The organism is Microbacterium sp. ANT_H45B, assembly GCF_008369345.1.
Lineage (GTDB): Bacteria > Actinomycetota > Actinomycetes > Actinomycetales > Microbacteriaceae > Microbacterium.
Genome location: NZ_VOBK01000002.1, coordinates 114,894 through 171,950, shown reverse-complemented (window position 1 = coordinate 171,950; position 57,057 = coordinate 114,894). Strand labels below are relative to the sequence as shown.

Here is a 57,057-nt window from a genome sequence, read left to right as displayed (position 1 = left end):
TCGGCGGCGGCCATCGCGATCTGTGCGACGAGGTTCATCGTGACTCCGTTTCGTGGCTGGGGGGCATGGCCCACCAGGAGCCACAGCGCCCCCTAGTCTAGCCCTCAGCCGCGGGTCTGCCCCGACCCACGCGCCAGCCATTTCGTGCTCGTCAGCTCGGAGAGTCCCATCGGCCCCCTGGCGTGCAGCTTCTGGGTCGAGATGCCGACCTCCGCGCCGAAGCCGAACTCGCCTCCATCGGTGAATCGGGTGGAGGTGTTGACCATCACCACGGCCGAGTCGACCTCCGCGAGGAACCTCTCGGCATTGCGCGTGTCCGTGGTTATGATCGACTCCGTGTGGCCCGTGCTGTAGCGACGGATGTGGTCGAGGGCATCATCGAGGCTGTCGACGACCTTCATGGCGATGTCGAGGCTGAGATACTCGGTCGCCCAGTCCTCGTCGGTCGCGGGGATCACATTCGAGACGAGCCCGGCCACCATGTCGTCACCGTGGATCGCGACCCCCTCGCTCTGCAGCGCGCTCGCGACGAGGGGCACCAGCCGCGGCGCGGCCTGCCTCAGCACCAGCACGGTCTCGACCGCGTTGCACACGCTGGGCCGCTGCACCTTCGCGTTCACGACGATGTCGCGCGACCAGTCTTCCGGGGCGGTCTCATCGAGCACGATGTGCACGTTGCCCGCACCTGTCTCGATGACGGGGACGGTCGACTCGGTGACCACGGTCTCGATGAGCCCTGCGCTCCCGCGAGGGACCAGAACATCGATGTAGCCGCGTCCGTTCATCAGCGCCTTCGCACCGTCACGGCCGAAGTCGTCGACCGTCTGCACGGCCTCGGGGGTCACCCCCGCGCTCTCCAGCGCCTTGCGCATGATCTGCACGAGCACGGTGTTGGAGTCGCGGGCGGCGCTGCCGCCGCGCAGCACGACGGCGTTCCCCGAGCGCAGCGCGAGGGCGGCGATGTCGACGGTCACGTTCGGCCGTGCCTCGTAGATCGCTCCGACCACCCCGAAGGGCACGCGCACCTGCTCGAGCATGACCCCGTTCGGCATCCGGTGTCCGCCGACCACGCGCCCGACCGGGTCGGGCAGCGCCGTGACCTCTCGCACCGCCGACGCGAGAGCGCGCACGCGCTTCTCGTCGAGTCTCAGTCGATCGATCAGCGAGTCGCCGATGCCGTCGGCCTGACCGCGCGCGACATCACGGTCGTTCGCCTCGATGATCGCCGCGGCGTTCTGCTCGAGGGCGACCGCGATGGCTTCGAGCGCGCGGGCCTTGTCGTCGCTCGTCAGTGCGGCGGTGGCGCGGGACGCCTCCTTGGCGCGCTCGAGGCGCACCTGCGGGGTCTGGTCGGTCATCCGCCCAGTCTAGGAGAGCGCAGGCTCGAACCAGGTCCCTATTTCGGCCCCCGCGAGAGCCCGGTCGACCAGGTCGGCACTGGTCACGAGGACGCCGATGCCGGAGGCTGCTGCAAGGCGCGCCGCCGAGACCTTCGTCGCCGCTCCCCCGGTGCCGACGCTGTTGACGACTGTCGAACCGAACTCCAGACCCGAGAGGTCGGCATCCGGGGCGACCACGTCGATCGGCACGGCCGAGGGGTCGGACGGCGGCTTCGTGTACAGGGACTCGATGTCGCTGAGCAGCACGAGCGCGTCAGCCTCGATGAGCTGCGCCACGAACGCCGCGAGACGGTCGTTGTCGCCGAAGCGGATCTCCTGGGTGGCCACCGTGTCGTTCTCATTCACGATCGGCAGGATGCGGAGTCCGAGCAGACGCTCCATGGCGCGGCGGGCATTGCTGCGCGACGTGGGGTTCTCGAGGTCACCCGTCGTCAGGAGCACCTGGCCGGCGACGATGTCGAAGGGCCGCAGCGACTCCTGGTACCGGTAGACCAGGATGTTCTGCCCGACGGCGGCCGCCGCCTGCTGCGTGGCGAGATCGGTCGGACGCGCGTCGAGGCGGAGGAACGGGATGCCGGTGGCGATGGCTCCTGAGGAGACGAGCACCACCTCGGCGCCGCGCGCATGCGCAGCCGCGAGGGCTTCGACGATGACCGGGATCCGCCAGGAGGACTCTCCGCTGATCGAGGAGGACCCCACCTTCACGACGATCCGTGACGCTGAGGCGAGATCCGCCCGTGAGCGAGCGGTCACTCCCCGTCCTCGCGGTAGGCCGCGAGCCGCTGCGCTTCGACCTCGGCACGAGCCTCGGCCTTGGCATCCATGCGCTCGTAGTAGGTCTCACGACGCTCTGACGTGGTGCGGCGGCTGTTGGGCGCGAGGCGGGGATCGGTTCCACGCGGTGCGCTCATGAGCTCGGCCGCCGAGGTCATCGTGGGCTCCCAGTCGAAGACGATGCTGTCGCCCTCGCCGATCACCACGGTCGACCCCTGCACCGCACCGAGTCGGAACAGCTCGTCTTCGACGCCCAGCTTCTCGAGTCGATCGGCCAGGTATCCCACGGCCTCCTCGTTCTGGAAGTCGGTCTGCTGCACCCACCGCACCGGCTTCTCGCCGAGGATGCGGTAGACGTTGCCGTACGTGCCGCCCTCGACACGGATCTCGAAGCCCTTCTTGGGGCCACGGGGGCGGAGGATCACGCGCTCGCGCGGCACCTCCGTGGCGGCGAGCTCGGCGCGGTACGCGTCGACGATCTCACCGAGCGCGAAGGTCAGCGGACGCAGACCCTCGTGCGAGACCGTGGAGATGTCGAATACGCGGAAACCCCGGGCCTCGAGGTCGGGCCGCACGAGTTCGGCGAGGTCGCGGGCCTCGGGAACGTCGATCTTATTGAGCGCGATGAGCTGCGGGCGCTCCAGCAGGGGGGTCTGACCCTCCGGCACCTCGTACGCCGCGAGCTCCGCGAGGATCACGTCGAGATCGGAGATCGGATCGCGTCCCGGTTCGAGCGTGGCGCAGTCGAGCACGTGCAGCAGAGCGGTGCAGCGCTCGACGTGGCGGAGGAACTCGAGGCCGAGGCCTCGCCCCTCGCTGGCGCCCTCGATGAGCCCGGGGACGTCGGCGACGGTGTAGCGCGAGTCGCCGGCCTGCACGACGCCGAGGTTCGGATGCAGCGTCGTGAAGGGGTAGTCGGCGATCTTCGGTCGTGCCGCGGAGATCGCACCGATCAGGCTGGACTTGCCCGCAGACGGATATCCCACGAGTGCCACGTCGGCCACCGTCTTGAGCTCGAGGACGACGTCGCCCTCGACGCCGGGAGTGCCCAGCAGAGCGAATCCGGGCGCTTTGCGCTTGGGGGTCGCGAGTGCGGCGTTGCCGAGACCGCCGTGACCGCCCTTGGCGACGACGAAGCGCTCACCGGGCACGATCATGTCGATGAGCACCTCACCGGCGGGGTTCTTCACCACGGTGCCGACGGGCACGGGGAGCTCGAGCGTCTCACCGAGGAATCCGGCGCGGTGGTCGCCCATGCCCGGGCCGCCGTTTCCGGAGCTCCGGTGCGGCGAGTGGTGGTACGAGAGCAGCGTGCCGGTCTGGGTGTCGGCCACGAGCACGATGTCACCGCCGTCACCGCCGTTGCCGCCGTCGGGGCCGCCGAGCGGCTTGAACTTCTCGCGGTGCACCGAGACACAGCCGTTGCCGCCCTTGCCCGCGCGCAGATGCAGCGTCACGGTGTCGACGAAACTGACCATGTCTCTCTCCTCAAAAAAAGATTCGGGGCGGGCCGAAGCCCGCCCCGAATCGGATGTCTACTGTCGTGCTGTGATCACTCGGCAGCGGCGACGATGTTGACGACCTTGCGGCCGCCCTTCGCACCGAACTGCACCGCGCCTGCGGCAAGAGCGAACAGCGTGTCGTCGCCACCACGGCCGACGTTCACGCCGGGGTGGAAGTGCGTGCCGCGCTGGCGGACGATGATCTCGCCGGCGAGAACCTGCTGTCCACCGAAGCGCTTGACGCCAAGTCGCTGAGCGTTGGAGTCACGACCGTTACGGGTGGAGCTTGCGCCCTTTTTATGTGCCATGTCCTGGTCTCCTCGGTCTTACTTGATGCCGGTGATCTTGACGCGCGTGAGCTCCTGACGGTGGCCCTGGCGCTTCTTGTAGCCGGTCTTGTTCTTGTACTTCTGGATGATGATCTTCGGGCCGCGGAGGTTGCCGATGACCTCAGCCGTGACCTTGACCTTCGCCAGCGAGTCAGCGTCGGTGGTCACCGTGGCGCCGTCGACGAGCAGCACGGCGGCCAGCTCGATCTTCTCGCCCGAAGCAGCCTTGACACGGTCGAGCTGAACGATCGTGCCGACCTCGACCTTCTCCTGCCGCCCACCGGCGCGCACTACTGCGTAAACCACTTCATACCTGTTTCGTTGGGGAGCTCGCGGCTCCGAGATCTCACGGGAAGACTGTTGCTTGCATGCATCGCAGGGCGACGGGCACGAATGCAAGACTCTCCGCTTCGACCGTCCAGGACGACGCGGCATACGCACCAAGGGACTACTTTACCGGATGCCGGACACTGTGGCAAAACGCGCTCTCCGGTGTGTCCGGTCCTAGGCTGGCTGGGTGACCGTTCTCGTCGACGAACCCCGCTGGCCCGCCCACGGACGACTGTGGGCGCACCTGGTCAGCGATGACAACCTCGACGAGCTGCACGCCTTCGCGCGCGCCCACGACGTGCCTGCGCGCGCCTTCGATCTCGACCACTACGACGTGCCGGAGGAACTGGTCCCCCGGCTCATCGCCGCCGGCGCCGAGCACGTCGACGGCAAGGAACTCGTGCGTCGGCTGATCGCCTCAGGCCTGCGGATCCCCGCCCGCGACCGGCGCTGACGAGTCCGAGTTCACCGAGACGGGAGTACCCGTCAGAGCGGCCGTGGACACCCGACGGCGACCCCGACCCTGGCCGGGCGCCTTGGGTTCGGGAAGCGCGTCGAGCACCGAGTCCAGCAGCGCCTCGGCCGGTGACTTCGGCGAGGCCTTGCGGTCGGAGCCACGCTTCTTGCGCGGCTTCTTGGCCCGCTCCTGCGCGGCGGGGGCCTCCGCGGCCTCGGTCGAGGGCACCACCGCATCCGGCAGGTCCTCCGCATTCGGAACCCGCGTCGATGCCGCGATCTGCGCGAGAGCCGACTTCGCACCCTCAGGGATGCTGTGCGTCGTGCCCGCGGGAGGGGCCGAGTTCTGCGACGGCCCGTTCCCCCCGCGCTGGCGGCGGTTGGACGAGGAGTTGCCGTTTCCGTTGCCGTTGCTGCTCGACCGGTGCTTCACGACGGGGTCGTGGTGCACGATCACGCCGCGGCCGGCGCAGACGTCGCATGCCTCGCTGAAGGTCTCGAGCAGACCGAGCCCCAGCTTCTTGCGGGTCATCTGCACGAGTCCGAGCGAGGTGACCTCGGCGACCTGGTGCTTGGTCCGGTCGCGGCTGAGGCATTCGATCAGACGGCGCAGCACGAGGTCGCGGTTCGACTCGAGGACCATGTCGATGAAGTCGACGACGATGATGCCGCCGATGTCACGCAGGCGAAGCTGACGGACGATCTCCTCCGCGGCCTCGAGGTTGTTCTTGGTGACGGTCTCCTCGAGGTTTCCGCCGGAGCCGACGAACTTGCCGGTGTTGACGTCGACGACCGTCATGGCCTCGGTGCGGTCGATGACCAGCGAGCCGCCGGAGGGCAGCCAGACCTTGCGGTCGAGCGCCTTCTCGATCTGCTCGGTGATGCGGAACGCGTCGAAGGGGTCGGCCTCGTCCTCGTAGGACTCGACGCGCTCCAACAGGTCGGGGGCGACGCTCTCGAGGTAGGCGCGGATCGTGCGCTGCGACTCCTCCCCCTGGATGAGCATCTTCGTGAAGTCCTCGTTGAAGACGTCGCGGACGATCTTGACGAGGAGGTCGGGCTCGGCGTGCAGCAGCGCCGGCGCCTGCTGGTTCTCGACCTGCGTGCGCACGTGCTCCCACTGCGACGTCAGACGCTGCACGTCACGGGTCAGCTGATCCTCTGTCGCACCCTCGGCGGCCGTGCGGACGATCACACCCGATGACTCCGGGAGCACCTCCTTGAGGATGCGCTTGAGGCGCGCGCGCTCGTTGTCGGGGAGCTTACGGCTGATCCCGTTCATCGATCCGCCGGGCACGTACACGAGGTAGCGACCGGGGAGGGAGATCTGGCTGGTCAGACGGGCGCCCTTGTGCCCCACCGGGTCCTTCGTGACCTGCACGAGGACGCGGTCCCCGGCCTTGAGCGCCAGCTCGATGCGGCGCGGCTGGTTGCCGGTCTCGACACCGTCCCAGTCGACCTCGCCCGAGTAGAGCACGGCGTTGCGTCCGCGACCGATGTCGACGAACGCGGCCTCCATGCTGGGCAGCACGTTCTGCACGCGGCCGAGGTAGACGTTGCCGATGAGCGACGCATCCTGGTTGCGGGCGACGTAGTGCTCCACGAGCACGCCGTCCTCGAGCACGCCGATCTGCGTACGACCGTTCTTGGAGCGCACGACCATCTTGCGGTCGACCGACTCGCGGCGGGCGAGGAACTCGGCTTCGGTGACGACCGGGCGACGACGTCCCGCGTCGCGACCGTCGCGGCGACGCTGCTTCTTCGCCTCGAGGCGCGTGGAGCCCTTGATCGCCTTGGGCTCGGTGATGTACTCGACGACGCGCTGACGCGGCTGGCGCGGCTCATCGCGCTGCTCGCGGGGTTCGCGGGGCTCGTTCTCGTCGGAACCGCCACGGCGACGGCGGCCGCGGCGGGCTCCCGGCTCGTCCTGCTCGCGGTCGGCGATGCGGTCGAAGACGCGCTCGCGCTCGGGACGCGCCGGCAGCGGCAGGACCGCGGGCGCGTAGAAGTGCAGCTGCGTCGAGACCTGCGACACGAAGACTTCGGGGAGCAGTCCGAGAGACACCGCGGTGACGGGCTTGTCGTCCGCAGGCTTCTCGTCGGCAGGCTTCTCGTCGGCAGGCTTCTCGTCGGCAGGCTTCTCGTCGGCAGGCTTCTCGTCCGCAGGCTTCTCGTCCGCAGGCTTGTCGTCGGCCGGCTTCTCGTCCGTGACGGGCTCGTCCTTCTCGGCGGGCGCGTCCGCCTCTGCGGATCCGTCGTGCGTCTGCTCGGCGCTGTCGGGAGCGTCGGCGGTGCCGTCGACCTCCGTCGCGTCGGCGACTACCTCTGCGGGTGCGTCGGCATCCGCAGCGAAGTCGAGGGTGGGGGCGTCGTAGTCATTGTTGTCATCGGCCATCTCTGGCTTGCTCCTCGTGCGGACGCGTCGTGCTCCGCTAGATCTCATGCGGTACCCGCAGGTTCCGCGAACTCATTCGGTGTGCGACCGGCTCATGGCTCTGGTCACGAGGGGCATACGGCCCCGAAGTCTGCGTCGATGTCCACCACGACCGGGTCGAGCGGTGCATCACAGGTCATTATCGCACCAAGTACGCGCTATCGCGGCATCGAGGTGGGCTCGCGTCGTTTTCTCCGGTGCGCTTTCGCCCGATCCATAGCGATCACTGAGATACTCCACACATGAGCGAGCAGCGCACCCGCCCCGTCTTCTATGCCGTCTGGCTGATCATCGCGAGTGTGATCGGCTGGTTCGCCGCCTTCCAGCTCACGGTCGAGAAGTTCGCCCTCCTGCAGAATCCGACCGATGCGCTGTCGTGCGACATCAGCCCGTTCATCCAGTGCAGCAAGAACCTCAACTCCTGGCAGGGGGAGATCTTCGGCTTCCCCAACCCGATCATGGGTCTCTCCGGGTGGATCGCCCCCCTGATCGTCGGTGTGGCGATCCTCGCCGGAGCGCGCTTCCCGCGCTGGTTCTGGCTGACCTTCGGCGCGGGTGTCACCTTCGCCTTCGGCCTCGTCTGCTGGCTCATCGGTCAGAGCCTCTACGACCTCTTCGTGCTGTGCCCGTGGTGCATGATCACCTGGGCCGTCACGATTCCGACGTTCTTCGCGACGATGCTCCACCTGACACGCAACGGATCCTTCACCCGCAGCGAGAAGGCGCGCGAGCGCGCCGACAAGCTCATGGTCTGGGTTCCCCTGGCGACGATCCTCTCCTACGCCGTCGTCATCCTGCTCGCCCAGCTGCAGGGTCTCGACTTCCTGGGCGAGATGGCGCGACTCGTCTTCTGATCCGCCGCTCATGCGAACGACGAAGCCCGCCGCACGAGATCGTGCGGCGGGCTTCGTCGTCGGTGTGCGCGTCAGTCGAACCAGATACCCAGTTCGCGTGCGGCGGACTCGGGGCTGTCCGAGCCGTGCACGAGGTTCTGCTGGACCTTGAGGCCCCAGTCCCGGCCGAAGTCGCCGCGGATCGTGCCGGGAGCGGCGGTCGTCGGGTCGGTGGTTCCCGCGAGCGAACGGAACCCCTCGATCACGCGGTTGCCGGCGAGACGGATCGCGACGGACGGGCCGGAGAGCATGAACTCGAGGAGCGGCTCGTAGAAAGGCTTGCCCTCGTGCTCCGCGTAGTGCTCGGCGAGCAGGTCGCGGTCGGGCTCCACCAGGCGGATGTCGACGAGGGCGTAGCCCTTCGACTCGATGCGCGCCAGGATCGCTCCGGTGAGGCCGCGCGCGACACCGTCGGGCTTGACGAGGACGAGGGTTTCTTCGGTGGCCATGTCATTCACTCTCTGTCTGAGTCTCGGTCGCGGGCCCGGACGGACGGCGTGCGTCCAATCGAGCCCCCATGATCGTCGCATATCCCCACATGCCGCCGAAAATCACGACGACGAGCAGGATCGCGGGCACCAGGATCGCAGACACGGCTATGACCGCCTGCAGGACCCATCCGGCCGAGATCGCCCAGGGCTTCGTGATCATCCCTGCGACCGCGATGCACGCGAGCCCCACGATCGCACCGCCCACGATGCCCCACCACTGCGGGATGCCGTCGGGAAGCGTCTTCAGGCCGAAGACCGTGAGACCCGCGAGGAAGACCACGACCGACTCGAATCCCAGCACGATGGGCGCGAGCTTCTGCACGAGCGTCCGAGGCGGACGGGGCGCACGCGGCGGACGGGCGGGCGTCGGATCCGCACTCACGCGCGCCACCCCGACTTCCAGTCCTCCTCCTCGGCGAGGGCGATCGCCTCGCCGGCGAGCACCACGGACCCCGCGATGACCACGGCCCGACGCTCGGACGAGGAGGCCCATTCGCGGGCCGCGTCGGCGGCCTCCGCCAGCGTCGGGTGCACGGTCGCTCGCTGTCCGGTCGCCTCGACCAGGTCCGCGATCACATCGGCGTCGCTCGCGCGCTCCGACTCCGGCGCGGTGGCGAACACGTGCGCGGCGGTCGGCGCGAGCGTCGCGACGATCCCCGCCGCATCCTTGTCGGCGAGAACGCCGAGCACGACGCCCCATTCGTCGAAGTCGAAGCTGTCGTCCATCGCCTGCGCCAGCGCGGCCGCGCCGTGCGGGTTGTGGGCGGCGTCGACGATGACGGTCGGGGCGATGCCGAGCAGCTGCAGCCGGCCGGGCGACGTCGCCCCCTGCAATCCCTCCGAGACGATGTCGGCGGCGATCCGCTGCGTCCCGCCCCCGATCAGCGACTCGACGGCGGCGACGGCGAGGGCGGCGTTGTGCCCCTGGTGCGCGCCGTACTGCGGCAGGTACTCCTCGGTGTACTCCCCCGCGAGCCCGCGGACCGAGATCAGCTGTCCGCCGACGGCGAGCTTCTGATCGGTGAGGCCGAATTCGTCGCCCTCGAACGCGATCGTGGCGTTCCTCTCGGCGGCGACGCGACGGAGCACCTCCGCGGCCTCCGCGGGCTGCTCGGCGGAGACGACAGCCGCGCCCTCCTTGATGATCCCCGCTTTGACCGTCGCGATCGCCGCGATCGTGGCGCCCAGGCGATCCGCGTGATCGATGTCGATCGGCGCGAACACCGCGACGTCTCCGTCCGCGGTGTTCGTCGAGTCCCACTCGCCGCCCATGCCCACCTCGAGCACGAGCACGTCGACCGGGGCGTCCGCCACCGCGACGAACGCCAGCACCGTGAGCAGCTCGAAGAACGTGAGAGGCTCCTCACCTGCCGCGACGAGCTCGGCGTCGACGATGTCGACGAACGGCTCGATCTCCTCCCACGCATCGCCGACCGCGGCATCCTCGATCGGCTCGCCGTCGATCATGATCCGCTCGGTGAACCGCTCGAGGTGCGGGCTGGTGAACAGCCCGGTCCGCAGACCGTGCGCACGCAGCAGGCTCTCGATCATCCGGGCGGTCGACGTCTTGCCGTTCGTGCCGGTGATGTGGACGACACGGTAGGTGCGCTGCGGATCGTCCAGGTACGCGAGGATCCGCGCCGTGCGCTCCTTGCGGGGCTGCACCCAGCGCTCCCCCGCCCTGCTCAGCAGCGTCTCGTAGACGGCATCGGCCCTGTCGCGTGCGCTCATGCGCTGACTCCGATCCTGCTGACCGAGACCGTGAAGTCGCCGCGGTTCGCATACGTGCCCTGAGCGACGGTCGCCGAGTGCTCGGGGACGGTCGGCACCTCACCCTGCTCGAGAAGCACCTCGTCCTTGGCGCCGAGCATGAAGGCGGTCGACAGCGTCTCGCCCGCGATATCGGCCGTCTCGAAGGCGCTGCGCACCGCGAAGAGGTCGTCGCCGGAGGTGAACCACAGTCGCAGGGCGATGCGGTCGCTCACATCGAAGCCCGCGTTCTTGCGGGTCTCCTGCACAGCGCGGATGACGTCGCGCGCGAGGCCCTCGGCCTCGAGCTCGGGTGTCGTCTGCGTGTCGAGCAGGACGAAGCCCCCGGTCGGCACGAGAGCCAGAGCCTCCCCGTCCGGACGCCCTGCGGTCTCGAGCACGAGCTCGTACTCCGACGGCTCGAGCGCGATGCCGCCGGCGGTGACGACTCCGTCGGTCTCCGACCAGTCACCCGCCTTCGCGGCCTTGATCACGGTCTGCACGTTCTTGCCGAGGCGCGGGCCCGCGGCCCGGGCGTTGACGCTGAGTCGATGGCTGATGCCGTAGTCCGCAGCGGTCGTCTCCGACTGCGCCACGAGCTCGACCGACTTGACGTTGAGCTCCTCGCGGAGGATGTCCTCGAACCGGCTCAGGCTGGCGGCGAGCGGCGACACGACGGTCAGACGCGCGAGCGGCAGACGCACCCGGAGCTTCTCCTTCTTGCGCAACGCGTTGCCGACGCTGGAGAGCTCGCGGACGGCATCCATCGCATCGCGGATCTCGTCGGCGGCGGGGAAGACGGTGTCGTCCGGCCAGTCCTGCAGGTGCACGCTGCGCCCGCCCGTGAGCCCCTGCCACACACGCTCGCTGATGAGCGGCACGAGCGGCGCCGCGACGCGGGTGAGGGTCTCGAGCACCGTGTACAGCGTGTCGAAGCAGTCGATCGCCGTTCCTGAGCTCGACGAGGGATCCCAGAACCGGTCGCGCGAGCGGCGGATGTACCAGTTGGTGAGCACCTCGGCGAAGTCGCGCAGCCGCGCGGAGGCCGTGGTGGAATCGAGTCCCTCGAGGTCGGCGCGCACCTCGCGCACCAGATCGCCGAGACGCGCGAGGATGTAGCGGTCGAGCACGTCGGTGGAGTCGGTGCGCCAGGTCGCCTCGTAGCCGCCGGGCATCGCCGCGTTCGCGTACGTCGCGAAGAAGTACCAGGAGTTCCACAGCGGCAGCAGGAACTCGCGCACGCCCGAGCGGATGCCCTCCTCCGTCACCGCGAGATTGCCCCCGCGCAGCACCGAGCTGGACATCAGGAACCAGCGCATCGCATCCGAGCCGTCGCGATCGAGCACCTCGGACACGTCCGGGTAGTTGCGCAGCGACTTCGACATCTTGTAGCCGTCGTTGCCCAGCACGATGCCGTGGCAGCTGACGCCGGTGAACGCCGGGCGGTCGAACAGCGCGGTCGACAGCACGTGCATGACGTAGAACCAGCCGCGCGTCTGCCCGATGTACTCGACGATGAAGTCGGCCGGCGCATGGGTGTCGAACCACTCCTGGTTCTCGAATGGGTAGTGCACCTGGGCGTACGGCATCGAACCCGAGTCGAACCACACGTCGAAGACGTCCTCGATGCGGCGCATCGTGCTCTTGCCGGTCGGGTCATCGGGGTTCGGACGCGTGAGGTCGTCGATGTACGGACGGTGCAGGTCGATCTCGCCCTCGGGGTTGCGCGGCAGCGTGCCGAAGTCACGCTCCATCTCCTCGAGAGACCCGTAGGTGTCGACGCGCGGGTACTCGGGGTCGTCGCTCTTCCAGACCGGGATCGGCGAGCCCCAGTAGCGGTTGCGGCTGATCGACCAGTCGCGCGCACCCTCGAGCCACTTGCCGAACTGGCCGTGCTTGACGTTCTCGGGCACCCAGGTGATCTGCTCGTTGTTCGCGAGCAGGTCGTCCTTGATGTCGGTGACGCGGATGAACCAGCTCGAGACGGCCTTGTAGATCAGGGGGTTCCGGCAGCGCCAGCAGTGCGGGTACGAGTGGACGTAGCTCTGCTCGCGCAGCAGGCGTCCCTCGGAGCGCAGCAGGCGGATCAGAGGCGTGTTGGCATCCATCCAGAGCTCGCCGGCGACGTCGGTCACCGTGGAGAGGAAACGCCCGCCGTCGTCGAGCGACAGGATGGTCGGGATGCCCGCGGCACCGGCGACCCGCTGGTCGTCCTCGCCGTAGGCCGGAGCCTGGTGGACGATGCCGGTGCCGTCGCTGACCGTGACGTAGTCGTCGACGAGGATGCGCCAGGCGTTCTCGGTGCCGTGGACCTCGGCATCCGCGAAGTAGTCGAACAGACGGTCGTAGGTGACGTCCTGCAGCTCGGAGCCGCGAACGGTCGTGTGGACGGCGGCGAGCGCCTCGTCGAGGCTCTCGTAGCCGAGATCCTTCACATAGCCGCCGAGGAGCTCCTTCGCGAGCAGGTAACGGTGTGCGGAGGCCTCGACGACGGCATCCGTGCTCCCCGCCTGTGCGTGCACGTCGGCGGCACCGAGAGGGCCTGCCGGCAGGACGACGTACTCGATGTCGGGGCCGACCGCGAGTGCGAGGTTGGTGGGCAGGGTCCAGGGCGTGGTCGTCCAGGCGAGCGCGCGCACCGCGGTGAGCCCCAGGGCCTCGGCCTTGGCGCCGGTGAGGGGGAACGTGACGGTGACGGACGGGTCCTGACGGTTCTGGTAGACGTCGTCATCCATACGGAGCTCGTGCGCCGAGAGCGGGGTCTCGTCGCGCCAGCAGTAGGGCAGCACGCGGTATCCCTCGTAGGCGAGGCCCTTGTCGAAGAGGGTCTTGAACGCCCAGAGCACGCTCTCCATGTACCCGAGATCGAGCGTCTTGTATCCGCGCTCGAAGTCGACCCAGCGCGCCTGACGGGTGACGTAGTCCTGCCACTCGTGGGTGTACTTGAGCACCGAGTCCCTGGCCTTCGCGTTGAAGACGTCGATCCCCATCTGCTCGATCTCGCTCTTCTCGGTGATCCCGAGCTGCTTCATGGCCTCAAGCTCGGCGGGCAGTCCGTGCGTATCCCATCCGAAGACACGATCGACCTTCTTGCCGATCATCGTCTGGAAGCGCGGGAACACGTCCTTCGCGTAGCCGGTGAGCAGGTGGCCGTAGTGCGGCAGGCCGTTGGCGAAGGGAGGGCCGTCGTAGAAGACCCACTCGTCGGCCCCGTCGCGCTGCTCGATCGAGGCGCGGAACGTCTGGTCGGTCTCCCAGAAGTCGAGCACATCCCGCTCGATCTGGGGGAACCGGGGGCTCGGTGCGACAGTGGCAGCCTGATCGGCGGCGGGTCCGAAGGAGGAACGCGGGTAGGTCATGTCGTCTCGCAGGAGTCGTGGCGGATGCTGCTGCGAGGACGATCCGTCCGGATTTTCGTCCCGGGGAACCGCGGTACCACCTCGCGTGCCGCGCCTCACGGCGGGGCCACTCTCACTGCGGCTGTGACGGGCCTGCCCCGCTCGGTTCTACTGAGCCCTCCCCTGCGGGATGACCGTTCTTCCGAGAGCTCCCCGGTGATGGCCGGATCCATGCTCGTACCTCCATTGTACGCGCGGCCGCGACCGGGGTGGCGCCCGCGTGCGGGCGACCCGGCTGTCGCACCCACCCTCTACTCTCGAGGCATGGCCCGCTCCCCCGAATCACCCGCGACTCCCCGCGTCTCACCGCCCGATCTCCCGCCGCACCTCGATGCGGCATCCGCACGACGCGGCGCCGACCTGCTCGCCGCGAGCCTCGAGCTCACGGGCACCGTCGATCTCGCCCACTCCTCGCTCGAGCAGTGCACGATCGCCGCAGATGCCGATGCCGTCGACCTGACCGGCGCCACGCTGATCGACGTCGACCTCGGCGGCGTGCGCATCGCCTCGCTGCGGATGCGCGACGCGAGCATCCGTCGGGTGCGCATCGGCGGCGGGCGCATCGGCACCCTCGATCTGAGCGGCGCCCGCATCGACGAACTGCTGCTCGGCCAAGTGCGGATCGACTACCTGAACCTCGGCGGTGCCAAGGCCACCGACGTCGAGATCGAACGATGCGACATCCGCACCGTCGACATGCCCCAGGCCGAACTGACCCGCGTGCGCTTCACCGACACCCGTTCCGATGAGGTCGACCCTCGGGGCATGCGGGCGACCCACACGGATCTGCGCGGGCTCGATGCGGGCGCCTTCCTCGATGCGAACAGTCTCCGCGGCACCACGTTGAGCGGCTTCCAGGTCCAGCAGCTCGCCCCTCTGCTGGCAGCGGGCATCGGCATCCAGGTCAAGGACTGACCGAGCCGCTCGCCTCCAGCAGCTCGCGCGTGAACGGATGCTGCGGCGCGGCGAACACGTCGGCGATCAGCCCCTGTTCGACGATGACTCCCTCCTGCATCACCAGCACCTCGTCGGCCATGGCACCGACGACGTCGAGGTCGTGCGAGACGAAGACCATCGTGAGCCGACGCTCTCGCTGCAGTCGACGCAGCAACTGCAGCACCCGCTCCCGCACCGAGGGGTCGAGGGCGGAGACCGGCTCGTCGAGCACCAGCACGTCGGGATCCGCGGCGAGCGCGCGGGCGATCGCCGCACGCTGGCGCTGTCCGCCCGAGAGCGCGATCGGTCGGCGGGCGGCGAGGGACGGATCGAGACCGACTTCGGCGAGCAGCTCTGTCACCCGCGCTCCCCGCTGAGCGCGCGGTACCCCGCCGGCGGCGAGCGCCTCGCGGAGCGAGCGTGCGATCGTCCACCGCGGGTCGAAGGCACCGAGGGGATTCTGATGCACGAGCTGCACCCGACGGTCGCCGATCCATCGCAGGGATCCCCCGTCGGGGGCCTCGATTCCCACGATCATGCGCGCCAGGGTCGTCTTGCCCGAGCCGGACTCGCCCACGACGCCGAGGGTGCGTCCACCTGGCACAGAGAACGACGCATCGCGCACGGCGGAGATTTCGCCGAAGTCCTTCGCGACCTCGACGGCGACGAGGACGGGAGCGGCTGTGCCCTCGGCCGCGGCGCGCGGCTCATGCATGGTCGCGGCGAGGAGCTGACGGGTGTAGTCGTGCTGCGGCGCCTCGAGCACGTCGCGCGTCGTCCCCGATTCGACCACCTCCCCGTCGCGCATCACGAGCACGCGATCGGCGATGCGTCGCACGGCGGCGATGTCGTGGCTGATGAACACCACGGCGGTGCCCGCATCGGCGATCTCCCGCAGCAGGTCGAGGATGCGCGCCTGCACGGTGGCGTCGAGCGCGGTGGTCGGCTCGTCCGCGACGAGCACGGCGGGGTCGGCGGCGAGCGCCGAGGCGATCAGGGCGCGCTGGCGAAGGCCGCCCGAGAGCTCGTGGGGGTACTGCCGCGCGCGGCGCTCTCCGTCGGGCATCCAGACCCGGTGCAGCAGCTCCTGCACACGGGACTGCAGGGCAGACCGCCCGGAGACGAGCCGGTGGATGCGCAGCGGCTCGGCGATCTCGGAGCCCACGCGCTGCAGCGGATCCAGCGAGACGAGGGCGTCCTGGGAGACCAGCCCGATGCGGCGCCCTCGAAGCGACCGCCACCCGCGTTCGCCCAGGCCTCGGGCATCCGTCCCGTCCACGACGAGCCGGTCCACCCGCACGGTCGCCCCGGTCGGTGCGAGCCCGAGCAGGGCGCGGGCGGTGAGCGTCTTGCCGGCCCCGGACTCTCCCACGATCGCCGCGCATTCACCGCGCGACACGGTCAGCGACACCCCGTCGACGACCGCAGACCCGCCGAAGTCGATGCGCAGCCCCTCCAGCTCGAGCGCGGCCGTCACGATGCACGTCCGTCCGCGCGGGCTCGCAGCACCCGGCCGACCACGGTCGCCGAGATCACGGTGAGCGTGATCGCGATGCCGGGGAACACCGCGATCCACCACGCCTGGCCGAGCACGTTCCGCCCGCCCGCGAGCATCAGACCCCATTCGGGCGTGGGCTCCGACGGTCCGAGTCCGAGGAAGCTGAGTCCGGCGGCGGCGAGGATGCTCGAGCCGATGCCGATCGTGGCCAGCACGCTCAGCGACCCGAGCACACCGGGCATCACGTGCCGGAGGAAGGCCGCAGCCGGCGGGACGCCGAGGATGCGCGCGGCCTCGACATGCTCGGCGCGACGGAGGGTGCGCGTCTGCACGCGAGCGAGGCGGATGTACACGGGCACGGCCGCGAGTGTCACCGCGATGGCGATGTTGACCGGTCCCGGTCCGAGGATCGCCACGACCACGAGCGCCACCAGGAACTCGGGGAACGCCATGAGCACGTCGTTGACACGCATCAGCGCCGCATCGACGGCGCGGGGAGCGAGTCCGGCGAGTGCGCCGACGAGCAGCCCCACCGCCAAGGCGATGCCCGTCGCGAGCAGGCCGATGCCCACCGAGCGCCCCGTCCCGTACACGAGGCGCGAGTACACGTCGCGTCCGCTCTGGTCGGTGCCCAGCAGATGGGCGGGGCTCGGGGCGAGCATGGCGGCCCGCACCTCCGTCTGCAGCGGATCGTGCGTGGCGAGCACCCCGGGGAAGACGGCGGCGAAGGCGATCACCAGCAGCACCGCCGAGGCCGCCCACACCAGCGCCGTCTGCACGCGGGTCATCGGGGCCTCCCCCGTGCGGTTCGCAGCCGCGGGTCGAGCAGCGGATGCAGCACCTCGACCACGAGGTTGACGATGACGAAGACGATCGCACTGAACAGGATGATGCCCGTGATCACCGGGAGGTCGCGATTGCTGATGGCGGCGAGCGTGACACGGCCGAGCCCCGAACGCGCGAACACCGTCTCGACCAGCACGGCTCCGCCCAGCACGGATCCGGTCAGGTAGGCCGCGAGTGTCATCGCGTTCGCCGCGCCGTGTCGGAGCCCGTGACGCAGCGTGAACCACGAACCGCCGGCGCCGCGCGCCCGCACGGTGTCGGCGAACGGCATCCGCTCCGCCTGGATCAGTCCGTCGCGCAGCACCTGGCTGAGCAGCGCGGCGACGGGCAGCGCGAGGGTGACCGCCGGCAGCACGATGGTCGCCGGATTGCGTGCCCCGGAGACGGGGAACCACCCCAGCCCGAACGCGAAGACGCTGAGCAGCAGGAGACCGATCCAGAACACCGGTGAGGACAGGATCACCAGCTCGATCCCCGCCGCGACGGCGCGCCCCAGGTGCCCCCTCACGAACAGCGCCACGGCGAGCGCCAGCACCACGGCGATCACGAGGGCCAGCGCCGAGAGCTGCAGCGTCGCCCCGAGCTGGCGACCGATGACCTCCGTCACCGGCATCCGCAGCTGGTAGGACTCGCCGAGGTCGCCACGGGCGAGCTGGGAGATGAACGAGAGGTACTGCTCCACCGGCGGACGATCGAGACCGAGTTCCGCGCGGATGCCGTCCTTCACGGCGTCGCTGACCTGGGCCTGGGGCCCGAGCATCACCGACACGGGGTCACCGGGGATGACCCGGAATGCGAGGAAGACCAGCGTGGCGGCACCCCACAGCACGATCACGACCGTGCCTGCGAGCCCCGCGATCCTCACGAGCGCCGTCTTCACCGTTCGCGCCCTCTCGACGATCTCCGAGCACCCCTGCGCGCGCGCTCGCTCACGAACGATACCGCAGCGTCACAGGGGCCCGGGGTTCCGGCGGTCAGCCCACGCTGACGTCGTAGAACAGGGGGCGCCCGTACAGGTCGTATGTCAGGCCGCCGACACGCTCGCCCACGGCCGTGATGGCGGAGGGACTGTAGAGAGGGACGATCGCCGTGTACTCGGCATTCCACTCCTGCAGCTGCGTGTAGATGTCGTCGCGGACCGTCTGATCGCTGGACGCGACCGCCTGATCGAGCAGGGCGTCCACACTCGGATCGGTGACCTGCGACGCGTTCTGGAACCCGTCCGTGTGCAGATGCGCGCGCAGGAAGTCGGGATCGACGCCCGAGAAGCCCCAGTCGGTGAGGTCGAAGGTCTTGGGCTCGTACTGCTCGTTGTACGCGCCGGGGTCGAGCTCTTCGCGCACGACCTCGAAACCGATCTTCTTGAGGTCGGACTGGATCGCGTTCGCGAGAGCCTTCCGGTCGTCCGGCACGGGCGTCCACGCGATCCATCGCACGGACAGCCGCTGGCCGTCCTTCATGCGGATGCCGTCGCTGTCGCGCGCCGTCCAGCCGGCCTCGTCGAGGAGCGCGCCCGCCGCCTCGGGGTCGAACGGGTGCTCGCCCTCGAGCGCCGCGTCATAGCCGGGGGTGGTGGACCCGAGGACGCTCCACGCGCGAGGGAACTGACCGAAGAAGATCTCCTCGACGGCCGCGTCGACGTCGATGCCGCGAGCGAACGCCTGACGCACCTTCTCGTCGGCGAACACGCCGTACTTCTCATTGAGGTACAGCGAGTACGGCAGACCCGGGTATTCGACGGAATCCACCGTGATGCCGTCTCCCAGGCCGCTCGCGAGGTTCGGCGGGATGTTGCTGGCGAGGTCGGCCTCTCCGCTCTCGATGACACCGGTGCGCACCGACGCCTCGGGCTGGATCTCCACGCGCAGCGTCTCGACGCCCGGTGCCTTCGAGCCGTGCGGACCCCAGGCGTAGTCGTCGTTGCGGGTGTAGACGATCTCCTGATCCGGCGTGTACTCGGTGAGCTCGTAGGGCCCGGTTCCCACCGTGATGCCAGGGCCGCCGGCCTTGAGCTGGTCCGCGGAATCCGCGAGGACCGCCGGAGAGTAGAACCCCAGCTGCGGGGTGCTCGCGGCCTGCAGGAACGGCGCGTACGGCTGGCTGAAGCGCACCGTCACGGTGTGCTCGTCGACGACCTCGGTGCCCTCGTAGAAATCCGCCCCCATCATGCTGGCCGCCTGCGCCGACTCCGTCTCGGGGTCGACGATGCGATCGAAGTTCGCCTTGACCGCCTCGGCGTCGAACGGTTCGCCGTCGGTGAAGGTGACGTCGTCGCGGAGGATGAACGTGTACTCGGTGCTGTCGTCCGAGACCTTCCAGTCCTTCGCCAGCCATGCGGTGAACGAACCGTCGTCCTCCTGGAAGACCAGGGAGTCCAGCACGGCACGCTGCACCATCCCCGAGACGTCGAGCTGGCTCACCTGCGGGTCCATGTGCCCGGCCGCGAGGTTCGCGCCCTCGATCGACCACACGAGCTCGCCCCCGTCCGCGTCGGATGCGGGTGCCGCACAGGCACTCAGCAGGAGGGCGCTCGCGGCGATGGCGGCGCCGAGCGGGATCGCGCGGCGCAGAAGAGAGTGGGGCATGCTGTTCCTCGGGAGGGAATGCGGGGAGATGACGCGGATGCATCAGTTCTTGGACTCGATGCAATTGTAGATCCTGCAGGCACCCCCGGGCGTCGTGGCGCCTGTGGGCGGCTGCCGCGACGGCTCGCCGGGACCGGGGCGATTAGACTGTGGGGCACAACCCACACTCAGGCACGCTCACACAGTGCCGCACACATCGCTCGAGGAGACCTCCATGTCCGTGATTCCCGACAAGCCCGTACTCGAAGGTCTCGAAGCGAAGTGGGGTGAGTCGTGGTCGGCGCAGGGCACCTACCTGTTCGATCGACTCCGCGCCGCGCAGTCCGGTCGTGAGGGCGTCTACTCGATCGACACCCCTCCGCCGACGGCATCCGGCAGCCTGCACATCGGCCACGTGTTCTCGTACACCCACACCGACGTCAAGGCGCGCTTCGAGCGCATGCGCGGCAAGAACGTGTTCTACCCGATGGGCTGGGACGACAACGGCCTGCCGACCGAGCGCCGCGTGCAGAACTACTACGGGGTGCGCTGCGATCCGACGCTCCCCTATCAGAACGACTTCACGCCGCCGTTCGAGGGCGGCGACAACAAGTCGAGCCGAGCCGCCGACCAGGTGCCGATCAGCCGCCGCAACTTCATCGAGCTGTGCGAGCGTCTGACGCTCGAGGACGAGAAGCAGTTCGAGGCGCTGTTCCGTCTGCTGGGCCTCTCGGTCGACTGGAGCCAGACCTACCGCACGATCTCCGACGACACGATCCGTCAGAGCCAGCTCGCGTTCCTGCGCAACCTCGAGCGCGGCGAGGCGTACCAGTCGCTCGCGCCGACCCTGTGGGACATCGACTTCCGCTCCGCCATCGCTCAGGCGGAGCTCGAGGACCGCGAGCAGCAGGCCGCGTATCACACGATCGACTTCCCCTTCTCCGACGGATCCGGCTCGATCACGATCGAGACCACCCGCCCCGAGCTGCTCCCCGCATGCGTCGCGATCGTGACGCACCCCGAGGGACCGCACAAGCATCTGATCGGCACGAAGGTGCGCACACCGTTCTTCGGCGCCGAGATCGAGATCCACGGACACCACCTCGCTCAGCCCGACAAGGGCACGGGCGCCGCCATGGTCTGCACCTTCGGCGACGTGACCGACATCATCTGGTGGCGCGAACTGCGCACCGTCGACGGCGGAGACCTGCCGAACATGACGACCATCGGACTGGACGGACGCTTCCTGCCCACCGCGCCGTCGATCGTCGCGAACGCCGAGGCCATCGACTGGTACACGGCGGAACTCGCCGGCAAGACCGTGTTCTCGGCGCGCAAGGCGATCGTCGAGAAGCTGCAGGAGACCGGCGACATGACCGCCGTGGGAAAGCAGTTCTCCCACGCGGTGAAGTTCTTCGAGAAGGGCGACCGCCCTCTCGAGATCGTCTCGACCCGCCAGTGGTACATCCGCAACGGCGCCAGGGACACGCAGCTGCGCGATCAGCTCCTCAGCCACGGCACGGACGTCGCGTTCCATCCCGACTTCATGCGCGTGCGCTACGAGAACTGGGTCGGCGGCCTGACCGGCGACTGGCTCGTGTCCCGGCAGCGCTTCTTCGGCGTGCCGATCCCGCTCTGGTACGGACTCGACGAGAACGGCGACCGCGACTACGACCGCGTGCTCGCGCCCGACCACGCGTCCCTGCCCATCGACCCGACCACCGACGTACCGGCGGGCTTCACCGAGGATCAGCGTGGAGCGGCGGGCGGCTTCGAGGCCGAGGCCGACATCCTCGACACATGGGCGACGTCGTCTCTCACCCCTCAGCTCGCCGGCGGATGGCAGCGTGACGAGGAGCTGTGGCAGCTCACCGCCCCGTTCGACCTGCGTCCGCAGGGTCAGGACATCATCCGCACCTGGCTGTTCTCGACCATGCTGCGCTCGACTCTGGAAGACGGCCGCGCGCCGTGGCGCAACGCCGCGATCTCCGGCTTCATCGTCGACCCCGACCGCAAGAAGATGTCGAAGTCGAAGGGCAACGTCGTGACGCCGGCGGACATCCTCGAGACCCACGGATCGGATGCGGTGCGCTACTGGGCCGCCTCCAGTCGCCTGGGCATGGACGCCGCCTTCGACCCGCAGAACCCGACCCAGGTCAAGATCGGCCGTCGTCTCGCGATCAAGGTGCTGAACGCCGCGAAGTTCGTGCTCTCGTTCCCCGTGCCCGAGGGGGCGCAGGTCACACATGCTCTCGACGCCTCGATGCTGACCGCACTCGATACCGTGGTCACCGAGGCCACGAAGGCGTTCGAGAACTACGACCAGGCGAAGGCGCTCGAGGTCACCGAAGCGTTCTTCTGGACCTTCTGCGACGACTACCTCGAACTCGTCAAGGAGCGCGCCTACAACCAGAACGATGTGGGGCAGGCTTCCGCGGCACTCGCACTGCGGCTCGCGCTCTCGACCCTGCTGCGGCTGCTCGCTCCCATCCTCTCGTTCGCGACCGAAGAGGTGTGGTCGTGGTTCGAGGAGGGCTCCGTGCACACGGCGTCGTGGCCCGAGCCACTCGGCATCGAGGGAGACCCCGCGGTGCTGTCCGTGGCCAGCGAGGCTCTGATCAGCATCCGTCGCGCGAAGACCGAGGCGAAGGCATCACAGAAGACTCCGGTCGCGAGTGCGATGATCACGGCTCCGGCGGAGAAGTACGAGGCGCTGCGAGCCGCCGCCGCCGACCTGTCGGCCGTCGGGCGCATCGCAGAGCTGGGGCTCGCCGTGGGCGACGTGTTCGCGGTCACCGCGATCGAGCTCGCCCCGGTCGAGGGCGCCTGATGCAGCTGGGCACGCGATGGGCGGCGGGCTCCGAGGCCCCCGCATCCGTCCCCGCCTCACTGCGTCCCGCGATCGCGGAGGTCGAATCCCGCGGACTCTCCGGACACTGGACGCTGACGTGGCTCGAAGGCCGCGCCCTCGCCGAGCTCGACTCGGGCTGGGAGGTCGTGCAGACGGCATCCGGCGAGGTCATCGCCCGCCCCTTCGAGGACTGAGCGCACCGCACGGACGACGCCCCCTGCACGCCTCCGGCGGCGGGGGCGTCGTCGCTCCGCGCCTTTGTCGGTGTCGTCGCCGCGCACCGAGGTCGCCCGGTCGTGGCTAGGCTCGATGGATGACCGACGACTCGAACCCTCTGCTCCAGCCGTCCGCACTCCCCTACGGACTGCCCGACTTCGCCGCGATCCGCGCGGAGCACTATCTGCCCGCGTTCGAGGCGGCGTTCTCACAACATCTCGCCGAGATCTCCCGGATCACCATGGTGCGCTCGATGCCGACCTTCGAGAACACCATCGAGGCGCTCGAGCGCTCCGGCGAGCTGCTCGACCGGGTGGCGCATGCGTTCTACACGGTGACGTCGGCAGACGCGACGCCCGAGATCCAGGACATCGATCAGAAGCTCGCACCGCTGATGGCCGCGCATCAGGATGCGATCACCCTCGACTCCGCCCTCTACTGGCGCGTGCAGCAGGTGCACGCGCAGCTCGATCGGCTCGAGCTCGATGAGGAGCAGCGGTATCTCGTCGAACGCCATCACCGGGAGATGACGCTCGCGGGGGCGGCGCTCGACGATGAGCACAAGGCACGCCTCACGGCACTGAACCAGCAGCTGTCGACCCTCAACAACACCTTCGAGCGCAATCTGCTGAACGACACCAACGATCTGGCTGTCGTCTTCGACTCGGCCGACGAGCTCGCCGGTCTCAGCTCCGGAGAGCTCTCGGCCGCCCGTCGAGCCGCCGCCGACAGAGACATCGACGGATACCTCATCGCGCTGCCGCTGTTCACCGGGCACCCGTACCTGGCCCAGCTGCACGATCGCACGGCACGGCGGCGCATACTCGACGCCTCACGCGCCCGAGGCTCACGTGACAACGCTCACGACAACCGCCCCGTGCTGCGTGAGATCGTGCGCCTCCGCGCCGAGCGCGCCGCTCTGCTCGGGTTCTCCTCGCACGCGGCATACGTCACCGCCGATGAGACCGCCGGAACACCGGATGCCGTCGAGGACATGCTCCGTGCGCTCGCCGCACCCTCCGCCCGCAACGCGCGCGCAGAGCAGGTGGAGTTGCAGACGATCGTCGACGAGACCGAGGCCGACCCCTTCACGGTCGAGGCGCACGACTGGGCGTTCTACACCGAGAAGGTCCGCACCGCGAGGTACGACATCGACACGAGTGCGCTGCGACCGTGGTTCGAGGCCGAGCGCGTGCTGCAGGACGGCGTCTTCTTCGCCGCCACCCGCCTCTACGGCGTCACCTTCGGCGAGCGGCACGACCTGGTCGCGTACCACCCCGGAGCCCGGGTGTTCGAGGTGCGCAACGCCGACGGGAGCGAGCTCGGGCTGTACGTGCTCGACCTCTACACCCGCGACTCGAAGCGCGGCGGCGCATGGATGAACCCGATCGTCAGCCAGTCGCGTCTCCGGGGCACATCGCCGGTCGTGGTCAACAACCTCAACGTCCCGCTCCCCGGCGACGGAGAACCGACCCTGCTGACACTCGACGAGGTCACCACGCTGTTCCATGAGTTCGGGCATGCCCTGCACGGCCTGTTCGCGGTGGTGACGTACCCGCACTTCGCCGGCACGAACGTCTTCCGGGACTTCGTCGAGTTCCCCAGCCAGGTGAACGAGATGTGGATCCTGTGGCCGGAGGTGCTCGACAACTACGCGCGTCATCACGTGACCGGCGAGCCGCTCGATCCGGCCGTCGTGGAGCGCCTGCGTGCCACCGAGACCTTCGATCAGGGCCATGCCACCAGCGAGTACCTCGCCGCGGCCTGGCTCGATCAGGCATGGCATCGGATCGGAGCGGATGCCGACATCGCGGACGTCGCGGAGTTCGAGGCCGCTGCCCTCGCGGACATCGGTCTCGACAACCCGGTCGTGCCGACCCGCTACTCGTCGACCTACTTCGCGCACGTGTTCTCGGGCGGATACAGCGCCGGGTACTACTCCTACATCTGGAGCGAGGTGCTGGACGCCGACACCGTCGACTGGTTCCGCGAGAACGGCGGGCTCACGCGCGACAACGGCGACCGGTTCCGTGCGCGCCTCCTCGGTGTCGGCGGGTCGAAGGACCCGCTCGCGGCATACCACGACTTCCGCGGCCGTCCCGCGGACATCGCGCCCCTGCTGAAGCGGCGGGGCCTGGAGGCCTGACCGTCCGTCCGCGGCGGGGTTCCCGTCCGCCGCGGGGTTCCCGTCCGCCGCGGCGCTCAGCGGCCGAGCAGCTCCATCGCCTTGTACCAGGTGAGCTGGTGATAGCTCTGGGCGAGGTGGTCGCCGAGACCGTCGACGGACACGATGTGCACGGCGATCGCCTCGCTGTCGTCGAGCGCCTGGTCCGCGACGCGGACGCACCCGCGCGCGAGGAAGTGATGCACGCGGTTGGTGTGGTTGCCGAAGTTCGCCCACGTGGACCCGAGTCCGACGATCTCGTCCGCCGCGAACCCCGTCTCCTCGCGCAGCTCCCGGGCCGCCGCCTCGATCGGCGTTTCGCCGGCTTCGACGCCGCCCCCGATCGTCCCCACGGCGATGATCCCCGCTCCGTGACGGTATTCCTCGACGACGATCGCGTCGCCGTGCACATCCAGCGCGAGCACCGAGATCCAGTCCCCGTACTCGAGCACGTAATAGGGCGCGATCCGACGATCCTCCGCATCGCGGCAGTCGTCCGCACGCACACGGATCCAGCGGTCGGCGACGACGGTCTCGCTGTCGACCACCCGCCAGGGAGCGGGAGGCCGGCTCACGCGCTCTTGCGCTTGCGCTCCATCACGATCGTGGGAGGGGCACCCTCGTCGACGGCGGCGCGGGTCACGATGACCTTGGCGACGTCTTCGGCCGACGGGATCTCGAACATGATCGGACCGAGCACGTCTTCGAGGATCGCTCGGAGTCCGCGGGCGCCCGTCTTGCGCTCGACGGCCAGATCGGCGATGGAGCGCAGTGCGTCCTTCTCGAACTCCAGCTCGACGCCGTCGAGCTCGAACATGCGCTGATACTGCTTGACGAGAGCGTTGCGGGGTCCGGTGAGGATGTCGATCAGTGCATCCTGGTCGAGCGGCGAGACGTTGGTGACGACGGGCAGGCGGCCGATGAACTCCGGGATGAGACCGAACTTGTGCAGGTCCTCCGGCAGCACCTCGCTGAAGAGATCGAGGTCCTTGCCCTTGTCGTGCAGGGGGGCGCCGAAACCGATGCCGTGCTTGCCCACGCGGGCCGACACGATGTCCTCGAGGCCGGCGAACGCACCGGCGACGATGAAGAGCACGTTCGAGGTGTCGATCTGCAAGAACTCCTGGTGCGGATGCTTGCGCCCACCCTGCGGCGGCACCGAGGCGACCGTGCCCTCGATGATCTTCAGCAGCGCCTGCTGCACGCCCTCGCCCGAGACGTCACGGGTGATCGAGGGGTTCTCCGCCTTGCGGGCGATCTTGTCGACCTCGTCGATGTAGATGATGCCCTGCTCGGCGCGCTTGACGTCGTAATCCGCCGCCTGGATCAGCTTGAGCAGGATGTTCTCGACATCTTCACCGACGTAGCCGGCCTCGGTGAGTGCGGTGGCATCGGCGACCGCGAACGGCACGTTCAGCCGCTTGGCGAGGGTCTGGGCGAGGTAGGTCTTGCCGCAGCCGGTGGGGCCGATGAGCAGGATGTTGCTCTTCGCGATCTCGATGCTCTCGGCCTTCTGCTCGGCCGACTGCAGCGTGCCGTGGGCACGGATGCGCTTGTAGTGGTTGTAGACGGCGACCGACAGGGCCTTCTTCGCGGGCTCCTGACCGACCACGTACTCCTCGAGGAAGGAGAATATCTCGCGGGGCTTGGGGAGTTCGAAGTCCGCCGTGCCCTCGGCGGAGGACTCCGCCATCCGCTCCTCGATGATCTCGTTGCACAGCTCGACGCACTCGTCGCAGATGTACACACCGGGGCCAGCGATGAGCTGCTGCACCTGCTTCTGACTCTTTCCGCAGAATGAGCACTTGAACAGGTCAGCGCTTTCACCGATACGGGCCATGCGCGTCCTCCTAGGGGGATCCAGAGATCGTCTACTGAGCCTAACCGGTGCACCCGACACCGGGACGCATTGGAGCGTCGGCGCAGATCTCGAGTCCGTATCGACATCGCCACCGGGACGACGAAGGCCCGTCGCGCAGGATCTGCGGGACGGGCCCTGCTGTCGGTCGGCTCAGACCATGCTCTTGGTGTGCCAGACCGTCTTCATCTCGGTGAACGCGCCGATCCGCTCGGGCGATGCGGTCACCGGCCCGGGGGTGAGGACGCGCGTCAGCGTCTCGGCGGCGGCGATCTGCATGTCGATCCAGTCGAGATCACCGGCCCCGGCCAGGTCGAGAGCGTTCACGTCCTGGTGCGAGGCGAGCCACGGCGCCATCTCGGCGGGAGAGCCCGTGAGCACGTTCACCACTCCCCCGGGCACGTCGCTCGTCGCGAGCACCTCCGCGAGGCTGATCGCGGAGAGCGGATGCCGCTCGCTCGCGATCACGACGACCGTGTTGCCCGCGACGAGGGCGGGCGCGACGACCGACACGAGTCCGAGGAGCGCCGAGTCCTGCGGCGCCACGATCGCGACGACGCCGGTCGGCTCGGGGACCGAGATGTTGAAGTACGGTCCGGAGACGGGGTTCGCGTTGCCGGCGACCTGCGCGTACTTGTCGCACCACCCGGCGTACCAGACCCAGAGGTCGATCGCCTCGTCGACCTGGGCGGCGGCGGCCGATGCCGACACCCCCTCCTGCGCGGTGATCTCGTCGATGAACTGCGCGCGGCGACCCTCGAGCACCTCGGCGACCCGGTAGAGCACCTGTCCGCGGTTATAGGCGGTCGCTCCCGACCAGCCCTTGACCGCGGAGCGGGCGGCGACGACCGCGTCGCGCGCATCCTTGCGGGACCCCTGGGCGGCGTTCGCGAGGAACGCGCCCTTGGCAGAGAGCACCTCATAGGTGCGCCCCGACTCGCTGCGCGGGAAGGCTCCGCCGATGGCGAGCTTGTAAGTCTTCGGAACACTGAGTCGCTTGCTCATGCTGCGGATCCCTTCAGGTAGGCGGTGAGGCCCTGTCGTCCGCCCTCGCGGCCGTATCCGGACTCCTTGTAGCCGCCGAACGGGCTCGACGGGTCGAATCGGTTGAACGTGTTGGCCCAGATCACGCCCGCGCGCAGGCGGTCGGCGACCGCGAGGATGCGCGAGCCCTTGTCCGACCAGATGCCCGCCGACAGGCCGTACGGCGTGTTGTTGGCCTTCGCGATCGCCTCCGCGGGGGTGCGGAAGGTCAGCACCGACAGCACGGGGCCGAACACCTCGTCGCGGGCGATCCGGTGCGAGGCCTCGACACCGGTGAAGATCGTCGGAGCGAACCAGAACCCCTTGTCAGGAATCGCGCAGTCCGCCGTCCAGCGCTCCGCGCCCTCGGCCTCGCCGATGTCGCTGAGCTCGCGGATGCGGGCGAGCTGCGCCGCCGAGTTGATCGCGCCGATGTCGGTGTTCTTGTCGAGCGGGTCGCCGAGACGCAGCGTCGAGAGGCGGTTCTTCAGCCGATCGATGACCTCGTCGTGGATCGACTCCTGCACGAGCAGACGGCTTCCGGCGCAGCAGACATGCCCCTGGTTGAAGAAGATGCCGTTGACGATGCCCTCGACCGCCTGGTCGATGGGCGCGTCGTCGAACACGATGTTCGCGGCCTTGCCACCGAGCTCGAGCGTGAGTTTCTTGTTCGTTCCCGCGACGGCCCGCGCGATGTCACGGCCCACTCCGGTCGAGCCGGTGAACGCGACCTTGTCGACATCCGGGTGGCGCACGAGAGTGGCGCCCGTGGCACCGGCGCCCGTGATGATGTTGACCACACCCGCCGGCAGGTCCGCCTGCTGCAGGATCTCCGCGAAGATGAGCGCGGTGAGCGGCGTCGTCTCGGCGGGCTTGAGCACGACCGTGTTGCCGGCCGCGAGAGCGGGGGCGACCTTCCACGCCAGCATCAGCAGCGGGAAGTTCCACGGGATGATCTGCCCCGCGACGCCGAGCGCACGGGGGTCCGCACCGAGGCCCGCGTGGTCGAGCTTGTCCGCCCAGCCCGCGTAGTAGAAGAACCACGATGCGACGAGGGGCACGTCGACGTCGCGGCTCTCCTTGATCGGCTTGCCGTTGTCGAGGCTCTCGGCGACCGCGAGCTCGCGAGCGCGCTCCTGCACGAGACGGGCGATGCGGAACAGGTACTTGCCCCGATCGCGACCGCTCATCTTCGACCAGGTCCTGTCGTATGCACGACGGGCGGCGGCCACGGCGCGGTCGACGTCCTCATCGGAGGCCGAGGCGATCTCCGCGATGCGGCTCTCGTCGGCGGGTGAGATGGTGGTGAAGCTCGAGCCCGAGCCGTCGACGAACTCGCCGTCGATGAACAGCCCGTAGCTGTCTTTGAGGTTCAGGACTGACTTCGACTCCGGTGCCGGAGCGTATTCCAGGAATGACATATGAGGGTTCCTAGTCGATCGTGACGTAGTCGGGGCCGGAGTAGTGTCCGGTGGTGAGCTTCTGGCGCTGCAGCAGTACGTCGTTCAGAAGGCTGGAGGCGCCGAAGCGGAACAGGTGCGGCTGGAGCCACTCCTCGCCCACGGTCTCGGCGACGGTGACGAGATACTTCACCGCGTCCTTCGAGGCACGGATCCCGCCGGCGGGCTTGACCCCGATGCGCTCCCCCGTGCCGCGATGCCAGTCGCGCACGGTCTCGAGCATGAGCAGCGTGGTGGGAAGAGTGGCGGCGGGCTGCACCTTGCCGGTCGACGTCTTGATGAAGTCCCCACCGGCCAGGATGCCGAGCCACGATGCCCGCTTGATGTTGTCGTACGTGTTGAGCTCGCCCGTCTCGAGGATGACCTTGAGCGAGGCGTAGGAGCCGTCGGCCCGGCGGCACGCCTCCTTGACCTGTGCGATCTGGTCGTAGACGAGACCGTAGCGGCCCGACAGGAACGCACCCCGATCGATCACCATGTCGATCTCGTCCGCCCCGGCGGCCACGGCTTCGGCGGTGTCCGCGAGCTTGATCGCCAGCGACGACCGTCCGCTCGGGAACGCCGTGGCCACGGCGGCCACCGAGATCAGCCCGTCGTCGGGATCGCCATGCAGGTCGCCGAGAGCTGCGACGGCGTCGCCCACCATGTCGCCGTACACGCACACGGCGGCGACCCTGGGGGTCGACGGATCCGCGGCATCCGGGTTCTTCGCCTTGGCGACCAGCGAGCGAACCTTGCCCGGCGTGTCCGAGCCCTCGAGGGTCGTGAGGTCGATCAGCTTGATGATCGTGTCCAGCGCCCACGCCTTGGAGGTGGTCTTGATGGACCGCGTTCCGAGGCCCGCGGCGCGCTGCTCGAGTCCCACGGCGTCGACGCCGGGGAGGCCGTGCAGGAATCTGCGGAGCGTGGCGTCGTCCGGCTCACCGCCGAGGACGTCCACCGCCGCTCTGCGGCTGAGTTCTTGGGTCGTCACTGTTCCTCCAACAATGCTCGTGCTGTGGTCTCATCGGTCACGAGGACGCTGCACAGGCCGCTGGAGACGACCGTGCGTGCGATGTCGTGCTTGGCGTCACCGGCGGTGACGAAGATCGAGCGCTCGGCGCCGCGGAGCCGGCTGAGCTCCACACCGACCGTGCGGGCGTCGAGCTGCGGGTCGACGACGTTGCCGTCGGCGTCGATGTACCGCCCGAGCACATCGCCCACGGCGCCGCGGCGCGCGAGCTCCTCGACGTCGGATGCCGTGAGGTAGCCGTTCTCGACGTGGGCGGAGGTGGCGTCGCAGGGCCCTGCGGTGAACAGGAACGCCTGGGCCTCGGCGGCCTCCTCGAGAACCGCCGCGACGGTGCGGTCGGATTCGATGGCCTGCTTGGTCTCGACCCGTTCGAGGATCGCGGGGCTCGGGAGCAGCGAGACGTGTCCGGATGCGCGCTGGGCGATCGTCACGGCGAGGCCCGCAGCCCCGCCGGAGCGCCGGTTGAGGCTCACGCCTCCGTTGAGCTGCACGACGGTCACCCCGGTGGCCCACCCTTCCGGCAGCGCTTCGGCGACCGCACGAAGCGTGCGTCCCCAGCTGACGCCGAGCGTGCGGGGAACGGGGCGCATCGCGGTGAGGAAGTCGGCCGCGGCCTGGGCGACCCTCTCGAGCGTGCCGTCATCGCCGTCGGGCGCGGGCACCACGATGGCCGCAGCCAGCCCGTGTCGCTCGACGAGCTGACGCTCGAGTCCGAGCCGCCGGGCGCGGGGATGCACGATCTCGATGCGGACGATGCCGCGCTCGCGAGCCTGGGTGAGCAGGCGGCCCACCTTCCACCGCGAGAGGCCGAGGAGGGCGCCGATCTCGTCCTGCGTCTTGTCCTCGTCGTAATAGAGCTCTGCGACGCGGACCATGGTCAGTTCGTCTTCCACGGCATCCTCCTTCCTGCTTCAGTCTAAGACCGGAACACCGTTCGCGCACCCTCCTGCTCACATGAGCAAAGACCGTCGGTCGGCGCGCGCATCCGTCGAGCCGGAGGCCGGATACGACGAAGGGACGCCGGCCCGAAGGCCGACGTCCCTGTCCGATCGCAGTGATCAGGCGCGCTTGCGCGAGGTGAGCACCTGGTCGACGATGCCGTAGTCGAGCGCCTCGGCGGCCGAGAGGATCTTGTCGCGATCGATGTCGCGGTTGACCTGCTCGACGGGCTTGCCGGTGTGGCGAGCCATGGTCTCCTCGAGCCAGGTGCGCATCCGGAGGATCTCCGCGGCCTGGATCTCGATGTCGGAGGCCTGACCGTGCCCGGCCTCGCCCATCGCCGGCTGGTGCATGAGCACGCGGGCGTTGGGCAGTGCGAGACGCTTGCCGGGGTGACCACCCGCGAGAAGCACCGAGGCGGCCGACGCCGCCTGGCCGAGTACGACCGTCTGGATCTGCGGCGCGACGTACTGCATCGTGTCGTAGATCGCGGTCATCGCGGTGAACGAACCACCGGGCGAGTTGATGTACATCGTGATGTCACGCTCGGAGTCCTGGCTCTCGAGAACGAGCAGCTGGGCCATCACGTCGTCGGCCGATGCGTCGTCGACCTGCACGCCGAGGAAGATCACGCGATCTTCGAACAGCTTGTTGTAGGGGTCCTGACGCTTGAAGCCGTAGGCCGTGCGCTCCTCGAACTGAGGAAGCACGTAGCGGCTGGAAGGCAGATCGCCGGCAGAGCGGAAGGTGGGTGAGTACATGAGAGTCCTTTCGCTTTCCGTTACTTGATGTCCTGGTCGGTTCCGCCGCCGCCGATGACGTCGGTGGCCGAGTCGCGGATGTGGTCGACGAAGCCGTACTCCAGCGCCTCGTCGGCGGTGAACCAGCGGTCGCGGTCACCGTCGGCGTTGATCTGCTCGACCGACTTGCCGGTCTGCGCCGCGGTGATCTCGGCGAGGCGGTTCTTCATCGACGTGATCAGCTGGGCCTGCGTCTGGATGTCACTCGACGTTCCGCCGAAGCCACCGTGCGGCTGGTGCAGCAGCACGCGGGCGTTCGGGGTGATGTATCGCTTGCCCTTGGTGCCCGCGGTCAGCAGCAGCTGTCCCATGGACGCCGCCATGCCGATGCCGACCGTGACGATGTCGTTCGGGACGAACTGCATCGTGTCGTAGATCGCCATGCCGGCGGTGATCGACCCACCGGGCGAGTTGATGTAGAGGTAGATGTCCTTGTCGGAGTCTTCCGCGGCGAGAAGGAGGATCTTCGCGCAGATCTCATTGGCGTTCTCGTCGCGCACCTCCGATCCCAGCCAGATGATGCGGTCCTTCAACAGTCTGTCGAAGACGCTCGTAGCGAGGAGGGGTTCTGCAGCCATGTCAGCTCCTGATTCCGTGTTTCAGTGATTCGAATCTACCGGCGACGACGCAGCGCCCAGGCCGTGTTCGCCGTCGGCATATCAGCCGTCGAGCTCGGCGATCTCGTGGGCGTACGCGGTCATCGAGCGGTGGTAGCGCGGGAGATGCGGGACCAGCGCGAGCAGGGCCACCGAAAGACCCTGCGCGGGACGACCCGCACTCGCCAGGATCAGCGCGTGCACGGTCGCCACCGCGTCCCGATACGGGCCGTCCGCAGAGAGCTCCTCCTCGGCGCGGATGACGGCGAGAGCGTCGTCGTACTCGCCGAGGTTGCGCAGCGAACTCGCCAGCTGGATGACGCACTGCGGGCGGTGCTCCTCGTCGAGCCCCAGTGCCAGCGCACGCCGGTACAGCTCGACGGCCTCGGCGGGGCGGCCGGCGGAGTCGCGGGCACCGGCGCGTTCGAACTCCGCGCGCGCATCATCCGTGCCGCGTTCCGCCGCGAGGGCATCGATGCGTGAGATCGTGTCGTCCCCGACCTCATCCCCGGAGGCGTCGGCCCACACCTCGTCGATCCGTTCGTCCCAGCTCTTCTCCATGCCGTGCTCCTTCGGTGTGTCGTGCGACGAGAAAGGGGCGGATGCCGCAGCATCCGCCCCTCCCTCAGAGATCGTGTTCGATCACTCAGCCTTGTCGGCTGCCTTCTTGGCCGGAGCCTTTTTGGCGGCGGGCTTCTTCGCGGCGGGCTTCTCAGCCGCCTCGGCGTCATCGGCCTTCTTCGCAGGGGCCTTCTTCGCGGCAGGCTTCTTCGCGGCGGGCTTCTCAGCCGCCTCGGCGTCGTCAGCCTTCTTCGCAGGGGCCTTCTTCGCAGCAGCCTTCTTGGCGGCGGGCTTCTCCTCAGCCGCAGCCTCGGACTCGTCCGCTGCCTCGTCGTCGGTCACGACGAAGTCGGACAGGTCGACGGGCTTGCCGTTGGTGTCGACGACCTTGACCTTGCCGAGCGCGATCGCGAGCGCCTTGTTACGGGCCACCTCGCCGACGAGCGCCGGGAGCTGGTTCGACGACTGCAGCGCCTCGACGAACTCCTGCGGAGCCATGCCGTACTGCGACGCGGACTGGATGAGGTACTGCGAGAGCTCCTCCTGCGAGACCTGCACGTCGGCCTGCTCGGCGATCGTGTCGAGGAGCACCTGCGTGCGGAACTGCTTCTCGCTGGCCTCGGTCACCTCGGCACGGTGCACGTCGTCCTCGAGACGGCTCTCGCCCTCGAGGTGGTTGTGCACCTCGTCCTCGATGAGCTTCGGCGGCACCGGGATGTCGATCTGCTCGAGCAGCGTCTCGACGAGCTTGTCGCGCGCCGCGGAGCCCTGGGTGAAGACGCCCTGCTGTGACACGCGCTCGACGAGGCTCGCGCGGAGCTCGGCGATCGTGTCGAACTCGCTGGCGATCTGCGCGAAGTCGTCGTCGGCCTCGGGGAGCTCGCGCTCCTTGACGGCCTTGACCGACACCGAGACCTCGGCCTCGGAACCGGCGTGGTCGCCGCCGACGAGTGCCGAGCGGAAAGTCGTGTCCTCACCGGCGGTGAGCGACTCGATCGCATCGTCGATGCCCTCGAGCAGCTCGCCCGAGCCGACCTCGTAGGACACGCCCTCGGCGCGGTCGATCTCGGCGCCGTCGATGGTGGCGACGAGGTCGAGCTCGACGAAGTCACCCTTGGCTGCCGGGCGGTCGACGGGAACGAGCGTGCCGAAGCGCGCACGGAGGTTCTCGACCTCTGCATCGATCGCGGCCTCATCGGCCTCGATCGCGTCGACGGTCAGGGTGATGCCGTCGTACGCGGGGATCTCGATCTCCGGACGCACGTCGACCTCGATGTCCACGAGCAGGTCGCCCGAGAAGTCCTTCTCGTTCGGCCACTGCGTGATGTCGGCGGCCGGACGGCCGACGACACGGAGCTTGTGCTCGACGGTCGCCTCGCGGAAGAACTTGTCGAGTCCCTCGTTGACCGCGTGCTCGATGACCGCGCCGCGCCCGATGCGCTGGTCGATGATCGGAGCCGGGACCTTGCCCTTGCGGAAGCCGGGGATCTGGACGTCCTGAGCGATGTGCTCGTACGCGTGCGCGATGCTGGGCTTGAGGTCGTCGGGGGTGACCGTGATGCTGAGCTTGACCCGGGTCGGGGTCAGCTTCTCGACGGTGCTGTTCGCCATTCTGGTGTGCTCTCCTTGTGATTTCCGCGCTGAATCGCGGCTGTCAGGCCGTTGAAGCCGTGTCGGGGCGACAGGAGTTGAACCTGCGACCTCCCGCTCCCAAAGCGGGCGCTCTACCAAACTGAGCTACGCCCCGGGGAATCCGCATGCAGATTCAGCCCCACCGAGTCTAACGGACACGAGCACTCCCGTCAGTCCGCTATGATCGATGAGTCGGCATGCACCGCGAGGAACCTGCTGACAACGGGGCTGTAGCTTAGTGGTAAAGCCTCTGTCTTCCAAACAGATGATGCGAGTTCGATTCTCGTCAGCCCCTCACTCCGAAGGCCCCCGCAGAGATGCGGGGGCCTTCGACGTTCCCGCGGTGGCCGCACGTCTCGCAGCCGCGTATCCTTCAGGCAGAGTCGACGGTGTCGAGGAACGCGGGCTCCGACCGGAGGTCCCGCACGAATGACTCCCCTCACCGCCCCCGACCCCGGTGGTCATCTCCTCCCTGCCCACCTCGCCGGCCCCGTGCCGACGGCGCGTCGCCGCAGGCCACGCCGCGGGGTCGTCCTCGCTCTTCTGGGTGCACTCATCGTCGTCGGCGGGCTGGGCGGGCTGCAGCTCACCGCGAGCCTGGGCTACGACGATTCGCGCGCCCAGTTCGCGCAGGCTCTCGACACCGCCGAAGGACGAGCGGCCGAGATCCGTCGGACGACCGACGAGCTGATCTCGATCGCGGACGCGGCGAGTCAGCTCGTCGAGCTCGATTCGGGGATGCTCACGGATCCGCAGACGAAGGAGCAGCTCGCCGCCTCCGTGGCGTCCGCGAGCGAGACCACGTCGACCACCGGGGAGCTCCTCGACGAGGACCTTCCGGATGCCGAGGCGAAGCCCGTGACCTTCTGGGACCTCTTCGCGGCGTCCACCGCTCTGCGCACCGACGCGGAGGTCCTCGAGAGGCTCGACACGGAGCTGGCCGACGAGTCCCCCGCCCTCGACGCCGCATCATCGGATCTCATGGAGTCGGGTCTCACGTTCCTCGGGTTCGCGGCCGACGCGGCCGCCCCGTTCGAGGCGGCGCACATCTCGGCGAAGAACGACGATGTGATCGCGCTGCGGAACGCCGCAGCGTCGGTGTCAGAGGTCACCGCCCTGGATGAGGGAAGCGTGAGCAGCTTCACCGCCCTGCAGGATGCCGCAGCACAGGTCGTCACCTCCGAGAACGCAGAGCTCGCCGAGAAGGCGGGCCCGCTTCAGGGGGTCCGGCTCGAGGTCGAGGCCTTCGCGCGCTCGCTGGCACCGGGCGTGCTGATCGAGTTCGACTGGAGCCCGGTCGTCAACGGCGCGGGGTACGGCGGCAGCATGGGCGGGCTGACGACCTGGTGGTGGGACGAACCCGATCGTGCGCTGATCGAGCTCTCGGACTCGGTGGCCGCGCAGTGGCCGGCCGAGCGCAGCAGGGCTCTCGTCGCGCACGAGGTCGGTCACGCGATCAGCGTCAAGTGCGAGGGCATGTATGACGCATCGACCCAGGACAGCATCGAGAAGTGGGCGACCGCGTGGGCGATCGGCATGGGGTTCTCCGACGACGCGAACGGCGTCTCGGCGTACGGCTACCCGCCGCAGTCCTACATCGACGCCGCCCTGGCCTGTCGCTGATCGCCGCTGCCTGCGCACCGTCAGGATACGAAGAAGCCGCCGCGATCGGATCGCGGCGGCTTCTTCGTATGATCAGGTCGAGGTCACTGACCCCGACGCTCGCGCAGCTGCGTGAGCGCGTCCTCGAGAAGCTGGACGGCCTCTTCGTCGGTACGGCGCTCCTTCACGTAGGCGAGGTGCGTCTTGTAGGGCTCCGGCTTCGCGAGCGCGGGCGGGTTCGCCTTGTCGCGACCGGCCGGCAGACCGGACTGCGGGTGGTCGATCGTCTCGGGGATCTCCTCTTCGGGAAGTCCCGCCGCGAAGAACCGCACGGTCTCGTTGCCGAGACCGTCCCAGTAGGACACGCGGATGCGATCTGCGTGATACCCGTGATCCTGCTCGCCCATCGGGCCGGAACCGACACGGGTCCCTCGGATCGCGTTGCCGCCAGTAGCCATCAGATTACCTCGAACTTCGTGATGAGACCGAGCGCGACGATCGCCACGAACCACGCGAGAGCGAGGATGACCGTGAAGCGGTTGAGGTTGCGCTCTGCGAGACCCGACGACCCGACGGCCGACGACATGCCGCCGCCGAACATGTCCGACAGGCCGCCGCCGCGACCCTTGTGGAGCAGGATGAGGAGAGTCAGCAGGACGCTGGTGATACCCAGCACCACCTGCAGGACGAACTCGAGAATATCCACGAGGAGAGAGCCTTTCGCTGGGGCAGGTCTGCCCCGGTAACGGTCAAGTATACGGTGTGGCGGGGCCGCAGCCCCGCCACACTCACACGCCTACGTGCTTCTCAAAGCGGATGATCGCGGCGAATTCGTCGACCACGAGGCTCGCGCCTCCGACGAGTGCACCATCGACATCGGGCTCACGCATGAAGCTGGCGATGTTCGCTGCCTTGACCGATCCGCCGTAGAGGATGCGGGTGCGCGCGGCAGCGTCGTCTCCCAGCACCGTGGCGATGACGGTGCGCAGCGCGGCGCAGACGTCCTGTGCCTGCTGCGGCGTCGCCGCCTGTCCCGAGCCGATGGCCCAGACCGGCTCGTACGCCACGACGATGTCCGCATCCTTGGGAAGCCCCCGCAGTGCGACCTCGAGCTGACCGGCCGGCACGGCGCTGGCGCCGAACTTCTCCAGGTCCTCCGCCGTCTCGCCCACGCAGATGACGGGCGAGAGCCCGTTCTTCAGCGCGGCCTTCGTCTTCGCGGCGACGATCTCGTCGGACTCGGCGTGATACTCACGGCGCTCCGAGTGCCCGATGATCACGTACTTCGTGTCGAGCTTCGCCAGGAATGCACCCGACACCTCGCCGGTGTACGCACCGGAGTCGTGCGCCGAGATGTCCTGCGCGCCGAGGGCGAACGGGATCTTGTCGGCGTCGATCAGCGTCTGCACGCTGCGGATGTCGGTGAAGGGCGGGAACACCGCCACCTCGACAGAGCCGTCCTCGTGCTTGGCGTCCTTGAGCGTCCAGTGCAGCTTCTGCACGAAGGCGACCGCCTGCAGGTGGTCGAGATTCATCTTCCAGTTTCCCGCGATCAGCGGGGTACGGGTGTTCACACCCATCCGAGCACCTCCAGGCCGGGTAGTTTCTTGCCCTCGAGGAACTCGAGGCTGGCGCCGCCACCGGTCGAGATGTGACCGAACTGGTCGTCGGTGAAGCCGAGCTGACGAACCGCCGCGGCCGAATCGCCGCCGCCGACGACGCTGAGGCCGTCGACCTCGGTGAGCGACTGCGCGACGGCTTTGGTACCGCCCGCGAACGCCGGGAACTCGAACACGCCCATCGGGCCGTTCCAGAACACGGTCTTTGACCCGCGGATCACGTCGGCGAACCGCGCTGCGGTCTCCGGACCGATGTCGAGGCCGATGCCGGAGGCGCCGAACGCGGTGCTCTCGATGGCATCGGCAGCCGTCACCTCATGCTCGGCGTCGGCCGAGAACGAGGAGGCGACGATGACGTCGGTGGGGAGCACGAGCTCCACGCCGCGCTCCTTCGCCTCCGCGATGTATCCGCGCACGGTGTCGAGCTGATCTTCTTCGAGGAGGCTGGAGGCCACGGCGTGGCCCTGCGCCTTCAGGAAGGTGAACAGCATCCCGCCACCGACGAGGATGCGATCCACGCGAGGCAGCAGGTGCGAGATCACACCGAGCTTGTCGCTCACCTTCGACCCCCCGAGCACGACCGCGTACGGGCGCTCCGGGTTCTCGGTCAGACGATCGAGCACGTCGAGCTCGGTCGCGATGAGAAGTCCGGCCGCCGAGGGCAGCAGCTCGGCGAGGTCGTAGACGCTCGCCTGCTTGCGGTGGACCACGCCGAATCCGTCGGAGACCAGCACATCGCCGAGCTCGGCGAGCTGGGCCGCGAAGGCACCGCGCTCCGCGTCGTCCTTCGAGGTCTCCCCCGGGTTGAAGCGCAGGTTCTCGATGACGACGACGCCGCCGTCCTCGAGCGAGGAGACGGCCTCGTGCGCGGACTCGCCGACGGTGTCGCGCGCGAACGCGACGGGCTTGCCGAGCAGCTCGGACAGCCGCTGGGCGACCGGGGCGAGGCTGTACTGGGGGTCGGGCGCCCCGTCGGGGCGTCCGAGGTGCGAGCACACGACCACGCGGGCACCCGCGTTGATCAGTGCGTTGAGGGTAGGCAGCGAGGCGCGGACACGGCCATCGTCCGTGATGATCCCGTCCCGGAGCGGGACGTTGAGATCACAACGGACGATGACGCGCGTGCCCTCGAGCGAACCCAGTGAATCCAGGGTGCGCAGAGTCATGGGAGGTGTCTCAGAGACGCTCTGCCACGTACTCGGTCAGGTCGACGAGACGGTTGGAGTAGCCCCACTCGTTGTCGTACCAGCTGGAGACCTTGACCAGGTTGCCGCTGACGTTGGTCAGCGTCGAGTCGAAGATCGACGAGTGCGGGTTGTGCACGATGTCGCTCGAGACGATCTGGTCTTCGTTGTACTGCAGGAAGCCGGCGAGACGGCCGTCGGCCGCAGCCTTCTTGTACGCCTCGTTGACCTCGTCGACCGTGAGGTTCTCGCGGTCGGTGATCAGCGTCAGGTCGACGATCGAACCGGTGGGAACCGGAACGCGGTACGACGAGCCGCTGAGCTTGCCCTGCAGCTCGGGAAGGACCTCGCCGATGGCCTTCGCCGCGCCGGTCGAGGCCGGGGTGATGTTGATCGCTGCGGCACGTGCGCGACGCAGGTCGCTGTGCGGGCCGTCCTGGAGGTTCTGGTCGGCCGTGTAGGCGTGAGCGGTCATCATGAAGCCGCGGTCGATGCCGAACGCGTCGTTGAAGACCTGCGCCAGCGGGGCGAGACAGTTGGTGGTGCACGACGCGTTGGAGATGATGTGATGCGTCTCCGGGTTGTACGTGTCCTCGTTCACGCCCATGACGAACGTGCCGTCGACGCCGGTACCCGGAGCCGAGATGAGGACCTTCTTCGCGCCGGCCTCGATGTGCTTCTTGGCGAGGTCCGCCTTGGTGAAGAAGCCGGTCGACTCGATGACGATGTCGACGCCCAGCTCACCCCAGGGGAGGTTGGCGGGGTCGCGCTCCGCGAACGCCTTGATGGCCTTGCCGTTGACCGTGATGCTCTCGTCGTCGAAGCTGATGTCAGCATCGAGGACGCCACCGACGGAGTCGTACTTCAGAAGGTGGGCAAGGGTCTTGTTATCGGTGAGGTCGTTGACCGCGACGATCTCGATGTCCGCTCCCTGCGCGAGAGCCGCGCGGAAGTAGTTGCGCCCGATACGGCCGAAGCCGTTGATACCGATCTTGACAGACACTCAGGTCTCCCTGTTTCTCGTGCGCGGTGCGCGGCAAAAGTGCGTACGCGATGCGCGGGGTTTTTTGGCTGAGATGGCGTCCCGACGAGACAAGGCCCGTCGGGACGCGACCCGATTACGACAGTACCAGCAGGCCGTTCGTCTTCTCGCGGGCCACCTCGAGGCGCTGAGCGACGTTCTCCCAGTTCGCGATGTTCCACGCGGCCTTGACGTAGTCGGCCTTGACGTTCAGGTAGTCGAGGTAGAAGGCGTGCTCCCACATGTCGAGCTGGAACAGCGGCACCGTGCCCTGCGCGGTGTTCGACTGCTGGTCGAACAGCTGCTGGATGATCAGTCGCTGCCCGATCGAGTCCCAGCTGAGCACCGACCAGCCCGAGCCCTGGATGCCGAGCGCGTTGGCGGTGAAGTGCGCCTGGAACTTCGCGAAGGAGCCGAAGAACTCGTCGATCGCCGCCTTCAGCTCGCCCTCGGGCTCGCCGCCGCCGTTCGGGGAGAGGTTCGTCCAGAAGATGGAGTGGTTGACGTGACCGCCGAGGTTGAACGCGAGGTCCTTCTCGAGCTTGTTCACGTTCGCGAGGTTTCCGCTCTCGCGTGCCTCGGCGAGACCCTCGAGCGCCGTGTTCGCGCCGGCGACGTAGGTCGCGTGGTGCTTGTCATGGTGCAGCTCCATGATCTTGCCGCTGATGTGCGGCTCGAGGGCTGCGAAGTCGTAGGGAAGGTCGGGGAGCGTGTATGTCGCCATGTCGCTTTCATCCAATCCGCGCCGCGCCGCGGCGCTTGCCGGTCCTCCGCGCCGCCGATGTGCGGCGTGGAGCGGACGTAACTCATCCTACCGACGACAACGCTCGAGTGTCCCGGATCCTTCCGTCGGATGACGACACGAGGCGACCCCGAACGGGGCCGCCTCGTGTGTGTCAGAACCGACTGGCGTCAGACGTCCAGCCCTGCGGGCACGGCCGCCTCGGTGCCAGGGATTCCCTCCTGCTGCGCGCGCTTGTCGGCCATCGCGAGCAGACGGCGGATGCGACCGGCCACGGCGTCCTTGGTCATCGGCGGATCGGCGTGGTGGCCCAGCTCGTCGAGGCTCGCGTCGCGGTGTGCGAGACGCAGCTCACCGGCGACCTTCAGATGGTCGGGCACCTCGTCGGCGAGGATCTCGAGCGCGCGCTCCACGCGCGCGCACGCCGCGACCGCCGCCTGGGCCGAGCGTCGCAGGTTCGCGTCGTCGAAGTTGACGAGGCGGTTCACGCCCGCGCGCACTTCGCGCCGCTGGCGCATCTCCTCCCACGTCACCGCGGTCTTCTGCGCTCCCATCTCACTGAGGATGGTGCGGATCGCCTCGCCCTCGCGCACGACCACCCGCGGCATACCGCGGACCTCTCGAGCCTTGGCGGCGACGCCGAGCCGGTGTGCGGCACCGACCAGGGCCATCGCCGCCTCGGACGACGGGCACGCCACCTCGAGCATGGCCGACCTGCCGGGCTCGCTGAGCGTTCCGGCGGCGAGGAAGGCGCCACGCCACAGGCCGGCGATCTCGGCACGAGATCCGGTCGTCAGCCGGTTGGGCAGCCCTCGGACGGGGCGGCGACGCTGGTCGAGCAGTCCCGTCTGACGGGCGAGGGTCTCACCCGAGGCGATCACCCGGACGGCCCAGCGGGCGCCGTCGTTGGACGTGCTCGACTGCACCTGGGCGATCTCCGGCCGGACACCGTAGATCTCGGCGAGATCGCGAGCGACACGCTGCGCGAGGATCTCGGCATCCACCTCGGCCTCGACGGCGACCCGCCCGGCGATGGAATGCAGTCCGCCGGCGAACCGGAGGATCGATGTGACCTCCGCGACGCGCACCGTCGGGGGTGCATTACGGATGCTGACCAGCTCAGCCTTGACGTCGGTCGTTAGTGCCACGACACTCCTCTACGCTCACGCGCCGGATCGCGGCGCAAACCTCCAGCCTACTCTGACGGAGGCTCCTGCTATTCCCTGCCGAGGTCCCGATGGCGCACGTTCACGGCGACTCCCGGCACCGAGGCGAGGCGGCGGGAGAACTCCTCGACCATGGCGACCGAACGGTGCTTGCCACCGGTGCAGCCGATCGCGACGGTCGAATGGCTCTTGTTCTCGCGCTGGTATCCCTCGAGCACGGGAGTGAGCGCGGCCGTGTACGCCTCGAGGAACTCGGCTGCTCCCTCTCTCGAGAGCACGTAGTCCCGCACCGGCTCATCCTTGCCCGTGAGGCCGCGCAGTTCCTCGTTCCAGAACGGGTTGGGCAGGAAGCGCATGTCGGCCACGAGGTCGACATCGGTCGGCAGACCGTACTTGAACCCGAAGCTCATCAGCGTGACGCGGTGCCGCGCGGCGCCCTCCTCGGCGAACAGGTCGGAGACCTGGGTGGCGAGCTGATGGATGTTGAGGGCGGAGGTGTCGATCACCAGATCCGCGGATTCCCTGATCGGGGCGAGCCGCTGGCGTTCGATGCGGATGCCGTCGAGCAGCGTGCCGTCGCCCTGGAGCGGATGCGGTCGCCGCACGGACTCGAAGCGTCTGACGAGCACGTCGTCGGAGGCATCGAGGAACAGCACCCTGACGGATCCACGTGAACGCAGCGCTCTGGCGACACCGGGGAAGTCGTCGAAGAGGTTCCGGCCACGGACGTCGACGACGGCCGCCACCTTCGGAAGGGCCGTTCCGCCCATGTCCGTGAGGTCGAGCAGTGGACGCAGGATCTGCGGCGGGAGGTTGTCGACGACGTACCACCCGAGGTCCTCGAGCGCGTTCGCGACCGTCGTGCGCCCGGCGCCCGACATGCCCGTGACGATGAGGAACTCGCCCTTGTCCCCGTCAGCCATCGTGTCTCCCTCTCCCCCGCCGGTACCAGCCTAGCGAGTGGAGAGATGGGTGTGGATGTTCTGGGCGAGCACCGGCCCGATCCCCTGCACCTCTTCGATCTCGCTCGGTGCGGCGGAACGGAGTGCGGTCACGGAGCCGAAGTGCTTGAGCAGGACCTTGATCCGCGATGCGCCGAGGCCGGGAACCTCGGACAGCACGGAGGAGATGTCGTTCCTGCGTCGCTTGCGCTGATGCGTGATCGCGAAGCGGTGCGCCTCGTCTCGCAGCCGCTGCAGCAGGTAGAGCGACTCGCTGGTGCGAGGCAGGATCACCGGGAAGTCCTCCCCCGGAAGCCAGATCTCCTCGAGACGCTTCGCGATACCGCACACCGCGATCTCGGTGTGTCCGACGTCGCGCAGAGCGCGAGCGGCGGCCTCCACCTGCGGCTGCCCGCCGTCGACGAGCAGCAGCTGTGGCGGATAGGCGAAACGCGGCTTGCGCTTGACCTCGACGACCTCGGCGTCGAGGTCGATCTCGCCCGAGACCGGCACAGCGGGCGGCACAGCGGGCGGCACCGTCGGCAGGCGGTCATCAGCCTCGTCTGGGCGGTCGAGATAGGCGAGTCGTCGACGCAGCACCTGGTACATCGAGTCCGTGTCGTCGGTCGTCTCGGGAATGTTGAACGAGCGGTACTGGTCTTTGCGCGGCAGTCCGTCTTCGAAGACGACCATCGAGGCGACCACGTTGGTCCCGCCGAGGTGGGAGATGTCGAAGCACTCGATGCGCAGCGGTGCCTCGCTCATGCCCAGTGCGTCCTGCAGGTCGGTGAGCGCCTGGGTGCGCGCGACGTAGTCGCTGGTGCGCCGCGTCTTGTAGCGGATGAGCGCCTGTTGCGCGTTGAGCGTCGCCGTGCGCATGAGATCGGCGCGTTGACCGCGCTGAGCGACGGCGATCTCGACCTTCTTGCCGCGGCGCTCGCGCAGCCACACCTCGAGTTCCGCCGCGTCGTCGGGCAGGGACGGGACGATGATGCGCCGCGGCACGTCCTGCGCGTCACCATAGGCGCGCTGCAGGACCTGGTCGACCAGGTCGGCGCCCGAGATGTCGATCTCCTTCTCGATGGTGAGGGCGCGGACACCGCGCACCCGCCCACCGCGGATCACGAAGTGCTGCACTGCGGCGGCCAGCTCGTCTTCCGCGATGCCGAAGAGATCGGCATCCTCATCGGATGCCAGCACCAGCGCGCTCTTGCCGAGCACGGCCTCGATGGCGGTGAGCTTGTCGCGGTACTTCGCGGCGGCCTCGTAGTCCATGGCGGCGGATGCCGCCAGCATCCGGGTGGTCAGCTCGCGCGTGAACCTCTCGTCGCCGCCGGACATGAAGGCCACGAAGTCGTCGACCATGGCCCGGTGCTCGGCGATCGTCACCGTCATCGAGCAGGGGCCGCCGCACTTGCCGATCTGACCGGGGAAGCACGGCCTCCCCGTCTGCATGGCGCGCTTGTAGCTGGAGTCGCTGCAGGTGCGGATCGGGAACGCCTTGACCATGAGGTCGATCGTCTCGTGCACCGCCCAGACCTTGGGGTAGGGGCCGAAGTAGCGGGCACCGGGGATCTTGCGGTTCCTGGTGACGATGACGCGGGGTGCTTCGTCTCCGAGGGTGACGGCCATGAACGGGTAGGACTTGTCATCCTTGTACCGGACGTTGAAGGGCGGATCGAACTCCTTGATCCACATGTACTCCAGCTGCAGCGAATCGACGTCCGTCGGCACGACGGTCCACTCCACCGACGCCGCCGTGGTCACCATGCGCCGCGTGCGCTCATGCAGCGTGCGCAGCGGGGCGAAGTAGTTCGACAGACGCTGGCGGAGGTTCTTGGCCTTGCCGACGTAAAGCACCCGTCCGTCGGCATCACGGAACCGATACACGCCGGGGTTGGTCGGGATCTCCCCCGGCCTCGGCTTGTATGCGAGTACGTCGGCCATCAGCTGGCCTTCTTCGCGGCGCGCCCCTCATTCAGGATCTCGGCGAGGAACTGGCCGGTGTGGCTCTCCTCGACCCGCGCGATCTGCTCGGGGGTGCCGGTGGCCAGGATCTCACCACCGCCCGAACCACCCTCGGGGCCGAGATCGATGACCCAGTCCGCGGACTTGATCACGTCGAGGTTGTGCTCGATGACGATGACGGTGTTGCCCTTGTCGACGAGCCCGTTCAGCACCTCGAGCAGCTTGCGCACGTCTTCGAAGTGCAGACCCGTCGTCGGCTCGTCGAGCACGTAGATGCTGCGACCGTTGCTGCGGCGCTGGAGCTCGGTGGCGAGCTTCACGCGCTGCGCCTCGCCTCCCGAGAGCGTGGTGGCCGACTGCCCCAGCCGCACGTACCCGAGACCGACGTCGACGAGGGTCTTCATGTAGCGGTGGATCGCCTGGATCGGCTCGAAGAACTCCGCGGCTTCGGCGATCGGCATCTCGAGGACCTCGGCGATGTTCTTGCCCTTGTAATGCACCGACAGCGTGTCGCGGTTGTAGCGCTTGCCGTGGCAGACCTCGCAGTCGACGTAGACGTCGGGCAGGAAGTTCATCTCGATCTTGATCGTGCCGTCGCCCGAGCAGGCCTCGCAGCGTCCGCCCTTGACGTTGAAGCTGAAGCGGCCAGGCTGGTAGCCGCGCACCTTCGCCTCGGGGGTGTCGCTGAACAGCGAGCGGATGCGATCGAACACTCCCGTGTAGGTGGCCGGGTTCGAGCGCGGGGTGCGACCGATCGGGGCCTGATCGACGTGCACGACCTTGTCGAGGTTGTCGAGTCCGGAGACGCGGGTGTGCTTGCCCGGCACCGTGCGTGCGCCGTTGAGACGCGAGGCGAGCACCTGGTAGAGGATGTCGTTCACGAGGGACGACTTTCCCGAACCGGAGACGCCGGTGACCGCGGTCAGCACCCCGAGCGGGAAGTTGACGCTCACGTTCTTGAGGTTGTTCTCCCGCGCGCCGACGACACTCAGCATCCGCTTCTTGTCGAGCTTGCGCCGCTTCTTCGGCGTGGGGATCTCTCGACGCCCGGAGAGGTACTCCCCCGTCATCGAGGCCGGCTCGCTGAGGAGCGCCGAGTACGGGCCCGAGTGCACGACGTCGCCGCCGTTCACGCCCGCGCCGGGTCCGATGTCGACGACCCAGTCGGCCGCCTCGATCGTCTCTTCGTCGTGCTCGACGACGATGAGCGTGTTGCCGAGGTCGCGCAGCTTGAGCAGCGTGTCGATCAGTCGACGGTTGTCGCGCTGATGCAGCCCGATGGAGGGCTCGTCGAGCACGTAGAGCACGCCGGTGAGACCCGACCCGATCTGCGTGGCCAGACGGATGCGCTGCGCCTCGCCGCCGGAGAGCGAGCCCGCCGCACGACTGAGGTTGAGATAGGACAGACCGACCTGCAGCAGGAAGTCGAGGCGGAGCCGGATCTCGCGGAGCACCTGGGCCGCGATCTTCGCCTCGCGGTCGGTCAGGGAGAGGGTCTCCATGAAGGCGCGGGCGTCGGAGAGGCTCAGGTGCGACACCTCGGCGATGGAGTGCCCGTGCACCTGGACGGCGAGGACCTCGGGCTTGAGGCGGTTTCCGTCGCACACGGGACACGGCACCTCGCGCAGGTATTCGCCCCACCGCGCACGCTGCGTGTCGGACTCGGCCTGCGCGTACTGACGTTCGATGTAGGGGACGACGCCCTCGAAGCCCGAGGCGTACCGCATCTCGCGGCCGTACCGGTTCTTGAACTTGACGGTGACCTTGTAGTTGTCACCACGCAGGATCGCGTCCTGCACGTCGACGCGGAGATCCTGCCACGGGGTGTCGAGCGAGAACTTGAGATCGTCGGCCAGCCCCTCGAGCAGACGCTCGTAGTACTGGAAGAGGCCCTTGCCCTGCGTGGTCCACGGGACGATCGCGCCCTCGCGGATGGAGAGCTCCTCGTCGCCGAGCATCAGGTCGATGTCCACCGACATGCGGGTGCCGAGACCCGAGCAGGCGGGGCAGGCGCCGAACGGCGCGTTGAACGAGAACGTGCGGGGCTCGATCTCGGTGAGCGAGAGGGCGTGGCCGTTCGGGCACGCGAGCTTCTCGGAGAAGGACTGCCAGGCGTCGTCGCCCTCTTCGTCGACGAAGTTCACCTGCACGACGCCGCCCGCGAGGCCGAGCGCGGTCTCGACGGAGTCGGTGACTCGACCCAGGATGTCGTCGGCCGCGACGAGGCGGTCGACGACCACGGCGATGTCGTGCTTGTAGCTCTTCTTCAGCGTGGGCGGCTCGGCCAGCTGGACGAGGTCGCCGTCGACGATCGCCCGGGAGTAGCCCTTCGCACCGAGCTCGCGGAAGAGGTCGACGAACTCGCCCTTCTTCTGCGAGACGATGGGCGCGACGATCTGATAGCGGGTGCGCTCGGGGAGCTCCATGAGCTGGTCGGCGATCTGCTGCACGGTCTGCCGCTGGATGCGTTCACCGCATTCCGGGCAGTGCGGGATGCCGATGCGCGCCCACAGCAGACGCATGTAGTCGTAGATCTCGGTGATCGTGCCGACGGTCGACCGCGGGTTGCGGTTGGTCGACTTCTGGTCGATCGACACCGCGGGGCTCAGCCCCTCGATGAAATCGACGTCGGGGCGGTCGACCTGGCCGAGGAACTGCCGCGCATAGGCGCTCAGCGATTCGACGTAGCGGCGCTGCCCTTCGGCGAAGATCGTGTCGAACGCGAGACTGGACTTTCCCGATCCGGACAGGCCGGTGAACACGACGAGGGAGTCGCGGGGGATGTCGATGTCGACGTTCTTGAGATTGTGGACGCGGGCACCGCGAACACTGAGTTTTCCTGGGGTTGCAACCGGGACGATAGGCACCGATCAAGTCTACGAGGGGCCACGGACATTGGCTCCGTGAGGGCTCACAGGAAGGTGCTCACCCGCCTCGCCGGTCCGCCGTCGCGCTCCGGCCCGCGCTCCGCAGAAGCAGCACCGCGGCCGCGGCGACCGCAACGCCGCCGGCGACGATCGCCCACGGCGCGGTGCCCCGGATGCCGTCGACGCCGAGCATGACGGCGATCGTCAGCGGCTGCGCGATCGCCTGCACCAGGACGAAGCGGATGGCCGTCGGGCGCAGCGCGGCGAGCACGACCCTCGTCCCGCCCGGGATCACGAGTGTCAGCGATGTGAGGATGTGGATCGCATGCACGACGAGCACGGCGAGCATCGCGCGACCGACGTCCGGCTCGGACAGGAGCATCCCGATGACGATGCATGCCGCTCCACCCCACGCGGCGAAGGTCTGCGGGAGCACCGCGGCGGTCACCGCCAGGATGACGGCGACCCACTGCCACCCGACGAGCGGATTGAGCACGAACGTCCCGACAGCGACGACCGCGACCAGCGCGATCCGCACCGCGATCCAGGAGACGGCGGGCGCGGTCTGCAGGGTGTCGTTCTGCGCTCTCATCTCCTGGCCCTCGCGATCTCGCGGAGGGCGGATGAGGGATCCTCCGCCCACGCGACCACGTCGACGCCCGCCCCGTGCAGGTCGGCGAACACGTTCTCCCTCTCCGCCAGCACCGTGCGCAGACCGATGAGCTGAGGACGATGCAGACGCGAACGATCGAGCCGCGGCAGAACGTCGATCGCGACGACGCGGTGACCGCTCGCGCGCCACATCAGCGCGGTCTGCGCGGCGGCCCCCTGGAAGAACGTGGACAGCACGAGGACGACCGAGCCGTGCGGGACGTGCGGAGTCCTGCGGAACGCCGCGTCGTCGCCTGCCTGTCCCGTCGCCGCGATCGCCGCCTCGAGACGTGCCAGATGGCGAGATCCCCCACCGCTGCGCAGCGAGCGCCCACCGTGCGCGAGCACGTGCAGGGCGACGCGGTCGCCGGCGTCGATGGCGGCGCCGGAGAGTGCCCGAGCGGCCTCTCGGGCGTTGTCGAGCGACGTCACACCGCTGCGTTCGACGTCTCCGCTGCCCCACGACGCGACCACCTCGCCGAGGTCCTCCGAGGTGTCCATCGCGATCACCACGGACGCGTCGCTGAGCGTGTGGGTGCGCCGTACGAGCAGATCCCCCGGTCTCCGCGCCATCCGCGCCGTCGCGCGCCAGTCGACGCGACGCAGCTCGTCTCCGGGCGCGAACGCATGGATGTCGCGGAAGTCTCCGCCCTGCCCCGGGCGTCGCCCCTCGTGCGAGCCGTGCAGACCGGTCAGCCGTCTCGGCAGCGGCAGCATCCCGACGGCGCGGGGAGTCGGAGCCACCTGTCGTCTGCTCCGGACGACCTCGGACGCCCCCGAGAGCGCGGCACCGTCGAGCGAGAGACCGCGCGCCGAGACCTGCACGGGGAGCGCGGGGCCCGAATGGAGGACGCGGCTCCGTGCGAGGACCGCGGCATCGGAACCGGGAACGATCGCGCGTCGGCTTCTGCGTTCCGAGAGCACGACGAACAGCTCGACCATCTCGGCGTCGCTCTCGACCGAGATCTCGGTGTGCAGTTGCCCGTCTGCGCGGGGACCCGGTGTCACGCTCGGCTCGGCCCCGACGCCCGAGGTCCCCCGTCCGAGGACGAGGGCGCTCCACAGCGCGAGCGGGAGCCCCATGGCGACGACGTCAGGACGTGAGAACAGCAGTCCGAGGACGGCGAGCACGATCGAGCCGGCGATCGCGAGGGCCGGCGCCGGGCTCCAGCGCCCGGGCATCGATGGTCTCGTCACACGCGCTCCCGCACCGTCGGCGGAACCGGCACCTGGTCGACGACCGCTCGCACGACGTCGGCGGCCGACGCCCCCTGAGCCCAGGCCTGCGGTGTCAGCGTGAGGCGGTGGGCGAGCACGGGCACGGCGATCCTCTTGATGTCATCCGGTCGCACGAAATCGCGACCGTCCAGCGCGGCGAGGGCGCGGCCGAGCAGCAGCAGGCCGAGCGAGCCGCGTGGGGAGGCTCCGACCTCGACGTTCGGCGCCGTCCGGGTCGTGCGCGCGATCTCGACGCAGTAACGCGCGATGTCCTCGTCGACGTGGATGGCCTCGACCGCCGCCTGCAGCTCGACGAGACGCTCGGCATCGATGACGGGAGCGACGTGCGTGGCCTCCTGCCGCCTGCGCACACGGTTCTGCAGAATGCGCGCCTCCCCCGAGACATCCGGATACCCCACGGAGAGCCTGACCATGAATCTGTCGAGCTGTGCTTCGGGGAGCGCGTAGGTGCCCTCGTACTCGATCGGGTTCGAGGTGGCGATCACATGGAACGGCGCGGGCAGCGCGAAGCTGTTGCCCTCGACGGTGACCTGCCGCTCCGCCATCGCCTCGAGCATCGCCGACTGGGTCTTCGGCGTCGTGCGGTTGATCTCGTCGGCCAGAAGGAGACCGGTGAAGATCGGTCCGGGTCGGAAGACGAAGTCCGAGGAGTCCGGCGCGTACACGTACGACCCTGTGACGTCGCCGGGGAGCATGTCCGGAGTGCACTGGAGCCGACGGAACGACAGCCCCAGCGCCGAGGCGAGGCTGCGGGCCGCGAGGGTCTTGCCGAGCCCCGGCACGTCTTCGAACAGCACGTGCCCGCCGGCCAGGATCGAGGCGAGCGCGATCTCGAGCGGGTCGTCCATCCCGACGACGACGGTGCGCACGGCGGTCAGGATTCGAGCGCCGGCCTCGGCGATCTCGGCGGATGTCGTCATGTCATCTCCTGTGTCTCGGGAACAGCGACGCACGGCCCGTCGATGAGGGCGGAGCGTCTGGTGGTGGTGTCGCGATCTCTGCGGACCGCCCGGGGCTCAGCGCGTCGATCGCGTCGAGCGCTCGCTCGATGTCGACGACGGTGGTCCCCGGACCCTCCAGTCGATCCCACAGGTCGGGGCCGATCAGCGCGATGACCTCCGGCCGATTCGCGGGGTCCGTCGGGTCTGCGCCCCGGCGCTGCAGCCGCTGTCGGAGAATCTCCCGCACGCGACGTGTGATCTGCGTACCGGCGAGCCCCGTGTGGGTGTTCAGCGCCCAGGCCATGCGGGAGATCTCCGTCGGTCTGCGATCGGGTTCCACCGCGATGTGCGGGGCGTCGACACTCGGTTCGAGCGGCACCGCGAGCTGGGCGAGAAGAGCGAGTGCCCCCACGAGAAGACCCCACCCGATCGCGAAGGGCACGGTGAATCCGAAACCGGTGAGCACCAGCGCGGCGATCACCGCGGCCGCCGCGGCCAGGACGGTGCGTCCCCCCGTCATCGCCACACCTCCTCGATCCGGCGGAGCGCGGAGCGCGCCGCGTTCCTCTCCGGCTCGGTGGCCTCGTGGGCGCCGAAGCGCACACGCTCGAACAGCGTCAGCAGCTCGGACGCCTCCGCCTCGATGCCGGAGCGCCGCGTGATGATCCTGAGCGCGAATTCGGCCGGCGTCTCGCTCGGAGCGCGTGCCAGCCCCGCATCCGCCGCGCTCTCCTCGAGGCCGACCCACGCCGCGATGACGGCATCCGTGGGCACCGCGCGTTCGTCGATCGCCTGCAGCGCCCCGGCGATACCGCGCCGGATGGCGTCGACCACGACCTGCGGTTCGGGAACCGCAGCGACATCGCCCACCTCGGCGGCGACCTCGGCTCCCTCGCGCCTCCGCGTGGGCCTGTCGCGCCATGCCCGCAGCAGCGCGCGGGCGATGATCGCGAGGAGCACGATGACGCCGGCGGCCACGAGGAGCATCAGGATCGTGGCGGACACCTGCAGCACTGCGGAGCTCGCGGGGTCGATCTCGATGTCCTCCGGGAGGCCCGTCTGTCCCGGCATCGTCGGCGGAATCGGCCGCACCGACGGGGACGGCACAGGCTCAGACGGACGGAATGTCGGCGCCCCCTGGATCGCGGCGGCGATCATCACGATGACGAAGAGCACGGCGACCGCGCTCACGAGTCCGAGCCGACGACCAGCTCGACGCGCATCGACTGTCGGGCGGTCACTCGGCATGCCCACACCCTATGACGCGGTCACTCCGTGGTCGAGCGGCGACCCGCGAAGGCGGAGAGTCCGTCGCGCAGGGTCGCGATCTGCCCGAGGTCCATTCCCACGGCCGCCATGACCTGACGCGGAACGTCGAGCGCGCGCTCGCGGAGCGCACGGCCGGCGTCCGTGAGGGTGATGTCGAGGCGCCGCTCGTCCTCCGCGCTGCGCTGCCGGGCGACCAGCCCGTCTGCCTCGAGGCGCTTGACCAGAGGCGATGCGGTGGCGGGCTCGAGGGCGAGATCGGCCGCGAGATCGCTGAGCTGCCGTGGCGACCGCTCCCAGAGGGCGAGCATGACGAGGTACTGCGGATGCGTGAGTCCGAGCGGCTCGAGGATCGGCCGATAGATGCCGACGACGTTGCGGGCGGCGGTCACCAGCGCGAAGCAGAGTTGGTTGTCCAGCTTGAGCAGATAATCCGTCGCGGTCACGATCCGACTATACAACGACACTAATAGTTAGTACACTAAGGAACATGGCACGCTCCGCTGACCGCCCATCCCTTCGAACGCGCATCCGCGCGGCCGGTGGGCTCTACGCGTGGATCAACACGAACCTCATCCGGTTCGCCGGCCCGGCGTCCGTGGGCCCGTACGAGAAGACTCCGCCGCCGAGCGCGGAGGAGAGAGCAGAGCGCGCCTGCCCGCTCTGCGGTGCACCCATGAGCGACCACGAGATCGATCGCTCCGGTCCGCGCACCATGATGCACTGCCCCTGAGCGCCACGGCGTCAGTGCTCGCGGCCCGCGGCATCCTCTCGAGCGACGTCGAGCCAGAACGCCAGCTCGTCGTCTGTGGTGAGCGCTCCGGGTGAGACATCGAGCCACCCGGTCCCCATGGTGCGTGGGCCCATCACCGCGGTGGCGACGCCGGGGCGTGTGATGAGGGCGGCCCCGTTCTCTTCGTCGACGCGTACGAGGAGGACGCCCCCTTTGCGCGCCCCGACCAGGATGTGACCGTCGAGCAGGAACGCGCGGGTGCCGAACATCCGCTTCTCCTCGACCTCGCCGTCGAGGGTCAGCAGCGCTCGCACGCGGTCGGCGAGCTCGTCTCCTGACGCGTCCATCATCACCTCCTCGGGATCAGGCGTGCCCGGCCTTCTTCATGGCACGCAGCTCCTTCTTCATGTCCTGGACCTCGTCGCGCAGGCGCCCGGCCAGCTCGAACTTGAGCTCGGATGCAGCCGCCAGCATCTGGTCGGAGAGGTCCTGGATGATCGCCTCCAGCTGCTGCGCGCCTTCCGCGGCGATACCGGTGCGGCGCAGGTTCGGTGTCGGAGACTTGCCCTTGCCCTTGCCGGTGGCACGCCCACGACCCGACATCATCTCCGCGGTGTCGGCGCCCTCACGTGCCAGCACCTCGGTGATGTCGGCGATGCGCTTACGCAGCGGTTGCGGATCGATGCCGTTCTCGAGGTTGTACGCGACCTGCTTCTCGCGGCGTCTGTCCGTCTCGTCGATCGCCTTCGCCATCGAATCGGTCATCTTGTCGGCGTACATGTGCACTTCGCCCGACACGTTTCGGGCCGCGCGGCCGATCGTCTGGATGAGCGAGGTGCCGGAGCGCAGGAAGCCCTCCTTGTCGGCATCGAGGATGGCGACGAGCGAGACCTCGGGAAGGTCGAGACCTTCGCGGAGCAGGTTGATGCCGACCAGCACGTCGTAGACGCCGGATCGGAGTTCGCTGAGCAGCTCCACACGACGAAGCGTGTCGACGTCGGAGTGCAGATACCGCACACGCACGCCGTGCTCGCCGAGGAAGTCGGTGAGTTCCTCCGACATCTTCTTCGTCAGAGTGGTCACCAGCACCCGCTCGTCGCGCTCGACGCGCACGCGGATCTCCTCGAGGAGGTCGTCGATCTGCCCCTTCGACGGCTTGACGATGATCTGCGGGTCGACGAGGCCGGTGGGGCGGATGATCTGCTCGACCACGCCGTCGGCGATCCCCATCTCGTACTTGCCGGGCGTCGCCGACAGGTACACGGTCTGCCCGACGCGGTTCTTGAACTCGTCCCAGCGCAGCGGTCGGTTGTCCATCGCGCTCGGCAGACGGAAGCCGTGGTCGACGAGCGTGCGCTTGCGCGACGCGTCGCCCTCGTACATCGCACCGATCTGCGGCACCGTGACGTGCGACTCGTCGATCACGAGCAGGAAGTCGTCGGGGAAGAAGTCGAGAAGGGTGTGCGGCGGCTCGCCGGGCTGTCGCCCGTCCATGTGACGCGAGTAGTTCTCGATGCCCGAGCAGAATCCGAGCTGCTGCATCATCTCGAGGTCGAAAGTGGTGCGCATCCGCAGACGCTGGGCCTCGAGCAGCTTGCCCTGTCGCTCGAACTCCTTCAGCCGCTCCTCGAGCTCGTGCTCGATCGTGCCGATCGAGCGCTGGATCACGTCGGTGCCCGCCACGTAGTGCGAGGCCGGGAAGATCGGCACCGAGTCGAGCTTCTCGATGATCTCGCCGGTGAGCGGATGCAGGTAGTACAGCCCCTCGATCTCGTCGCCGAACAGTTCGATGCGGATCGCGTTCTCTTCGTACACCGGGATGATCTCGATGGTGTCGCCGCGGACGCGGAAGTTGCCACGGGAGAAGTCGACGTCGTTGCGGTTGTACTGCATGGCGATGAACTGACGGATCAGCGCATCCCGGTCGTAGCGCTCCCCCACCTGCAGCGCCACCATCGCGCGCAGGTACTCCTCCGGCGCCCCGAGTCCGTAGATGCACGACACGGTGGAGACCACGATCACATCTCGCCGGCTGAGCAGCGAGTTCGTGGTCGAGTGCCGCAGTCGCTCGACCTCGGAGTTGATCGACGAGTCCTTCTCGATGAAGGTGTCGGTCTGCGGGACGTAGGCCTCGGGCTGGTAGTAGTCGTAGTACGAGACGAAGTACTCGACCGCGTTGTTCGGCATCAGCTCGCGGAACTCGTTGGCGAGCTGCGCGGCGAGCGTCTTGTTGTGGGCGAGCACGAGCGTCGGGCGCTGCACCTGCTCGACCAGCCAGGCGGTCGTGGCCGACTTTCCGGTACCGGTGGCACCCAGAAGCACCACGTCGGTCTCACCGGCGTTGATGCGCGATGCGAGCTCGGCGATCGCCTTCGGCTGGTCGCCGGCCGGCGCGTACTCGCTGATGACCTCGAAGGGGCGGACGCTGCGCGTGGGTTGCATACCTCCAGCGTATGCCGGGCCACCGACACCGTGGGTCGTGCGGCGATCGTGCACCTAGAGTGGGGGCGTGATCGAGTTCATCATCGGCACCAGCCTCGCCGCCTCGGCGGGCCTGAACGCGTGGATGCCGCTGTTCCTGCTCGGACTCGCCGACCGCATGCTGCCGGCGGTGACACTGCCCGCCTCATGGTCCTGGCTGTCGGGCGACATCGCCCTGTGGGTCCTCGGCGGCCTGCTCGCCCTCGAGATCATCGCCGACAAGATCCCCGCGGTCGACTCCGTGAACGACGTCGTCCAGAGCATCCTGCGCCCCGCCTCGGGCGGCATCGCATTCGGGGCGGGCTCGGGCGCCCGGACGATCGCCGTGGACGACCCCGCGTCGTTCTTCACCGACAACGCCTGGATCCCCGTGGTGACCGGCGTCGTGATCGCACTGGTTGTGCACGTGATCAAGGCGACGGCTCGCGTGGCGGCGAACGCGACGACCGGCGGACTGGCCGCTCCGGTGCTGAGCAGCGCCGAGGACGGCGCCTCCTTCGTCCTCGCCGCCGCGGCGATCGTCGTGCCCGTGGTCGCCGCTCTCCTGCTCATCGGACTCGTCGTCGCGATGGTCGTGATCCTTCGGCGACGCGCCCGGCGGCGCCGCGATCGCGAAGCCCCTCCATCCGCCGCAGGGCTCCAGGCGTGAGGCGCGGTGCTCACGCGGAGTGCGGGCCCGGAGACGCGCGCAGCTTCGCGACCGCCACGGCCGCCGCGAGGGCGCACATCGCGAGGACAGCGACGATGAACCACACCCAGTCCACCTCGCCGAACACGATGCCGAGCGCCCACCCGAACAGGCTCGATCCCGCGTAGTAGCCGAAGTAGTAGAGCGAGGATGCCTGTGCCCTGCTGTCGGGTCCTGCCGCCACCGGCGCCCATCCCGATGCCACGGCGTGCGCCGCGAAGAAGCCCCCGGTGAACAGGAGCAGCCCGAGCAGCACGAGCGTCGTCGCCTGCGCCAGCATCCCGGCCGCCCCCGCGGCCATCACGGCGATCGCTCCCAGGAGCACCGGGTATCGTCCGAAACGCGAGGCCAGGGCGCCTGCCCAGGGCGACGATAGGGTGCCGGCGAGGTAGGCGAGGAAGAGCAGCGTCACCACCCACGCCGGCAGCGCGAACGGCGGCTCGGCGAGGTGGAATCCGAGGTAGTTGTAGACGGCGACGAACCCGCCCATGAGCAGGAAGCCCTGAGCGTACAGTGCGAGCTGGCGCCCCACGCGCAGCGGGGCCAGCAGACGCGCGAGCATCCCCGGTCCGGCGTCCTCGCGGAATCGCCCGGGGAGGAATCCCTGCGCCTTCGGCGTCAGCCAGAGGAACAGCACGGCAGCCACTGCGCACAGCCCGGCGACCGTCCACATGCCCGCTCGCCACCCCGCCTGCTCGCCGACGATGCCCGACACGATCCGCCCGAGCAGCCCGCCCACCGTCGTCCCGGCGATGTAGCTCCCCGCTGCGGCGGCGGCATGCCGGGAGCTGACCTCTTCACTGAGGTAGGCCAGCGCGACCGCAGGCACGGCCCCGAGCGCGACTCCCTCGAGGAGACGCAGAGCCAGCAGCATCTCCGTCCCGGCGCTGAGCGGCGCGAGGAGTCCCAGCACGGTCGCCGCGAGCACGCCGGTCGCCATGGCCTGCACCCGTCCGATGCGATCGGCCACCATCGACCACGGGATGACCGCGGCGGCCAGCCCGAGCGTCGCCGCCGAGACGCTGAGCGCGGCGCTCGCAGGCGACACCCCGAGATCGGTCGCCAGCTGCGGCAGCACCGCCTGAGGCGAGTAGAGCTGAGCGAAGGTCGCGATGCCCGCGAAGAACAGACCGACGATCAGTCGTCGGTACACCGGCGACCCCGGGGTGTGGCCGGTGAAGGTCACGACGTGGCGATCCGCTCCCAGAGATCATCCGTCTGCGAGAGCGTCTGCGC

General features: G+C 68.7%; 54 protein-coding genes and 2 tRNA genes (2 of these 56 running past the window's edge). 10 read left to right on the top strand and 46 right to left on the bottom strand.

What is annotated here, in order from left to right; all coding sequences use genetic code 11:
- From FQ142_RS07120 to rplU, 6 genes are all read right to left on the bottom strand, one after another.
- Positions 1–38, bottom strand: partial view of a hypothetical protein gene (locus FQ142_RS07120; RefSeq protein WP_056418351.1) — the 5' portion only. It extends 187 nt beyond the left edge of the window; only the first 38 of its 225 coding nucleotides appear in the window; the start codon lies at positions 36–38; its stop codon lies off the left edge, out of view.
- Positions 39–104: 66 nt separating this feature from the next.
- A complete protein-coding gene (locus FQ142_RS07115) occupies positions 105–1,358 on the bottom strand; it encodes a glutamate-5-semialdehyde dehydrogenase (RefSeq protein WP_149422792.1) in 1,254 nt (417 codons plus the stop codon).
- Positions 1,359–1,367: 9 nt separating this feature from the next.
- Positions 1,368–2,153, bottom strand: coding sequence for a glutamate 5-kinase (proB, locus tag FQ142_RS07110; RefSeq protein WP_149422791.1), 786 nt, complete (start codon positions 2,151–2,153; stop codon positions 1,368–1,370).
- Entirely contained in the window at positions 2,150–3,652 is a 1,503-nt protein-coding gene (gene obgE / locus FQ142_RS07105) for a GTPase ObgE (protein ID WP_045254647.1), read from the bottom strand. The genes proB and obgE overlap by 4 nt, the downstream gene beginning before the upstream one ends.
- A gap of 74 nt (positions 3,653–3,726) precedes the next feature.
- Positions 3,727–3,984 carry a 50S ribosomal protein L27 gene (gene rpmA / locus FQ142_RS07100; RefSeq protein WP_028501603.1) on the bottom strand — a complete coding sequence of 86 codons (258 nt, stop codon included), beginning with the start codon at positions 3,982–3,984 and terminating at the stop codon, positions 3,727–3,729.
- Positions 3,985–4,002: 18 nt separating this feature from the next.
- Positions 4,003–4,311: a 50S ribosomal protein L21 gene (gene rplU, locus FQ142_RS07095; RefSeq protein WP_167541600.1), complete on the bottom strand. Its 309-nt coding sequence runs from the start codon at positions 4,309–4,311 to the stop codon at positions 4,003–4,005.
- Positions 4,312–4,522: 211 nt separating this feature from the next.
- On the opposite strand from rplU, the gene FQ142_RS07090 reads away from it, so the two are divergent.
- On the top strand, positions 4,523–4,789 hold the full coding sequence (locus FQ142_RS07090; protein WP_056418361.1) for a DUF4031 domain-containing protein: 267 nt from the start codon (positions 4,523–4,525) through the stop codon (positions 4,787–4,789).
- On the opposite strand, the gene FQ142_RS07085 is transcribed toward FQ142_RS07090, so the two are convergent.
- Positions 4,754–7,186 carry an Rne/Rng family ribonuclease gene (locus FQ142_RS07085; RefSeq protein ID WP_149422790.1) on the bottom strand — a complete coding sequence of 811 codons (2,433 nt, stop codon included), beginning with the start codon at positions 7,184–7,186 and terminating at the stop codon, positions 4,754–4,756. The two genes, FQ142_RS07090 and FQ142_RS07085, sit on opposite strands and share 36 nt — an antisense overlap.
- 281 nt (positions 7,187–7,467) lie before the next feature.
- Between FQ142_RS07085 and FQ142_RS07080 the strand changes: the two genes are divergently transcribed.
- A complete protein-coding gene (locus tag FQ142_RS07080) occupies positions 7,468–8,079 on the top strand; it encodes a vitamin K epoxide reductase family protein (RefSeq protein WP_149422789.1) in 612 nt (203 codons plus the stop codon).
- 71 nt (positions 8,080–8,150) lie between these two features.
- Here FQ142_RS07080 and ndk read toward each other — a convergent pair whose 3' ends face one another.
- From ndk to ileS, 4 genes are read right to left on the bottom strand one after another with little or no spacing between them, the layout of a single operon-like run.
- Positions 8,151–8,567, bottom strand: coding sequence for a nucleoside-diphosphate kinase (gene ndk / locus FQ142_RS07075; RefSeq protein WP_045254652.1), 417 nt, complete (start codon positions 8,565–8,567; stop codon positions 8,151–8,153).
- 1 nt (position 8,568) lies between these two features.
- Complete coding sequence (locus FQ142_RS07070) at positions 8,569–8,991, bottom strand: DUF4233 domain-containing protein (protein WP_253386291.1); 423 nt, start codon at positions 8,989–8,991, stop codon at positions 8,569–8,571.
- Positions 8,988–10,340: a bifunctional folylpolyglutamate synthase/dihydrofolate synthase gene (locus FQ142_RS07065; RefSeq protein ID WP_149422788.1), complete on the bottom strand. Its 1,353-nt coding sequence runs from the start codon at positions 10,338–10,340 to the stop codon at positions 8,988–8,990. Before FQ142_RS07065 ends, FQ142_RS07070 begins: the two co-directional genes overlap by 4 nt.
- Positions 10,337–13,717 (bottom strand): isoleucine--tRNA ligase, encoded by a 3,381-nt coding sequence (gene ileS / locus FQ142_RS07060; protein WP_149422787.1) that lies wholly within the window; start codon positions 13,715–13,717, stop codon positions 10,337–10,339. The genes FQ142_RS07065 and ileS overlap by 4 nt, the downstream gene beginning before the upstream one ends.
- Before the next feature lie 303 nt (positions 13,718–14,020).
- Here ileS and FQ142_RS07055 point away from each other — a divergent pair, with 303 nt between their 5' ends.
- The gene (locus FQ142_RS07055; RefSeq protein ID WP_149422786.1) at positions 14,021–14,671 is read left to right on the top strand and encodes a pentapeptide repeat-containing protein; all 651 of its coding nucleotides are present in this window, start codon (positions 14,021–14,023) and stop codon (positions 14,669–14,671) included.
- Here FQ142_RS07055 and FQ142_RS07050 read toward each other — a convergent pair.
- From FQ142_RS07050 to FQ142_RS07035, 4 genes are all read right to left on the bottom strand, one after another.
- Positions 14,661–16,169, bottom strand: a complete 1,509-nt coding sequence (locus FQ142_RS07050) for an ATP-binding cassette domain-containing protein (RefSeq protein WP_149422785.1) — start codon at positions 16,167–16,169, stop codon at positions 14,661–14,663. The two genes, FQ142_RS07055 and FQ142_RS07050, sit on opposite strands and share 11 nt — an antisense overlap.
- Entirely contained in the window at positions 16,166–16,978 is an 813-nt protein-coding gene (locus FQ142_RS07045) for an ABC transporter permease (RefSeq protein WP_149422784.1), read from the bottom strand. The genes FQ142_RS07050 and FQ142_RS07045 overlap by 4 nt, the downstream gene beginning before the upstream one ends.
- Entirely contained in the window at positions 16,975–17,916 is a 942-nt protein-coding gene (locus FQ142_RS07040) for an ABC transporter permease (protein ID WP_149422783.1), read from the bottom strand. Before FQ142_RS07040 ends, FQ142_RS07045 begins: the two co-directional genes overlap by 4 nt.
- A gap of 94 nt (positions 17,917–18,010) precedes the next feature.
- Positions 18,011–19,621, bottom strand: a complete 1,611-nt coding sequence (locus FQ142_RS07035) for an ABC transporter substrate-binding protein (RefSeq protein WP_149422782.1) — start codon at positions 19,619–19,621, stop codon at positions 18,011–18,013.
- A gap of 214 nt (positions 19,622–19,835) precedes the next feature.
- On the opposite strand from FQ142_RS07035, the gene valS reads away from it, so the two are divergent.
- The 3 genes from valS (at position 19,836) to FQ142_RS07020 (ending at position 24,813) form a co-directional block, all read left to right on the top strand.
- Positions 19,836–22,430 carry a valine--tRNA ligase gene (valS, locus tag FQ142_RS07030; protein WP_149422781.1) on the top strand — a complete coding sequence of 865 codons (2,595 nt, stop codon included), beginning with the start codon at positions 19,836–19,838 and terminating at the stop codon, positions 22,428–22,430.
- Positions 22,430–22,645: a hypothetical protein gene (locus FQ142_RS07025; protein ID WP_056418402.1), complete on the top strand. Its 216-nt coding sequence runs from the start codon at positions 22,430–22,432 to the stop codon at positions 22,643–22,645. The genes valS and FQ142_RS07025 overlap by 1 nt, the downstream gene beginning before the upstream one ends.
- Before the next feature lie 119 nt (positions 22,646–22,764).
- Entirely contained in the window at positions 22,765–24,813 is a 2,049-nt protein-coding gene (locus FQ142_RS07020) for a M3 family metallopeptidase (protein WP_149422780.1), read from the top strand.
- Positions 24,814–24,869: 56 nt separating this feature from the next.
- On the opposite strand, the gene FQ142_RS07015 is transcribed toward FQ142_RS07020, so the two are convergent.
- The 11 genes from FQ142_RS07015 to FQ142_RS06965 form a co-directional block, all read right to left on the bottom strand.
- A complete protein-coding gene (locus tag FQ142_RS07015) occupies positions 24,870–25,406 on the bottom strand; it encodes an NUDIX hydrolase (protein ID WP_082539396.1) in 537 nt (178 codons plus the stop codon).
- Entirely contained in the window at positions 25,403–26,671 is a 1,269-nt protein-coding gene (gene clpX, locus FQ142_RS07010) for an ATP-dependent Clp protease ATP-binding subunit ClpX (RefSeq protein WP_149422779.1), read from the bottom strand. Before clpX ends, FQ142_RS07015 begins: the two co-directional genes overlap by 4 nt.
- 171 nt (positions 26,672–26,842) lie before the next feature.
- Entirely contained in the window at positions 26,843–27,694 is an 852-nt protein-coding gene (locus tag FQ142_RS07005; protein WP_056418410.1) for an aldehyde dehydrogenase family protein, read from the bottom strand.
- Positions 27,691–29,133 (bottom strand): aldehyde dehydrogenase family protein, encoded by a 1,443-nt coding sequence (locus tag FQ142_RS07000; protein ID WP_056418412.1) that lies wholly within the window; start codon positions 29,131–29,133, stop codon positions 27,691–27,693. Before FQ142_RS07000 ends, FQ142_RS07005 begins: the two co-directional genes overlap by 4 nt.
- A 10-nt stretch (positions 29,134–29,143) precedes the next feature.
- Positions 29,144–30,145, bottom strand: coding sequence for a deoxyribose-phosphate aldolase (gene deoC / locus FQ142_RS06995; RefSeq protein ID WP_115760490.1), 1,002 nt, complete (start codon positions 30,143–30,145; stop codon positions 29,144–29,146).
- Positions 30,142–31,077, bottom strand: a complete 936-nt coding sequence (locus FQ142_RS06990; protein ID WP_056418415.1) for a sugar-binding transcriptional regulator — start codon at positions 31,075–31,077, stop codon at positions 30,142–30,144. The genes deoC and FQ142_RS06990 overlap by 4 nt, the downstream gene beginning before the upstream one ends.
- 165 nt (positions 31,078–31,242) lie before the next feature.
- A complete protein-coding gene (locus tag FQ142_RS06985; protein ID WP_045253790.1) occupies positions 31,243–31,884 on the bottom strand; it encodes an ATP-dependent Clp protease proteolytic subunit in 642 nt (213 codons plus the stop codon).
- 20 nt (positions 31,885–31,904) lie between these two features.
- Positions 31,905–32,501 carry an ATP-dependent Clp protease proteolytic subunit gene (locus tag FQ142_RS06980; RefSeq protein ID WP_056418418.1) on the bottom strand — a complete coding sequence of 199 codons (597 nt, stop codon included), beginning with the start codon at positions 32,499–32,501 and terminating at the stop codon, positions 31,905–31,907.
- Between the two features lie 81 nt (positions 32,502–32,582).
- Complete coding sequence (locus FQ142_RS06975; protein WP_149422778.1) at positions 32,583–33,080, bottom strand: tetratricopeptide repeat protein; 498 nt, start codon at positions 33,078–33,080, stop codon at positions 32,583–32,585.
- Between the two features lie 81 nt (positions 33,081–33,161).
- Positions 33,162–34,691: a trigger factor gene (gene tig, locus FQ142_RS06970; protein WP_149422777.1), complete on the bottom strand. Its 1,530-nt coding sequence runs from the start codon at positions 34,689–34,691 to the stop codon at positions 33,162–33,164.
- 62 nt (positions 34,692–34,753) lie between these two features.
- Positions 34,754–34,827 (bottom strand) — tRNA-Pro (locus tag FQ142_RS06965).
- A 109-nt stretch (positions 34,828–34,936) separates the two neighbouring features.
- On the opposite strand from FQ142_RS06965, the gene FQ142_RS06960 reads away from it, so the two are divergent.
- A tRNA-Gly gene (locus FQ142_RS06960) sits at positions 34,937–35,007 on the top strand.
- A 134-nt stretch (positions 35,008–35,141) separates the two neighbouring features.
- Complete coding sequence (locus FQ142_RS06955; RefSeq protein ID WP_149422776.1) at positions 35,142–36,335, top strand: hypothetical protein; 1,194 nt, start codon at positions 35,142–35,144, stop codon at positions 36,333–36,335.
- 83 nt (positions 36,336–36,418) lie between these two features.
- Here the strand turns inward: FQ142_RS06955 and FQ142_RS06950 are convergent, their stop codons facing one another.
- From FQ142_RS06950 to FQ142_RS06875, 16 genes are all read right to left on the bottom strand, one after another.
- Entirely contained in the window at positions 36,419–36,772 is a 354-nt protein-coding gene (locus FQ142_RS06950) for an RNA polymerase-binding protein RbpA (protein WP_056418432.1), read from the bottom strand.
- On the bottom strand, positions 36,772–37,020 hold the full coding sequence (gene secG / locus FQ142_RS06945; RefSeq protein WP_045253783.1) for a preprotein translocase subunit SecG: 249 nt from the start codon (positions 37,018–37,020) through the stop codon (positions 36,772–36,774). The genes FQ142_RS06950 and secG overlap by 1 nt, the downstream gene beginning before the upstream one ends.
- An 82-nt stretch (positions 37,021–37,102) precedes the next feature.
- Positions 37,103–37,894 carry a triose-phosphate isomerase gene (gene tpiA, locus FQ142_RS06940; protein WP_149422775.1) on the bottom strand — a complete coding sequence of 264 codons (792 nt, stop codon included), beginning with the start codon at positions 37,892–37,894 and terminating at the stop codon, positions 37,103–37,105.
- Complete coding sequence (locus FQ142_RS06935; RefSeq protein ID WP_149422774.1) at positions 37,885–39,099, bottom strand: phosphoglycerate kinase; 1,215 nt, start codon at positions 39,097–39,099, stop codon at positions 37,885–37,887. The genes tpiA and FQ142_RS06935 overlap by 10 nt, the downstream gene beginning before the upstream one ends.
- 10 nt (positions 39,100–39,109) lie before the next feature.
- A complete protein-coding gene (gap, locus tag FQ142_RS06930; protein WP_056418441.1) occupies positions 39,110–40,120 on the bottom strand; it encodes a type I glyceraldehyde-3-phosphate dehydrogenase in 1,011 nt (336 codons plus the stop codon).
- Between the two features lie 115 nt (positions 40,121–40,235).
- The gene (locus FQ142_RS06925) at positions 40,236–40,862 is read right to left on the bottom strand and encodes a superoxide dismutase (protein ID WP_149422773.1); all 627 of its coding nucleotides are present in this window, start codon (positions 40,860–40,862) and stop codon (positions 40,236–40,238) included.
- 188 nt (positions 40,863–41,050) lie between these two features.
- The gene (gene whiA / locus FQ142_RS06920) at positions 41,051–42,028 is read right to left on the bottom strand and encodes a DNA-binding protein WhiA (RefSeq protein ID WP_045253778.1); all 978 of its coding nucleotides are present in this window, start codon (positions 42,026–42,028) and stop codon (positions 41,051–41,053) included.
- A gap of 68 nt (positions 42,029–42,096) precedes the next feature.
- On the bottom strand, positions 42,097–42,969 hold the full coding sequence (gene rapZ, locus FQ142_RS06915) for an RNase adapter RapZ (RefSeq protein WP_056418444.1): 873 nt from the start codon (positions 42,967–42,969) through the stop codon (positions 42,097–42,099).
- Between the two features lie 30 nt (positions 42,970–42,999).
- Complete coding sequence (uvrC, locus tag FQ142_RS06910) at positions 43,000–44,934, bottom strand: excinuclease ABC subunit UvrC (protein WP_149422772.1); 1,935 nt, start codon at positions 44,932–44,934, stop codon at positions 43,000–43,002.
- Positions 44,934–47,822 (bottom strand): excinuclease ABC subunit UvrA, encoded by a 2,889-nt coding sequence (uvrA, locus tag FQ142_RS06905; protein ID WP_149422771.1) that lies wholly within the window; start codon positions 47,820–47,822, stop codon positions 44,934–44,936. Before uvrA ends, uvrC begins: the two co-directional genes overlap by 1 nt.
- A gap of 58 nt (positions 47,823–47,880) precedes the next feature.
- A complete protein-coding gene (locus tag FQ142_RS06900) occupies positions 47,881–48,414 on the bottom strand; it encodes a hypothetical protein (protein ID WP_149422770.1) in 534 nt (177 codons plus the stop codon).
- The gene (locus FQ142_RS06895) at positions 48,411–49,655 is read right to left on the bottom strand and encodes a DUF58 domain-containing protein (protein WP_149422769.1); all 1,245 of its coding nucleotides are present in this window, start codon (positions 49,653–49,655) and stop codon (positions 48,411–48,413) included. The genes FQ142_RS06900 and FQ142_RS06895 overlap by 4 nt, the downstream gene beginning before the upstream one ends.
- Before the next feature lie 11 nt (positions 49,656–49,666).
- Positions 49,667–50,632: an AAA family ATPase gene (locus FQ142_RS06890; protein ID WP_149422768.1), complete on the bottom strand. Its 966-nt coding sequence runs from the start codon at positions 50,630–50,632 to the stop codon at positions 49,667–49,669.
- A 1-nt stretch (position 50,633) separates the two neighbouring features.
- Positions 50,634–51,173: a hypothetical protein gene (locus FQ142_RS06885; RefSeq protein ID WP_149422767.1), complete on the bottom strand. Its 540-nt coding sequence runs from the start codon at positions 51,171–51,173 to the stop codon at positions 50,634–50,636.
- Positions 51,170–51,901 (bottom strand): DUF4129 domain-containing protein, encoded by a 732-nt coding sequence (locus tag FQ142_RS06880; RefSeq protein ID WP_149422766.1) that lies wholly within the window; start codon positions 51,899–51,901, stop codon positions 51,170–51,172. Before FQ142_RS06880 ends, FQ142_RS06885 begins: the two co-directional genes overlap by 4 nt.
- Before the next feature lie 20 nt (positions 51,902–51,921).
- Entirely contained in the window at positions 51,922–52,365 is a 444-nt protein-coding gene (locus FQ142_RS06875; RefSeq protein ID WP_149422765.1) for a MarR family winged helix-turn-helix transcriptional regulator, read from the bottom strand.
- Positions 52,366–52,409: 44 nt separating this feature from the next.
- On the opposite strand from FQ142_RS06875, the gene FQ142_RS06870 reads away from it, so the two are divergent.
- Complete coding sequence (locus tag FQ142_RS06870) at positions 52,410–52,652, top strand: hypothetical protein (protein WP_056418469.1); 243 nt, start codon at positions 52,410–52,412, stop codon at positions 52,650–52,652.
- Positions 52,653–52,663: 11 nt separating this feature from the next.
- On the opposite strand, the gene FQ142_RS06865 is transcribed toward FQ142_RS06870, so the two are convergent.
- On the bottom strand, positions 52,664–52,999 hold the full coding sequence (locus tag FQ142_RS06865) for a TfoX/Sxy family protein (protein WP_149422764.1): 336 nt from the start codon (positions 52,997–52,999) through the stop codon (positions 52,664–52,666).
- 16 nt (positions 53,000–53,015) lie between these two features.
- Positions 53,016–55,094, bottom strand: a complete 2,079-nt coding sequence (gene uvrB, locus FQ142_RS06860; RefSeq protein WP_149422763.1) for an excinuclease ABC subunit UvrB — start codon at positions 55,092–55,094, stop codon at positions 53,016–53,018.
- A gap of 67 nt (positions 55,095–55,161) precedes the next feature.
- Here uvrB and FQ142_RS06855 point away from each other — a divergent pair, with 67 nt between their 5' ends.
- Positions 55,162–55,782: a DUF4126 domain-containing protein gene (locus FQ142_RS06855; RefSeq protein ID WP_149422762.1), complete on the top strand. Its 621-nt coding sequence runs from the start codon at positions 55,162–55,164 to the stop codon at positions 55,780–55,782.
- Between the two features lie 10 nt (positions 55,783–55,792).
- On the opposite strand, the gene FQ142_RS06850 is transcribed toward FQ142_RS06855, so the two are convergent.
- On the bottom strand, positions 55,793–57,007 hold the full coding sequence (locus FQ142_RS06850; RefSeq protein WP_149422761.1) for an MFS transporter: 1,215 nt from the start codon (positions 57,005–57,007) through the stop codon (positions 55,793–55,795).
- Positions 57,004–57,057: the end of a dephospho-CoA kinase gene (gene coaE / locus FQ142_RS06845; RefSeq protein WP_149422760.1), read on the bottom strand. 546 nt of this gene lie beyond the right edge of the window; 54 of the gene's 600 nt are visible here — the last part of the coding sequence; its start codon lies beyond the right edge, outside the window — the gene reads right to left on this strand; its stop codon occupies positions 57,004–57,006. The genes FQ142_RS06850 and coaE overlap by 4 nt, the downstream gene beginning before the upstream one ends.

Bases quoted from the DNA above. Each gene is read 5' to 3' on its own strand.
- FQ142_RS07115 (WP_149422792.1), bottom strand. From the start codon at position 1,358: ATGACCGACCAGACCCCGCAGGTGCGCCTCGAGCGCGCCAAGGAGGCG.
- obgE (WP_045254647.1), bottom strand. From the start codon at position 3,652: ATGGTCAGTTTCGTCGACACCGTGACGCTGCATCTGCGCGCGGGCAAG.
- rpmA (WP_028501603.1), bottom strand. From the start codon at position 3,984: ATGGCACATAAAAAGGGCGCAAGCTCCACCCGTAACGGTCGTGACTCC.
- FQ142_RS07085 (WP_149422790.1), bottom strand. From the start codon at position 7,186: ATGGCCGATGACAACAATGACTACGACGCCCCCACCCTCGACTTCGCT.
- FQ142_RS07080 (WP_149422789.1), top strand. From the start codon at position 7,468: ATGAGCGAGCAGCGCACCCGCCCCGTCTTCTATGCCGTCTGGCTGATC.
- ndk (WP_045254652.1), bottom strand. From the start codon at position 8,567: ATGGCCACCGAAGAAACCCTCGTCCTCGTCAAGCCCGACGGTGTCGCG.
- FQ142_RS07065 (WP_149422788.1), bottom strand. From the start codon at position 10,340: ATGAGCGCACGCGACAGGGCCGATGCCGTCTACGAGACGCTGCTGAGC.
- ileS (WP_149422787.1), bottom strand. From the start codon at position 13,717: ATGACCTACCCGCGTTCCTCCTTCGGACCCGCCGCCGATCAGGCTGCC.
- FQ142_RS07055 (WP_149422786.1), top strand. From the start codon at position 14,021: ATGGCCCGCTCCCCCGAATCACCCGCGACTCCCCGCGTCTCACCGCCC.
- FQ142_RS07045 (WP_149422784.1), bottom strand. From the start codon at position 16,978: ATGACCCGCGTGCAGACGGCGCTGGTGTGGGCGGCCTCGGCGGTGCTG.
- FQ142_RS07035 (WP_149422782.1), bottom strand. From the start codon at position 19,621: ATGCCCCACTCTCTTCTGCGCCGCGCGATCCCGCTCGGCGCCGCCATC.
- valS (WP_149422781.1), top strand. From the start codon at position 19,836: ATGTCCGTGATTCCCGACAAGCCCGTACTCGAAGGTCTCGAAGCGAAG.
- FQ142_RS07025 (WP_056418402.1), top strand. From the start codon at position 22,430: ATGCAGCTGGGCACGCGATGGGCGGCGGGCTCCGAGGCCCCCGCATCC.
- FQ142_RS07020 (WP_149422780.1), top strand. From the start codon at position 22,765: ATGACCGACGACTCGAACCCTCTGCTCCAGCCGTCCGCACTCCCCTAC.
- clpX (WP_149422779.1), bottom strand. From the start codon at position 26,671: ATGGCCCGTATCGGTGAAAGCGCTGACCTGTTCAAGTGCTCATTCTGC.
- FQ142_RS07005 (WP_056418410.1), bottom strand. From the start codon at position 27,694: ATGAGCAAGCGACTCAGTGTTCCGAAGACTTACAAGCTCGCCATCGGC.
- FQ142_RS07000 (WP_056418412.1), bottom strand. From the start codon at position 29,133: ATGTCATTCCTGGAATACGCTCCGGCACCGGAGTCGAAGTCAGTCCTG.
- FQ142_RS06985 (WP_045253790.1), bottom strand. From the start codon at position 31,884: ATGTACTCACCCACCTTCCGCTCTGCCGGCGATCTGCCTTCCAGCCGC.
- FQ142_RS06980 (WP_056418418.1), bottom strand. From the start codon at position 32,501: ATGGCTGCAGAACCCCTCCTCGCTACGAGCGTCTTCGACAGACTGTTG.
- FQ142_RS06975 (WP_149422778.1), bottom strand. From the start codon at position 33,080: ATGGAGAAGAGCTGGGACGAACGGATCGACGAGGTGTGGGCCGACGCC.
- tig (WP_149422777.1), bottom strand. From the start codon at position 34,691: ATGGCGAACAGCACCGTCGAGAAGCTGACCCCGACCCGGGTCAAGCTC.
- FQ142_RS06955 (WP_149422776.1), top strand. From the start codon at position 35,142: ATGACTCCCCTCACCGCCCCCGACCCCGGTGGTCATCTCCTCCCTGCC.
- FQ142_RS06950 (WP_056418432.1), bottom strand. From the start codon at position 36,772: ATGGCTACTGGCGGCAACGCGATCCGAGGGACCCGTGTCGGTTCCGGC.
- tpiA (WP_149422775.1), bottom strand. From the start codon at position 37,894: ATGGGTGTGAACACCCGTACCCCGCTGATCGCGGGAAACTGGAAGATG.
- FQ142_RS06935 (WP_149422774.1), bottom strand. From the start codon at position 39,099: ATGACTCTGCGCACCCTGGATTCACTGGGTTCGCTCGAGGGCACGCGC.
- FQ142_RS06925 (WP_149422773.1), bottom strand. From the start codon at position 40,862: ATGGCGACATACACGCTCCCCGACCTTCCCTACGACTTCGCAGCCCTC.
- rapZ (WP_056418444.1), bottom strand. From the start codon at position 42,969: ATGGCTGACGGGGACAAGGGCGAGTTCCTCATCGTCACGGGCATGTCG.
- uvrC (WP_149422772.1), bottom strand. From the start codon at position 44,934: ATGGCCGACGTACTCGCATACAAGCCGAGGCCGGGGGAGATCCCGACC.
- FQ142_RS06900 (WP_149422770.1), bottom strand. From the start codon at position 48,414: ATGAGAGCGCAGAACGACACCCTGCAGACCGCGCCCGCCGTCTCCTGG.
- FQ142_RS06895 (WP_149422769.1), bottom strand. From the start codon at position 49,655: ATGCCCGGGCGCTGGAGCCCGGCGCCGGCCCTCGCGATCGCCGGCTCG.
- FQ142_RS06890 (WP_149422768.1), bottom strand. From the start codon at position 50,632: ATGACGACATCCGCCGAGATCGCCGAGGCCGGCGCTCGAATCCTGACC.
- FQ142_RS06885 (WP_149422767.1), bottom strand. From the start codon at position 51,173: ATGACGGGGGGACGCACCGTCCTGGCCGCGGCGGCCGCGGTGATCGCC.
- FQ142_RS06880 (WP_149422766.1), bottom strand. From the start codon at position 51,901: ATGCCGAGTGACCGCCCGACAGTCGATGCGCGTCGAGCTGGTCGTCGG.
- FQ142_RS06870 (WP_056418469.1), top strand. From the start codon at position 52,410: ATGGCACGCTCCGCTGACCGCCCATCCCTTCGAACGCGCATCCGCGCG.
- FQ142_RS06865 (WP_149422764.1), bottom strand. From the start codon at position 52,999: ATGGACGCGTCAGGAGACGAGCTCGCCGACCGCGTGCGAGCGCTGCTG.
- uvrB (WP_149422763.1), bottom strand. From the start codon at position 55,094: ATGCAACCCACGCGCAGCGTCCGCCCCTTCGAGGTCATCAGCGAGTAC.